Origin of the sequence: Paraburkholderia sp. J41, from assembly GCF_905220235.1 — a bacterium.
In the GTDB taxonomy this organism is placed as follows: domain Bacteria; phylum Pseudomonadota; class Gammaproteobacteria; order Burkholderiales; family Burkholderiaceae; genus Paraburkholderia.
Map to the genome: position 1 here is coordinate 57,672 of NZ_CAJMZE010000011.1, position 57,671 is coordinate 115,342.

The 57,671-nt window shown below is 60.7% G+C and carries 49 protein-coding genes (1 of these 49 only partly in view); 9 read left to right on the top strand and 40 right to left on the bottom strand.

Translation table 11 applies throughout. The features are described from left to right. Both U5805_RS13725 and U5805_RS13730 read left to right on the top strand, forming a co-directional pair. Nucleotides 1-771: the 3' portion of a putative DNA modification/repair radical SAM protein gene (locus U5805_RS13725; RefSeq protein ID WP_322104021.1), read on the top strand. It extends 441 nt beyond the left edge of the window; the window shows 771 of its 1,212 coding nt (coding positions 442-1,212); its start codon lies beyond the left edge, outside the window; the stop codon is at nucleotides 769-771. Between the two features lie 9 nt (nucleotides 772-780). Beyond that, entirely contained in the window at nucleotides 781-2,226 is a 1,446-nt protein-coding gene (locus tag U5805_RS13730) for a UdgX family uracil-DNA binding protein (protein ID WP_322104022.1), read from the top strand. Between the two features lie 533 nt (nucleotides 2,227-2,759). Here U5805_RS13730 and U5805_RS13735 read toward each other — a convergent pair. The 5 genes from U5805_RS13735 to U5805_RS13755 form a co-directional block, all read right to left on the bottom strand. Beyond that, nucleotides 2,760-5,705, bottom strand: coding sequence for a DEAD/DEAH box helicase (locus U5805_RS13735; protein WP_322104023.1), 2,946 nt, complete (start codon nucleotides 5,703-5,705; stop codon nucleotides 2,760-2,762). 318 nt (nucleotides 5,706-6,023) lie between these two features. Then, entirely contained in the window at nucleotides 6,024-9,818 is a 3,795-nt protein-coding gene (locus tag U5805_RS13740; protein WP_322104024.1) for a hypothetical protein, read from the bottom strand. A 137-nt stretch (nucleotides 9,819-9,955) separates the two neighbouring features. Continuing rightward, nucleotides 9,956-11,746, bottom strand: coding sequence for a UvrD-helicase domain-containing protein (locus tag U5805_RS13745; protein WP_322104149.1), 1,791 nt, complete (start codon nucleotides 11,744-11,746; stop codon nucleotides 9,956-9,958). A gap of 83 nt (nucleotides 11,747-11,829) precedes the next feature. After that, complete coding sequence (locus U5805_RS13750) at nucleotides 11,830-14,166, bottom strand: ATP-dependent nuclease (RefSeq protein WP_322104025.1); 2,337 nt, start codon at nucleotides 14,164-14,166, stop codon at nucleotides 11,830-11,832. A gap of 628 nt (nucleotides 14,167-14,794) precedes the next feature. Continuing rightward, a complete protein-coding gene (locus U5805_RS13755) occupies nucleotides 14,795-16,162 on the bottom strand; it encodes an ATP-binding protein (protein WP_322104026.1) in 1,368 nt (455 codons plus the stop codon). Between the two features lie 265 nt (nucleotides 16,163-16,427). Here U5805_RS13755 and U5805_RS13760 point away from each other — a divergent pair, with 265 nt between their 5' ends. The 3 genes from U5805_RS13760 to U5805_RS13770 all read left to right on the top strand — a co-directional run bounded on the left by U5805_RS13760 (nucleotide 16,428) and on the right by U5805_RS13770 (nucleotide 18,322). Next, entirely contained in the window at nucleotides 16,428-17,489 is a 1,062-nt protein-coding gene (locus U5805_RS13760; RefSeq protein ID WP_322104027.1) for a hypothetical protein, read from the top strand. Nucleotides 17,490-17,650: 161 nt separating this feature from the next. Continuing rightward, complete coding sequence (locus U5805_RS13765; RefSeq protein WP_322104028.1) at nucleotides 17,651-17,947, top strand: hypothetical protein; 297 nt, start codon at nucleotides 17,651-17,653, stop codon at nucleotides 17,945-17,947. 123 nt (nucleotides 17,948-18,070) lie between these two features. Further along, nucleotides 18,071-18,322 (top strand): hypothetical protein, encoded by a 252-nt coding sequence (locus U5805_RS13770; protein ID WP_322104029.1) that lies wholly within the window; start codon nucleotides 18,071-18,073, stop codon nucleotides 18,320-18,322. Nucleotides 18,323-18,337: 15 nt separating this feature from the next. Here the strand turns inward: U5805_RS13770 and U5805_RS13775 are convergent, their stop codons facing one another. The 8 genes from U5805_RS13775 to U5805_RS13810 form a co-directional block, all read right to left on the bottom strand. Continuing rightward, on the bottom strand, nucleotides 18,338-18,886 hold the full coding sequence (locus U5805_RS13775) for a hypothetical protein (protein ID WP_322104030.1): 549 nt from the start codon (nucleotides 18,884-18,886) through the stop codon (nucleotides 18,338-18,340). A gap of 186 nt (nucleotides 18,887-19,072) precedes the next feature. Beyond that, nucleotides 19,073-19,303, bottom strand: coding sequence for a hypothetical protein (locus U5805_RS13780; RefSeq protein ID WP_322104031.1), 231 nt, complete (start codon nucleotides 19,301-19,303; stop codon nucleotides 19,073-19,075). A 529-nt stretch (nucleotides 19,304-19,832) separates the two neighbouring features. Next, nucleotides 19,833-20,444 carry a hypothetical protein gene (locus U5805_RS13785; protein ID WP_322104032.1) on the bottom strand — a complete coding sequence of 204 codons (612 nt, stop codon included), beginning with the start codon at nucleotides 20,442-20,444 and terminating at the stop codon, nucleotides 19,833-19,835. Between the two features lie 138 nt (nucleotides 20,445-20,582). Then, the gene (locus tag U5805_RS13790; RefSeq protein WP_322104033.1) at nucleotides 20,583-21,248 is read right to left on the bottom strand and encodes a hypothetical protein; all 666 of its coding nucleotides are present in this window, start codon (nucleotides 21,246-21,248) and stop codon (nucleotides 20,583-20,585) included. Between the two features lie 174 nt (nucleotides 21,249-21,422). After that, entirely contained in the window at nucleotides 21,423-21,764 is a 342-nt protein-coding gene (locus U5805_RS13795) for a super-infection exclusion protein B (protein ID WP_322104034.1), read from the bottom strand. 909 nt (nucleotides 21,765-22,673) lie between these two features. After that, the gene (locus U5805_RS13800; RefSeq protein WP_322104035.1) at nucleotides 22,674-23,171 is read right to left on the bottom strand and encodes a hypothetical protein; all 498 of its coding nucleotides are present in this window, start codon (nucleotides 23,169-23,171) and stop codon (nucleotides 22,674-22,676) included. 246 nt (nucleotides 23,172-23,417) lie between these two features. Then, complete coding sequence (locus tag U5805_RS13805) at nucleotides 23,418-24,224, bottom strand: DUF6602 domain-containing protein (RefSeq protein WP_322104036.1); 807 nt, start codon at nucleotides 24,222-24,224, stop codon at nucleotides 23,418-23,420. Nucleotides 24,225-24,460: 236 nt separating this feature from the next. After that, on the bottom strand, nucleotides 24,461-25,438 hold the full coding sequence (locus U5805_RS13810; protein ID WP_322104037.1) for a hypothetical protein: 978 nt from the start codon (nucleotides 25,436-25,438) through the stop codon (nucleotides 24,461-24,463). A 1,101-nt stretch (nucleotides 25,439-26,539) separates the two neighbouring features. On the opposite strand from U5805_RS13810, the gene U5805_RS13815 reads away from it, so the two are divergent. Together U5805_RS13815 and U5805_RS13820 are read left to right on the top strand one after the other, a co-directional pair. Further along, nucleotides 26,540-27,373, top strand: coding sequence for a DUF932 domain-containing protein (locus U5805_RS13815; RefSeq protein ID WP_322104038.1), 834 nt, complete (start codon nucleotides 26,540-26,542; stop codon nucleotides 27,371-27,373). A 124-nt stretch (nucleotides 27,374-27,497) separates the two neighbouring features. Next, complete coding sequence (locus tag U5805_RS13820; RefSeq protein ID WP_322104039.1) at nucleotides 27,498-29,723, top strand: ParB/Srx family N-terminal domain-containing protein; 2,226 nt, start codon at nucleotides 27,498-27,500, stop codon at nucleotides 29,721-29,723. Here U5805_RS13820 and U5805_RS13825 read toward each other — a convergent pair. Genes U5805_RS13825 through U5805_RS13835 form a run of 3 tightly spaced genes read right to left on the bottom strand, consistent with a single transcriptional unit; the run spans nucleotide 29,718 to nucleotide 31,645 of the window. Next, nucleotides 29,718-30,488: a hypothetical protein gene (locus U5805_RS13825; RefSeq protein ID WP_322104040.1), complete on the bottom strand. Its 771-nt coding sequence runs from the start codon at nucleotides 30,486-30,488 to the stop codon at nucleotides 29,718-29,720. The genes U5805_RS13820 and U5805_RS13825 overlap by 6 nt on opposite strands. Then, nucleotides 30,481-31,173 (bottom strand): protein mobD, encoded by a 693-nt coding sequence (locus U5805_RS13830; RefSeq protein ID WP_322104041.1) that lies wholly within the window; start codon nucleotides 31,171-31,173, stop codon nucleotides 30,481-30,483. The genes U5805_RS13825 and U5805_RS13830 overlap by 8 nt, the downstream gene beginning before the upstream one ends. Before the next feature lie 10 nt (nucleotides 31,174-31,183). After that, a complete protein-coding gene (locus U5805_RS13835) occupies nucleotides 31,184-31,645 on the bottom strand; it encodes a hypothetical protein (RefSeq protein ID WP_322104042.1) in 462 nt (153 codons plus the stop codon). Nucleotides 31,646-32,620: 975 nt separating this feature from the next. Between U5805_RS13835 and U5805_RS13840 the strand changes: the two genes are divergently transcribed. After that, nucleotides 32,621-33,109, top strand: coding sequence for a hypothetical protein (locus U5805_RS13840; protein ID WP_322104043.1), 489 nt, complete (start codon nucleotides 32,621-32,623; stop codon nucleotides 33,107-33,109). 6 nt (nucleotides 33,110-33,115) lie between these two features. Next, nucleotides 33,116-33,799: a hypothetical protein gene (locus U5805_RS13845; protein ID WP_322104044.1), complete on the top strand. Its 684-nt coding sequence runs from the start codon at nucleotides 33,116-33,118 to the stop codon at nucleotides 33,797-33,799. 97 nt (nucleotides 33,800-33,896) lie between these two features. Here U5805_RS13845 and U5805_RS13850 read toward each other — a convergent pair whose 3' ends face one another. The 24 genes from U5805_RS13850 to U5805_RS13965 all read right to left on the bottom strand — a co-directional run bounded on the left by U5805_RS13850 (nucleotide 33,897) and on the right by U5805_RS13965 (nucleotide 57,654). Further along, nucleotides 33,897-34,655, bottom strand: coding sequence for a DNA adenine methylase (locus tag U5805_RS13850; protein ID WP_322104045.1), 759 nt, complete (start codon nucleotides 34,653-34,655; stop codon nucleotides 33,897-33,899). A gap of 15 nt (nucleotides 34,656-34,670) precedes the next feature. Further along, nucleotides 34,671-35,684 carry a relaxase/mobilization nuclease domain-containing protein gene (locus tag U5805_RS13855; RefSeq protein ID WP_322104046.1) on the bottom strand — a complete coding sequence of 338 codons (1,014 nt, stop codon included), beginning with the start codon at nucleotides 35,682-35,684 and terminating at the stop codon, nucleotides 34,671-34,673. Nucleotide 35,685: 1 nt separating this feature from the next. Then, the gene (locus U5805_RS13860) at nucleotides 35,686-36,213 is read right to left on the bottom strand and encodes a plasmid stabilization protein (protein WP_322104047.1); all 528 of its coding nucleotides are present in this window, start codon (nucleotides 36,211-36,213) and stop codon (nucleotides 35,686-35,688) included. Nucleotides 36,214-36,227: 14 nt separating this feature from the next. Further along, nucleotides 36,228-37,742, bottom strand: coding sequence for an LPD7 domain-containing protein (locus tag U5805_RS13865; RefSeq protein ID WP_322104048.1), 1,515 nt, complete (start codon nucleotides 37,740-37,742; stop codon nucleotides 36,228-36,230). Nucleotides 37,743-37,795: 53 nt separating this feature from the next. After that, nucleotides 37,796-39,655: a PriCT-2 domain-containing protein gene (locus U5805_RS13870; RefSeq protein WP_322104049.1), complete on the bottom strand. Its 1,860-nt coding sequence runs from the start codon at nucleotides 39,653-39,655 to the stop codon at nucleotides 37,796-37,798. Beyond that, a complete protein-coding gene (locus U5805_RS13875; protein ID WP_322104050.1) occupies nucleotides 39,652-41,382 on the bottom strand; it encodes a type IV secretory system conjugative DNA transfer family protein in 1,731 nt (576 codons plus the stop codon). Before U5805_RS13875 ends, U5805_RS13870 begins: the two co-directional genes overlap by 4 nt. Then, nucleotides 41,379-41,753: a hypothetical protein gene (locus U5805_RS13880; protein ID WP_322104051.1), complete on the bottom strand. Its 375-nt coding sequence runs from the start codon at nucleotides 41,751-41,753 to the stop codon at nucleotides 41,379-41,381. The genes U5805_RS13875 and U5805_RS13880 overlap by 4 nt, the downstream gene beginning before the upstream one ends. Nucleotides 41,754-41,763: 10 nt before the next feature. Beyond that, complete coding sequence (gene virB11 / locus U5805_RS13885) at nucleotides 41,764-42,876, bottom strand: P-type DNA transfer ATPase VirB11 (RefSeq protein WP_322104052.1); 1,113 nt, start codon at nucleotides 42,874-42,876, stop codon at nucleotides 41,764-41,766. Beyond that, a complete protein-coding gene (virB10, locus tag U5805_RS13890; RefSeq protein ID WP_322104053.1) occupies nucleotides 42,873-44,114 on the bottom strand; it encodes a type IV secretion system protein VirB10 in 1,242 nt (413 codons plus the stop codon). The genes virB11 and virB10 overlap by 4 nt, the downstream gene beginning before the upstream one ends. Further along, entirely contained in the window at nucleotides 44,107-44,955 is an 849-nt protein-coding gene (virB9, locus tag U5805_RS13895; RefSeq protein WP_322104054.1) for a P-type conjugative transfer protein VirB9, read from the bottom strand. Before virB9 ends, virB10 begins: the two co-directional genes overlap by 8 nt. Then, the gene (locus tag U5805_RS13900) at nucleotides 44,952-45,668 is read right to left on the bottom strand and encodes a type IV secretion system protein (RefSeq protein ID WP_322104055.1); all 717 of its coding nucleotides are present in this window, start codon (nucleotides 45,666-45,668) and stop codon (nucleotides 44,952-44,954) included. Before U5805_RS13900 ends, virB9 begins: the two co-directional genes overlap by 4 nt. Further along, complete coding sequence (locus U5805_RS13905) at nucleotides 45,665-45,901, bottom strand: hypothetical protein (protein WP_322104056.1); 237 nt, start codon at nucleotides 45,899-45,901, stop codon at nucleotides 45,665-45,667. The genes U5805_RS13900 and U5805_RS13905 overlap by 4 nt, the downstream gene beginning before the upstream one ends. A gap of 10 nt (nucleotides 45,902-45,911) precedes the next feature. Continuing rightward, a complete protein-coding gene (locus U5805_RS13910; protein WP_322104057.1) occupies nucleotides 45,912-46,616 on the bottom strand; it encodes a type IV secretion system protein in 705 nt (234 codons plus the stop codon). 27 nt (nucleotides 46,617-46,643) lie between these two features. Then, nucleotides 46,644-47,795 (bottom strand): type IV secretion system protein, encoded by a 1,152-nt coding sequence (locus U5805_RS13915; RefSeq protein WP_322104058.1) that lies wholly within the window; start codon nucleotides 47,793-47,795, stop codon nucleotides 46,644-46,646. After that, entirely contained in the window at nucleotides 47,792-50,260 is a 2,469-nt protein-coding gene (locus tag U5805_RS13920) for a VirB4 family type IV secretion/conjugal transfer ATPase (protein ID WP_322104059.1), read from the bottom strand. Before U5805_RS13920 ends, U5805_RS13915 begins: the two co-directional genes overlap by 4 nt. Before the next feature lies 1 nt (nucleotide 50,261). Further along, entirely contained in the window at nucleotides 50,262-50,582 is a 321-nt protein-coding gene (locus U5805_RS13925; RefSeq protein WP_322104060.1) for a VirB3 family type IV secretion system protein, read from the bottom strand. A 16-nt stretch (nucleotides 50,583-50,598) separates the two neighbouring features. After that, on the bottom strand, nucleotides 50,599-50,940 hold the full coding sequence (locus U5805_RS13930; protein WP_322104061.1) for a TrbC/VirB2 family protein: 342 nt from the start codon (nucleotides 50,938-50,940) through the stop codon (nucleotides 50,599-50,601). A gap of 50 nt (nucleotides 50,941-50,990) precedes the next feature. Further along, the gene (locus tag U5805_RS13935; RefSeq protein ID WP_322104062.1) at nucleotides 50,991-51,644 is read right to left on the bottom strand and encodes a lytic transglycosylase domain-containing protein; all 654 of its coding nucleotides are present in this window, start codon (nucleotides 51,642-51,644) and stop codon (nucleotides 50,991-50,993) included. Next, nucleotides 51,644-52,216 (bottom strand): hypothetical protein, encoded by a 573-nt coding sequence (locus tag U5805_RS13940; protein WP_415914595.1) that lies wholly within the window; start codon nucleotides 52,214-52,216, stop codon nucleotides 51,644-51,646. Before U5805_RS13940 ends, U5805_RS13935 begins: the two co-directional genes overlap by 1 nt. 642 nt (nucleotides 52,217-52,858) lie before the next feature. Next, nucleotides 52,859-53,098, bottom strand: coding sequence for a helix-turn-helix transcriptional regulator (locus U5805_RS13945; protein WP_322104063.1), 240 nt, complete (start codon nucleotides 53,096-53,098; stop codon nucleotides 52,859-52,861). A gap of 115 nt (nucleotides 53,099-53,213) precedes the next feature. Further along, entirely contained in the window at nucleotides 53,214-53,753 is a 540-nt protein-coding gene (locus U5805_RS13950; RefSeq protein ID WP_322104064.1) for a hypothetical protein, read from the bottom strand. Nucleotides 53,754-54,171: 418 nt separating this feature from the next. After that, nucleotides 54,172-55,536 (bottom strand): MFS transporter, encoded by a 1,365-nt coding sequence (locus U5805_RS13955; protein WP_322104065.1) that lies wholly within the window; start codon nucleotides 55,534-55,536, stop codon nucleotides 54,172-54,174. Between the two features lie 36 nt (nucleotides 55,537-55,572). Continuing rightward, nucleotides 55,573-56,511: a 3-keto-5-aminohexanoate cleavage protein gene (locus tag U5805_RS13960; RefSeq protein ID WP_322104066.1), complete on the bottom strand. Its 939-nt coding sequence runs from the start codon at nucleotides 56,509-56,511 to the stop codon at nucleotides 55,573-55,575. A 318-nt stretch (nucleotides 56,512-56,829) separates the two neighbouring features. After that, nucleotides 56,830-57,654: an enoyl-CoA hydratase/isomerase family protein gene (locus U5805_RS13965; protein WP_322104067.1), complete on the bottom strand. Its 825-nt coding sequence runs from the start codon at nucleotides 57,652-57,654 to the stop codon at nucleotides 56,830-56,832. Nucleotides 57,655-57,671: the final 17 nt, after the last annotated feature.

Sequence of the window (57,671 nt, forward strand, 5' to 3'; positions counted from 1 at the left end):
GACGCCGATCCTGAACTCATTGCCAAAGCCGGACGCTATGCGGACCGGCTGAGCGTGAATATCGAATTGCCGACGGACGGCAGTCTCGCGCGCCTCGCGCCCGAAAAAAACGTGCGAACCATCAAGCTGGCGATGGGATCGATCCGGCTGGCTCAGGAAGAGGCGCAGGCCGAGACGAAGGCGCCGCCATTCACGCCGGCCGGACAAAGCACGCAAATGATCGTCGGCGCCGACCAGACGAACGACCGCACCATCCTGCAAACGGCCGAATCGCTGTATGGATCGTTCAAACTTAAGCGCGTTTACTATTCGGCGTTCAGTCCCATTCCAGACAGTCCGTCGGCCCTGCCCGCGCAGGCGCCGCCTCTGCTGCGCGAACATCGGCTTTATCAAGCCGACTTTCTGTTGCGCGGCTACGGCTTCAATGTAAACGAACTGTTCGAAAAAAGTGGAGACCTCGCGCTCGAAATCGATCCGAAGCTCGCGTGGGCGCTTGCTCATCGCGAGCATTTTCCTGTCGACCTCAACCGCGCGCCGCTTCGCGTGATCGCGCGCGTGCCCGGCATCGGCATGAGGAACGCAAAACGTCTCGTGGAACTGCGGCGTACGCGTCGCATCCGTTACGACGATTTGATCCGTCTGCGCTGCCCGATGGAGAAGATCCGGCCGTTCGTGGTGACGCAAGATTATCGTGCCGCCCTGCATGACGCGTCGTCCGAGAAACTGCGCCGCGTGCTCACGCCACCGCCGGTGCAACTCGCGTTGTTGTGAGAACGGCGGATGCGCACCATCGTGATCGAAGATCGCTTTGCCGCGTGGCGCGCGGCCGCGCTCACGGCGCTCGCGGAGGAACTTCCGCCGGCGTCGATTCAATGGCGCCTCGCAGAGGCGACCGAGGGGCCGCAGCAGCAAGCGTTGATCGACGACACAGCGGATTCGCAAAACGCGGTCGCTGCGTCATCACGCAGGGCCGAAGTTCACGTGTCGAAAGAGTTCGCCGCACTGCTGAAAGACGCCGCCTCGTTTCGCGATCCTCAGCGCTGGGCATTTTTGTACAAAGTGCTGTGGCGCTGGCATCGCGGCGACCGCTCGGCGGCGTCGCCCGCGGATATCGACGGCTCGCGCCTTTACCGTATGGCCAAGGGCGTGCGCCGGGCGCAGCACGACATGATCGCCTATGTGCGATTTCGCAAACAGCCCGGCGTCCAAGCCGTTCCCGAATACGTTGCATGGTACGAGCCCGACCACGATGTGCTCGAGTGGGCGGCGGAGCATTTCGCGCAACGCATGGGCCGATCTTCATGGCTCATCACCACACCGCGCGGAGCGGCTTTCTGGGACGGTTGCGAGTTGCATCTGGACGCGCGTCGCGCGTTGCCAGGCGATCACCGTTACGACTCCGAAGATGAGGCGGAGGCGTTGTGGATCGCGTATTACCGGAGCACGTTCAACCCGGCACGATTGAACGAGGACGCGCTTGAGCAGCATATGCCGGTACGTTTCTGGAAGGGCTTGCCCGAAGCACACTGGATTCCCGGCATGATCAGCGAAGCCAAAAGCGGTGCGCGGCGGCTCGCTCAGGCGAGCGGTGTCGGCACGCTGAACGGCAAAGTGATTTCTGTCGAAGCCGACGCGGCGCAACCGGCTCGAGAACCGCCCTCTTCGCTCAATGCTTGCAGGCGTTGCGAGTTGTGGCGTAATGCTACGCAGGCAGTCGGCGGCGCGGGGCCGACTAGCGCTCGAATCATGTTGATCGGCGAACAACCGGGCGATCAGGAAGACCTGAGCGGGCAACCGTTCGTCGGGCCGGCGGGGCAACTGCTTGACGTCGCAATCGAGCGCGCGGGCTTGTTGCGCGATCGGCTTTATCTGACTAACGCGGTGAAGCATTTCAAGTGGGAACCGCGAGGCAAACGTCGTTTGCACAAAACGCCTGCGCAACGCGAAACGGAAGCGTGCCGTTACTGGCTCGAGCGTGAACTGGACACGGTTCGACCTGCCGTCATCGTCGCGCTCGGCGCAACTGCGCTCGCTACACTGCTGCGCAGGAAAGTGAGCCTTCGGGATTACGTGAACGCGCCTTTCGAGATCAATGGCGGATGGGCTATCACCACTTATCACCCGTCGTTCGCCTTGCGCCAGCAGGACGAAAATTCGCGCGACAAAGTGCTCGACGAAATTACCGGGGCACTCGTGCGCGCGCGTGAAATGGCGGATGGGTGTTAGCTGGTTGAGTGAAAAAAAGCGCGAAAAAGGGCGCTTAAAGCGCCCTTTTTCGAGTCATTGAAACGGCCAGATTCGCTGCGTGTTGGCGGGGGGATTACTCCCACTCGATTGTCAATCGGTGATCGGAGCCCTTGTGTAGACGGGTTTTCCGTCCGCTGCGGTGGCGACGATACCGCCAGTGATACCGAAAAATCCTATCGGCAGTTGTTGGCTTTGAACAGACTGCATCGGAGTCTTCAAAGTGCGCTTCCGTTAAAACATCGCGAATATCGGGCATCCGAATATGACTTCTGCGGGGATACCGTCATCGATACTGTCAGGCTCGTTCCAGAGCGATCCAGGCGGAGCCTGCAGACGCCATGACCTAAACTCCGGGAGCGCCCTCATGCCAAGCAGTATGCAACAGGTGCTGCTACCCTCGTGGGAAGAATACAGGAGCCCGCTCAACACGCTTCCGGGGCAGAAAGAAGCCCCCGCCCCCGGTTGATTGCAAACTGTTCGTCCCTGTTCTGCTGGATGACACCGGCCATCGTCTACCCCGCATAAATGTTCCCACTAGCCGGGAGGGGCATGCCAACCTGCCTGTGTGCATCAACAAGCATGGCAAGTGCCGTATCAAAATATTGGCGGGATCCCCAAAGATCACGATCACCAATGATGTACAGGTAGCTTTTCGCGCGCGTAACCGCCACGTTGAGCAGGTTCGGAGCCGCTGCGGCCCAATCTATCGCTCCAGTCTGCTCCGCGTCACAACCCAGCACGAAGAAAACCACTTCGCTTTCCTTGCCCTGGAACGTGTGAACCGTGCCAACCCGCTTCTTTACCCATTCACCTAGCTTGTCCGGCGTACGCCTTCCCGTTCCTGACAGCGCGGCACGCCACGCGTCATGATCACCCAGAAGTGCGCTCAATCCCTGCTTGACCTGCCTGAACGGCGTGATGACGAAGGCGTCGGGTAGTTGCGGCCGCTCCGCATCCGTCAGATCCGGTGCTTCGATGTACAGTCTGACTAGCGCGTCGAATACGCACTGTCCCTGCGCAACGATGCACTTCGTTCCATCGCGGCTATCGCCGGCTACGTGCCACCATGCGCTATGACCGAGCACAATATGTGCGGATGGCTTACCCTTCTTCGCGTGCTTCATTCGTCCATCATAGGCAATCGCGTTGGCGATCTCGAACATCGGGGTTGCGCAGCGCCGGTGCATGACGAGTGGAATACCAATGAACTGGTCGCGCTCGAGCGGATGTCGCACACCGTATGGATAGCATCGGTCGGCGAGCGTCTGGACGGAGTGTGCGTCCACCGCATAGCGTGGACGCCGTTCCTGCAGCCAGTACTCGCCAAGGCGCATCAACAGACGGGTTGACTGCGTGACGACCGGTTCGATCTGAAGAGGATCTCCCACCACCACCACGCGCCGCGCGCGCATAATCGCGCCAACGGCCGCCTGCGGCACCGCCTGCCCAGCTTCATCGACAATCAACCAGCCCAGATCCTCCGGCCCGATCCCGGCGAACTGCCTTCGGAAAGACGCGAAGGTACTCGACACCACCGGCACCAGCATGAAGAACCATTGCCAGAGGACCTTGCGCGCCTCGCCAACTGGAGGTCTCGAAAGCATCTTCGACAGCGCGAATACTAGGTCATTTGTCTGCGCCTCGTGAAAGAACGCCTCGTGCAACGCCATGGCCGTAGAAAAGAGCTCGTTGCGTAGACCGTTCAGCTTGTCGCTCTGCCAGAAAGCTCGGGCCTGACTAGCCTCCTCTGCAAGCTCAGTGCCCTGCCATACGGTCACACCCGTCTGCTCAAGCAACGACCTCACGGTCCGCAGCCAGTCGCACACAACGCCAAGAGAGAACGCAGCTTCCGCCGTCTCACACCATCGTCGATACAGATCGGGGCGGAACCATCTGGATAACCAACGGATAAAGGACGGCCCAAGACGTCGCTCAACCAGTTCCGTCTCCTTGTCCAACTCGCGCTTCAACCGGTCCAGGCGATCCAGCGTCGCTTCACCCGCATCCGGATGACGCAGATCGGGACAGCGCTGTGTCACGTTCGCCCACTTTGCTCCCAGTTCGTTCAACGCCGCATCGAGCGCTTCGAGGCGTCCATGCTCCGCCTGCCAAGCCGCATGTGCCACTTTGAAACGCTCCTGCATCGCGCGAAACCCCGGGCGTGCGCCACGCGTTTTGTCACGGTACCGCCAGTAGGTCATCGCGCCTACTGCGTCCCAGCTCTTGAAATCGACCGCGCCTTTCGACAGAAACCGGTCCGGCCGATCGTCCGGTTTTGCGGCACGGTTCGAAAACACATCGCCAACCCGGGTGCGGTTGGCCTGCTTGCCTAGCGCAGCCGAAACCAGCCCCCACACAGGCTCTTTGGGCGCCTGCCATGCCTTCGTCGCATGGCTGCCTGCATAGCGGGTTGCGACAGGCTTGAAGTAGCCCAACGTATCGAGTTGCGCGGAATCGAGGTGCCGACTCTGCGGCAGTTCGAGCGAAAGATTCTCCACCGCGCCGTTGTTGCTCGAGGCCACTACAATCTCAAAGCCCGTCAGCATGGGCGACAGGACAGGTAGCGTATGAGATTTGCCATCTGCAAAGACTGCTCCGATGGTCGCGCCGGATAAGCCTGCCGTGACGCCGTCGAGCGACGCCAGCGCCTTCGCCCGCTCGACCACGAGATGGGCAATGAGATCCCGCAGCAGTGTGGTCTTTCCGGTGCCCGGCGGTCCGTTCACCGCGACGATTTCGCCCTCACCCAAGGCCTTCATCCGGTTCAGTGCATATTGCTGCATCAGCGCCTGAAAATGACCAACGGGAGATGGCCAACGCCCGACAATTCCGTTGCGAGGCCGTAGCGTTTCGAGAATGGTCCGCTGGCCATCGGGCGCATCCAGGTCGAGCTTCGATGTGTCCTGCAGGGAGAGATAAGTCTTCAGCGCGCGCGGAACACGCGGTCCGTCCAGCTCTCGCTGCGCCTGCATCAGATCATGCACGTAAAAGCTGTTCAGGATCGGCAGGTCCCGTTCTTCACCGTCTTCCTGCTGCTCCTTGGCCGATGCATCCGTGGATTGCGCAGCGGTGATGCTCTCATCCTTAAATCGGGTCTGCGCTTCTGCCGGTTGCGCTCTCACTGGCGATATGACCATCCAAGCGAGGCCATCGCTGGGCGGAGTGTAGTGCGCCCATTCATGAAGCCGCCGTACCATCGCCATCAATTGCTTCTCATCGAAGGGTTGGTCTCCGGCGACAAGCGCCGTCAGATCCTCCCTCAGGGCGATCAGGCTCGCTTCGAACGCATTCGCGCACAGATCTTCCAGCGCCCCACTTTGCAGGCGACCCAAAGCCCACGGCAAAGCGGACACGCTCAGGCTTTCGGCATTGACCCGTCCGCTTTGTCCCAGCTTTACTTTCGCGAAGCACGTCAAACCCTCGGGGGCCATTTCGTCATCGCGAATCTGGTCGATCACAGAACGTGCTCTCGACCCCGCCGCGACAGTGTGTTCGACCACGGACGTGGCCTGTACCACGTCAAATGGAACCAAGTACAACTCGCCCGACTGTCCGGACACCTCGTCCCAACCATGAATCAACCCAGTGCTCGTCGACCGGACGCAAACCGTTTTCCGATTAGCGTCTCTGGCCTCCTCGAGTTGATCATCGAGGCTGTAGCTGTTGAAGAATTCGACGCTATGCCAGTAGTCGAGGATCCTGGATATCTTTTGAATCGTCACAATAGGAGAAGAGCCTAGATTAATCAATACCGGGTCAAAGACCGGCGTATCGGTTCAAGTAGCATTGCCGAGATCAAGTTTGCATCTGAGCCATTTGTCGAATGAGTCCACGCGCACGAATTCCGTGGGCACAGGATACGGAGGAAAGCGCATCCACCAATAGATGTCTCGACATACGTACGCCTCCAGGAATCTTGGCGGATCGCTGATAGTGGGTTCTGGCCAACCCAATAGCGTTCGTAGCTCGTCGGTCCTTGCTTGCAAAAACGCACGACGCCCTTCAATCTTCGCGAACTGCGCTCGGTCGGGTGGTACGCCAAAAATCCGCTCCCGCAGCCTGCGCGCATCCTTGAGACAGAACGGCGGCTGGTTATACTTGCATTCCACGCTAAGCCAAGTATTAGTCTCCGGCCAGTACGCGAGCACGTCAAAGTCACCAACGTCGACGAAGCCACCATTGGGAAAGCGGCGCATGAAATCAATACCCGGAGCGAAAAACTTGGTCGTTCGTGCACAAATTTCTGCGGCTCGTTTCTCGAGCTCCTTCTCAAGATAGTTCTTGATTTTCTGAACAGCTTTTTTCGTCTCAACCCATGGGAAGTCGGCCGGCAGATATCCATTGATTATCGCGTTTACCCACGCCCTGCTCGAGCGCTCCGCCGCAGATGCGCCCCAAGTAAAGCGTCCATCCGACAATTCGATTAACGGGCGCAAATTAAGCCTCGCACTGCGCTTGGTGTGCTCCCATACCGGGACATCTGACTCAAGCACGGTTTTACCCAGAAGCACACGAACCTCACGGGGATGGAGCGTCAGGAACTCGATGATCCTTTCAGCACGAGGGTGGTCGACTCCTTCTATAAATCGTTTCAGCACTTCCGACAATTCGTCCGCAGTCGCCTCATAGCGAAACGCCAGTTTAGACAAATCGTTTGCCGAAGCCCATTGCGAGAGCACGCTCAGCGTGGTAATCATCTGCCGAAGTGTGAATCCAATGTCCCTTTCGAACGCTTCATCGACCGCATCCAGCCCAGCGGTCGATTGAACATCAATCGCGACCTCGTCCTGAGCAGCACGATTCAAGCCAAGCTGTGATTCGGCGATCTCACGTCGGAACGCGGTTTCCTCGACCTCTCGCTCGTCGGAATAGAAGACGTGAGGCACGTACATGTCGTCGAGCTCGAGGCCGGCAACCGCAACGTCGTTGTGGAGCGAGTCGCTAGCACCATAAAGTACGAACAGCCAGTCTACGCGCGCGAGCAATCCTGATAGGTCAGCGGAACCTGGGTGCTCGCTGCCTGCAGAAGGCGCACTCACCGTCGCTTCGATGAGGTAGCGATAATTGCGCCCAGTAGTCGAAAATTCCTCATATTTCTCGGCGAGTGCACCCTGACGGTCGTAGTCCGTCTCGTGCTTGAGGCTCTGCTTGATCCGGCGATAGTCCTGCCTGTACTGTGTGGCGAGATGGTCATACTCCTCGACGGCCATACGCAGCAGAGCATCCCGGTCGAAGGACATGAGGCTCTGATGCACGTGCGCGCGATATCTGTCTCGCGCAGCGTCGATAAGGGGTTTAGCGTCAGCGAGCATATAACGCCCAGGCTGAGCCTCCATGCGTTGGAACGTGAAGGCGAGTTCCCGCCGCGCGACCTTGTACTGCTCGGCCTCGGGAATCAGTGCGTCGAATGCATCAGGCACGTCGACATCGCGCACCGTGGTCTCGACGAAAAATCTTGGCGCCCGCGCAGCAGTTTCGTTCAGCGCGTCACATACCTCGTTCGAAAGTGTCTCTCCCACTAAGGCTACAATGCCCTTCAGGCACTCAATGAGACACTCGACTTCGAAACGGGCATCCGTCGGGTTGCCAAGAGATGCCTGAAGTCGTGCAACATTCACCTTTACCCTGAGCGCAATAGTGCTGCCACCGGCGTTTTCCAATCGCCACTCGCCAAGCAGAGGGAGAGTCACCGTCTCCGCGGGAACACCTTCGAGCGACGCTAGAGCCTCGGGGTTTACTTCACACGTAACCGCAATACGATGGCACTTGAAGAGGGGCAATGCGTCTATCAGGGTGATGCGTTGCGCGGCGGAGTCGGCGGCGCACTCGGCAAACATTGCGAGAAGCCGGCCGTCTTCCAGCTTGTCAGGTCGCTGCCCGAGCGATGCCACGAAATAGAGCATGCATTCGCCAATGCGAGCGCCGTATGCAAGCTCAGGGAGAGTCTTCGACTCGAGCCTGTAAAGACCACCGTGCGTGCGCTCGACAGACCAAGCAGACATTCGGTCATTCGGAAAGACTGGCGGAGCATCCTTCCAACGCTTCTCGAGCTGCGTGTATCGGTATCTCGAGCCCCAGTGCGGGTCAAGAACTAACAGGTTCGGTTGCACCGCGCCGTCGACAAGCACGCCGTGCGTGTCTTTGAACGCGGCAAAGATATCGGGCACGCTGCGCGAGAACGGCCCGAGACTCCGAACGTTCGCGTCAACGTAAGTCCAGAAACGCGAGGCCTCGTCAAGGGACTCCACTGAATCGTATAGCGTGACAAAATCCGGCAGCCATACAACCCGCGCCTGCGTTTTAGGCAAAGGCACTCCAGCGAAGCCGGTCGCGTGACTTTCAATAACCGCAGTGATTTTGATGTCAGAGCCATCCGTTGCCCCATCGCTTTTTCGGAGCTGGAATGGTCTTGTTTGTCCCTCACGTAGAAGAGCCCACTCACGGCCCTGCTGGGTGAATTCGAAAAGCTCCCGCTCAAAATCGGGCAGTCGCGCCACCTCATCCGGGTGGATAGCGATGACGAAAGTCAAGGAATCGTCGAGAAGAACGGCCGCGATACGCTGACTCAAGAGCGCCTCTTTCGAAACGACGTTCAGAGGTCCGGGGATGACGGTTCCTCGCCGGAAACGCTCAGCCAGGAACAGTCCTACCCTCCGGTGGACGCCGTCCGGGCCACCTTCCCGCGCTTGCTCGCGTTGAGTGCGTTTTGCCCAGTATTCAAGGACCACAACATAGGCGTTACGGATGAAGACCGGATACGTCTTTCCCGAAATTTCGACCCAGATGCACGGAACTGGGGAGCCGCCTTGCACGGCATCGTAGAATTCGTCTGCGGCGAGCGGAATCGGCTCGTGGCCGAGCGTGAACTTGAAGTCATCGGCCAGCGTTCCTGGAATGTTGGTAACGCAATCTTCGAGCACCGAGCGGCAGACTCGCCAGAATCCCTCATCCGGTGTCTCAACGTGCCCGGATTCGATATTGTCGGCATCACCGACGACCGAGGGCTCGATGGAAGAGCTGATGAAGTTTTGCAGCCGAAGCACCCAGTCCATGTCAGCGAGCGGTTGCTGCAGACCGCCGGTGCTGAGTCGAAAAGCCTCAATGAAATCCGCGGGCCGCTCAATTAATCCACCGTAGAAAATCCACGGTGCTTCGCTGCCGCCAATAGGAGACTTGACGCTCCTCCAATCCGGGATTGGAACAAAGTCTTCAAGCGTGGCAAAGGAAGGAAACGACGAATTGAGCAAAGTACAGAACCGCTTGAATTCGCCGTAGTTTGCGAGTGTCTGCTGTGCCGAGAAGTCGCTTGCGTTCATGGCAAGCAAGCACCGCCAAGCGAGACTCTGCTTGACTTGCGCTGAAACGTTTGGCAGCCATAGTTCCCAAACGCCAATAGCGACGCACACCTCTTCCGGGCTGTACCGTGAGAAAAGCGTCTTAACTCCTTCTACCGCATTCTCGAAGGAAAGCGGGCCGGGACGCTTCATGCCAGCCCGTGCCATCAGGTTATCCCAAATGTGATGGTTGCCAGGCCGCGCACGAACACTTTTTGTTTTTCGTTTCTTTTTCATCTATCAGCTTTTCACGTCGACGTACTGGATCCGTGTCACCTTATTCGGATAATTTTGTTGCGATGTGAACATACCTCTGTACTTCAGCGAAGACGCACACCAAGTCCGCGGAATGATTGCTTTTTCGATCGACGACCTCAGTCTAAATGCTGCACGCCCCAAATAGCGGTCTCCGGGAATAGATTCTGTTCAACGATCGCGGCGCGGGCCACCGCGACATCGGGAACGAAAACCACGACTGCCAAGTCCTTCACCGCACGCGAGCAGCACACATAAAAGAGACGACGCGTTCGATCAAGTACGGACTCCTCGCCCACGGCTATTTTGGCTTCGTCGGTCTCCGAGAGCGGGACATACCCAAAATACTTTCCATAGGAATATTGCCGGAAGGCAGCTTCCTCATCATCAATCACGACCAGAACGCGTTCAAACTGCGCACCTTTGACACCATGGTGAGTCGCGAACGGCGATTCCTCAGTGAAGTAGCGCCGGTAAGCCCAGAGTTCCTCTATACCGCACGCTAGGTACGCCTGAACGTTCTCGAATCCGCTGCTGCCGTCGTCTACCGGCTCGGCAACCAGATGGACGCCAAACCGGTCATCAAGACGAAGCAGCTCGCTATCGCGCACATGTGTAAAGACGTCTCGAACGGTCGCCTGCGATCCTTCTGCCAATAGCGCAACGAGCCCATCGAGAGCCTGTTGCAACGCGCTGAGAACAGTTGCCGTCGCCTGTCCTCGAAGCCGGTCGGCCTCAAGCTTTGGGCTTTCGCTGCGCAAGATCGACATCACAGTGAACTGGTCCCCGGCTCGCGCCGCGACGACAAGCGGGAGTATGTGCTGAGCAACCGGTCGGAGCGGCCAGGCTGTGCCATCGTTCACCCCCTCACTCAAGCTCATTGGGGCTCTGTCATTGAGCGCCGCGTACAGATTGGGAAAACCTAGCCGGGTAGCGGCCATGCGGTGCACCAGCACGAGCAAGCGTACATCACCTTCCCGCACATCACTCAGCCACAGGTCGTCCCCAGTCTCGACCGCCAACCACTGCCTAACAGCGATGAGGCGCGCACTCCGCTCCCCGTCCGCCGGTAGGAGAAACAGATTTGAGGAGCCGGCGACGGGCCGTTGGATGCCATCAACGGTCACAGTCCGACCACGCACCTGCTCTAAGCCGTCGCCAGCGGCGCGAATCGCATTGATGACACGAAGTACCGATGTCGGGCAACGGAAGTTCTCGGGTTTTGTGACAACCGCCCAGTCGTCGTTCAACGGGACAGCACCTGCTCCGCTCATATAGATCTTTTGCATAGGGTCTCCGAAGAAACCCACGCAGAGATCGAGATGCTCCCCCGCGATTTGCCGTAGAGCCTCCACCACTTCCGGATTGGTGTCTTGGCTTTCATCGACGAAGATGTAGGGAAAGCGCTTAGCCAAAAGTAGCCGCAGCAGCGGATGTAAAGTGACACAGGCCGGGGTGAGCTTAAGGATATCGTCGTGGCCGAGAATGCCCTCCGCGTAGCTGCTGCCATTGCCGTAGACGAACTTTTCGACGCCACCAATCGCACGCAGATCGGCCTCGAGATCAGCGATCTCCTGTGCGAGACGCGCCTTCGTTCTCTCCTGCGTCCGGGGCCTGCCGTAGTGTTCGCGTCTCTCGGCGATCTTCTCCTCGATGCGGGTGGCGACCCAGGCCGCGATATCGGTATGGAATGGCCGAATGACCGACCACAAGAAACTGTGGATCGTCGAGATGTGGAACAGCGGCGAGACGCCGACGTCGGCCGAAATCTCACCGACAGCGACCTCGGTATATGTGATGCAGGCGATTTGCTGCCCCGCGCGACGCAAAGCAGGGCCGCACGTCTCGGCCAAATGCGCAATAGCCTTTATCAGCGAGGTCGTCTTCCCCGACCCCGCACCGGCGACCATGACGAACGAACGCGGCGGCGTCTGATCGAGGCACGCCCGAACATCTAGATCGGCTTGCGTGTCGGGGCTACCAATCCGGCTCGTCACGGCGCCACCTCATCGCCAGCGGCATCCGCCTCGGGCTCACGCCCACCTCCCTGCGGCTGCTCCTCGTCGTCGTTATCGTCCAGCAACGGCGGCGCGATCTCTGTCTCGAGCCAACGCAGACCCTCGGCGATATAGGTCGGGACTGACCAGTTGATCGGATCCTCGGCAAGCAAGGCAAGCGCAAAGTCGGTCTTGCTGAAGCTCTTTGCCTGCACACGCTTGTGGATACGTTCGGCAAGCGTATTAAGATCATTCTCCCCGGCCTTAGCGATGCGGAGCTGAAGCGGCTTCCGGTCCTTGTGCTGGCACCATTTCAGATTTTCGAGCGCGAATGCTTCCTCCAACGTACGCCCGGCGAGCGCCAAGGTCTCATCGCCCCAAGTGACATCGGTCCGGCACTGATAGGCAACCCGTACTAAGGCGTCATTTTCGTTAGCCCGTGCCTGGGTCTTTTGCTCGGCCGTCGCCGCCCACAGGGCCGCCACTGACTCACATTTTGGTAGCCATTGGAGCAAGGTCTGATTGGACGTCGCCGCGCCTGGGTGACCGGCGATGCACGCCTTGCCAGGCCTGCCCGCCGCCTCCGGCGCATCCTCATCCTCGTCGTCCGGGTCCTCCGCGTCAGCGTCGAGAGCCGGCGTATTTTCAGTGGCCGGCTCCCCTTCTTCCGGTTGAGCGTGGGCAGCGTCCTCGCCGTCTTGCGCCAGCGGGCCGAACACGCTGTCAAGATCGGTAATGATGAGCGTCGTCAGACCGAGAAACTCGATCAACGTCTTGAATCGGTAGCCGAACGCGCCACCGATCTCGAGGACGGTGAGATAGGTCGACTGCAGTCTCGGCGCGGCATTGGCGATCATCTGTGGCAATAGCAGCCGTTCAACATTGCCTTCCACCAGCACAGCGCCGTCGGCGAAAAAGAGATCGCAGTGCGCAAGCTTCAAATAGCGCTCAAGAAAGCTCCGAATGTCGGGGTCGGTGCTGTCGTAGAAAACCGATAGGTTAAGCACATCGGACGTGGGCACGTTCTGTAGACGGCTCCGACGAAAATAGCGGATCGGCCGGAACCCTCGTTCGTAAAGAATGTGAGTCGAGTGGGTCGTGACAACGACTTGGCTAGTGTTGTGCGTGCGATCCTCGTTCTTCAGTGCGAGGATGTCCATCACTTTGCGGATGAAGGCCTGTTGAAGCTGGGCGTGAAGATGCGCCTCCGGCTCCTCAATGAAAATCAGGTGCACCGGTGGGCGGTTGTCCTCGATCGCCAGCCATTGAGCGTGGAGGTCCAGCAGCTCGACGACCATGAAGATGAGGTTCTTGAATCCGAGGCCGTTATAGTGGTCGGGTAAAGTGGGCGGATCAGGATTCCCATCGTCGGCCCCCAGCGCATAGTGGACGATCGCGCCGTCCCGACCGTTCATGATCTTGGCCGGGTCGAGCGCCGAGCGGATCACCATCCGCGGGTTTGAGAGACCCGGATAACCGAGCTCCGACAAGCTCTTGAGCGTCGGTTCGAACACCCTTTCAAGATGCTCATTGAGCGAGACTTCGGATGCCGCCAAGGCACGCAACGCCTCGAAATCTTCGCCTTTCTGTTCGAGGTTGCGCCCATAGAAGCGACTGAGCACGTGGGAAAGATCCTCTGCACGCGAACCACCGGGGCTGTCAGAGAGATGGCGCTGCGCATTCAAGAAGTCAATACGAAGAAGACCGTTCAAGATCTCGCGCCCGCTGCGGTCGCGACCGTTGAGAGAGGCCGGGTGATAGCCAACTTCTGCGACCATGCTAGCGTCGAACCGTGCGGGATCCAGTACGAAATGGCGTAGCTCATATTCGTCGTTCAGCCTGTCGCGGAGGAACTCCCGCAGATTGCGTGGCGAGGTCTCAAAGACGGGCGCTCCATCTTCATTCTTTGCGACCGCATCGAGCGCGCGCTGACGCACTTCGGCATAGCGGGTCCGCGTCTCCGCGGGGTTTCTGGGCACGTAGGCCACACGCATCCCCACCAGCGTGCTTTCCCAAGCCAGACTGGGCAAAAGATCGATGACGCGATGAACATCATCGGGACCAATTTCGAGCCAGATGTCGATTTCCATCTTGGGCAGCGATGCGTCGCCTTCATCGCCACCCTCACCGAACGCGACGATTTCTGCCCAAAGCTCCGCGCTGAAGTCGTGAATGTTGAAGCGGCCGACTCCTGTAAACAGCTGGAGCGCGTGACCAACCGATGTCTTGCCGCTGTTGTTCGCACCGACAAAAATCGAGATATCGGACGCAAGGTCGATTACGACGTTGCGTAGCCGCCTGAAATTTCGGACGACCAGCTTCTTCAAATGCATCCTCATCCCTCGGTTATCAGATTACTCGCTGGCCCAAAAGGACAGCTTTCTCAAGCAGCTATTTCTAGTTAGGACGGAACCCGCCTCGGGTGAAGTCATTGGCCACGTATCGGACGAGTGCCCGCTCACGAAACTCTTCTCGGGCTGACTCAACAACCGCGAGAGCTAAGTTAACGACATAGCGCTTGTGACCGAGATGAAGACCAACGACGATGCTCGGATTGATCTCCGTGGGGAACGCGTTCGTTGCAGCGACGAGGCCTCTGGTCGAATCAACCGAAGCTTCGAATGCATCCGTTACGTGATCTAGTTGTACCGACCGTCCTGTCATATCCCGTTCCGCCCCTGACACCGCCGACGAGGCAAGTGGAAAAAATGATAGATGATCCGTGACATGACCGCGAAGAAATGCTCGCTTTGTTCTCGATTCATGCGTACCGCATAATTCGCCTGATCCTTCGACACCGAGTGGCTTGGTCAGCCCCTGTGTCGGACAATCGAAATCAAAGCGCAGCCGTGGACTTGGCACATAAGCCCAGCCGCGATGATGCGGCACGACACAACTGAGTGACAGGGAACCGACAGCGCGGCGGCGAACATCCCCCAAAGCCGAAGGATGCCCCGTCGGTCAGGAGTTGGAGTCATCCCATTCGGCGACCTCTTTCCCCGTGCGCACGCCACGCGGGATGCTTGGGCCGCGATAGCCGCTGCGTGCGTTGCCAACGTGCATCGCCTGCCTGGGCCCAGGTCGCTCACCGCTCAGCGCAATGCCGTTCGCTTCGGCCTGCATGCGGACATAGCCGCGCAGCATCTTCTCGGTATACGTGTAGAGGCCTTGGCGCCCTTCCGGCTGGGTCAGCACCGCGCCGTACGCAGGCCCCTTCAACTTGCGAAGTTGCGACGCAAACCGGCTGCGGTCCAGCGCCTGGCGTCCGTCAGCACGCTTCCCGATTACAACCTGGTAGGACTGGAAAATCCCGTCCAGCGATCGGATCAGATCCTCGTGGTCGGCCGTCGCCCAGACGAGATCCTCCATTTCCGGATGGTGAACGACAGCCTTTTCATAGGGACGCTTCAACTCACCGGCGGTCGAGAGAATCGCTTCCCCGAGCCCGTGGAGAAAGAGGTCTGAATCGATCTGTGAGACCTCATTGTCGGACGCAAAGGCGCTCCACAAGATCTTTTCTGTGATGAGGTGAACGTAGTACGGGAAGCCGTCACTCACCATGGCAATACGCCAGTTGACGTCGTTGTCGAGTTCGATCTCGAACGCGTCGGCAGCGGCCTGAACGATCTCGCGGCGAGCGTCCCAGCCCAAGCGCGGCAATTCGACCTGCTCCAACTGGCGGTACGAAGACTGATGCGCGCCAAGCAGCTCATCGAGGGACTTGCCGATCCCGGTGAAGATGAACTTGATGTTGACGGACCGATCGCCCATCTGTTTGAGCAACGCGGCAAATTTGTTACGCTCGCCGGCATCCAGGATCGCGTCGAACTCGTCGATCACGACCGCCGTGTTTCCGTCGCGCTTCTCGGCGACCTCTTCCAGCAGGGCGACCGCATCACCAATTGATCGGATCCGGTCGGCAATGTCCACCGCACTGGTCTCCGTACCGGCAGACATCTTCACCCTGGCCATGTCGATGGACGCCGAGCGGGTCGTTTTGACGCTCTCCGTTCGAGGTTGCCGAAGCGCCTGGGTCACGATGTTGGCGATCACGGTACTGAACGTGTCGTCGGGCGATCCCGACACGAACACGGGCGAGGCGCTGGCGCTCTGGTATTGAACCGCGGCCGTCTGCCCGAGCGAACTCTTGCCCACGCCTCGGTCGCCGTAGACGAAGACATGCCGGCCCGGGGCAAACAAGCTCTGCTTGATCGTTTCGAGCTCCTTGTCGCGCCCCTTCAGGTATTCGATGCTGTGGATCGGTCGCGACGCCGACAACACGGCGCCCAGCTTCGTTCCAAACTCGTCTTCGGTGTAGCCTCGGATCACCGCGCCTCCGTTTCTCAACCAGGCAGCCCCCGCCCATCGGTTGCGCCTATGGCGTCCGATTATGGCACTTCGCCAAGACGCCATCCAACGGACCAACGTGGCCGGCGTTCCTGTTATAGTGTGCCCAGGCTGTCGTCGCCTGCCGCACGCGCCCTTTGGGGCATGACGAAGACGATGTCTCACCGCACCTACCCCATTCCATAGTCCTTGTTTTCGATGGGCGGTCCGCAAAGCGTGCACCGGATTTGCCGCCCAGGAGAAAGCAATGGATACGCAGCAGTTGAAGCTGCTGGCCGGGCTCGTCCGCGGCCTTTTGCAGCCCACGCACCCCTCCCTTGGTCATGGCCAGGCGCTCGATCTGATCGCAGCGCTGCCCGGGCTTCGTAACTGGCCCGAGGTGATGGCGTTCCCCGAGCGCGTCGCCGCGGCCGAGCTGGACACCTCCTCGACCGGCCGCCTGGCGTTCCGCCTGAAGAAGCGCTTCGCGGTCGACATGTCGCCGCAGGAGTTGCTCGTCGCCCTGTCGCCGCCCGGCGCGGTCGTCGCGCGCAGTGCCCCACAGATCTGGCCGATGGGTCCCGTGCCCGGCGTCTACGTAACGACCTCCTCGGACGCGATCGGCGCCCTGCTGGAAGCGTACGAGGACGCCACCGACGGCGCGCTGGTCTACGCCGAAAGCGCCGGCAACGGTTGGCCCGGAAGCATCGACCTGGGCGACTACGGGTTGTGGTCGTCTGGCCTCGATCGGGTGCCAAGTGGCACGCTGCTGGTCGTCGGGCCGCTCAAGCTCGACCAGCAGTCGTGGAACGACGCGGGCGAGCGCCTCGAAATGGCCTGCAACCATGCCCTGAACTCCGGCCATCGCATCGCGGTTCTTCTGAACACCCCGACGCCGGACACCATCAACGAGGACGTCCAGTTGATCGTGACGTCACGCCCCAACCATACGGACCACGACACCGCGCTGATCGGCGTCGTCACCGACGATGGAGAACTGAAATCGGTCACGCCGTTCGCCCGGCCATGGCCACGCATCGAGCTGGTGCCCACCGTGGCCACGACGGACGTGTTCCCGGCCTCGGTGGTCGGTCCGCTGCGCGACGCCTTGGCGGGCAAGACGAGCGGCCTTGTGCTGTTCGGCTCGGGGGCCATCGAGGACCACGCCGCGATACACATGGTGGCGGCGTCGCTCGCGCTGACCGAGCACGCGGGCCCTGCTGTCCGTGTCATGCCCCGGCACCGCTCCACCCCATCGAAGGACTGGGACGTGCCGGAAGCCATCCGGGCGTTACCTTACCTTCCGTCGATCGAAAGCGCCTACGCCTAGGGGGTATCGTCGGATCGTCTACACGCCGAGCTACACCCATTCGGACCGGCTGCTCGAGGCCAGCAAGGACGCGTTGCTTATCAGCGGGGCTTACGGAAGCGATCTCTCGCAGGTGTTCATGGCCTCCGCGCTACGGTAACGCCAAGGAGCAGGAAAGCCTGTTGAGCCGCATCATCGCCATCGCGGCCACAGTCGACATCCTGACGAGCGGCGGCACCGCCTCAGTCACCGATCTTTACATCGCCAATGGGCACGACGTCGGGGCGCTCAAACGGTCCAAGGAAGTCGACGAGTTTCTGACAGCCCACCGCCTAGTGCGCTGGGAGGACGATCTGGCCCGCTTGCTCGATGCCGGGAAGGTCACACATGAGGCCGTTAAGGAAGCATTCCCGCGCAGCCATGGGATCGAGACTTTCCTGATGAAGCACCCGTCCACCCGCGGGGGCCAAGCGGCCTAAGCCGTACGAGGCGCCGGCTTTGCGACCGGCGCCTCTTCGTTATGAGCGGAGAAACGCAATTGATAGCGCCTGATTTCTGAATCGCCGCTTGGATATCATCCTTCTTCAACGGATCGACTAGCCATGCAATTCGAACATACAGGATTCTTCGATCTGATAGCCGACGCGCTGTTTCACTATCGCCAGGCTTCCGCCTGTCGCGACGCTAAAGATCTCCACGCCTCCTATCGAGCCAATCGGCACGCGCGGACATCGATCTTGGCCAGTATTTTTAGCGTCGAATGCGCGGCAACGCCTGCCGAATCAATTTACGCATACGCCGTCGTCACGCGTCACGAGACAGTGTTGCGAAGCGCCGATACATCGATACTTTAAAATCCATTCTCGCCCCTAGAACTCTTCAGTCCAAGATGTCCCGTCAGCTTTAGTGATTGTGATCTTCAAATGCTCTGTTGGCCTGATCACAACTTCATCGTGAAAGCCGATACGTATCTTGTCCAGAAACTGGAGCTGGAATTCCTCAGGAGTGCTTTCCGGCGAAAGTCGAACATGCACGACATTGTTCGCTTCTGCGACCTTCTTGGCGCCGGCTTGAAGGTCATGCGGGCTTACCGTAATCGCGCCAGCCGCACCAATGTCGATGATGCGATAAGCAATCGCCGCCACATCTTCCTGTGCCAGCTTAGAAGTAGTATACCGGCGGCACTCTACGATCAAGAAAGCATCCGTCCCTTCCACCATTCCCTTCGCGTCGATCTCCCAGCTTGTACCCGTGAAATTGCCGGGCATGTCCTGCTTCCCTTCGACCGAGCGCAGGCCAAAATCTTCCGCAAAGCGGTTCAGCAGAATCCGCGCGACCTCTTCGTACCGCGTTGACGTAATAGACACGATTGTGAAATTCCTTGCATCGATTTTTTCATTGCGGGAGTAAGCGATCAATCACCTACGACGCGCCGGAATGCTTTGCCAGTAGCGTCGCAGGAATACCATTCTTCCAGCATGCAACAAGAACGTCCCGGTATTCGTCGGTAAGACGTACGACGAATTTATCCAGGCATGAAGGCGTGTTCAGCAGGTTACCGCGAATCAAGTCACGCTAGCAATCTAGCGCAAACCTTTCCCAGATTAATCAGGGATTTCGAAGTCCCTGTCGTTTTCGCAGTAGCGGTGCCATGCCGCCTGCGCGTCGCAATGCAAGCGCACCATCTTGTCCCGGAACTCTGCTGCTTCATAAGAGGTCGGCACATACCCATGCGAGATCTGATCATGCCACTTGCCAGCTAGCGCCAAAGTCTCCTCGAGAATTTGCCTATACGGGATCAAGGAGCTCGGAATACCGTTTCCCATATTTGCCATCTTATGCACCGTGTACAGCGCAGTAGCCTCCCGCCTCGCGCTGCGCTATCCATTTGCGCGGCTCCAGCCATGTCGCTCCGACAATGAGGTTCCGACACTGCTTCCCTTGCCGTGTCCGTGCAGAGCAATAGACTGAACCCTGTGATTCGTACCACTCGATGTAATCCGGCTTGGTTAGCCCCAACAGATCAGCGAACAGCGCTTGCTTGTCCGTCGTAAGACGATACGCTTGCTCTGGTGTCAAGGCCATCGCCGAACTGCCACCCAGCGACGGGACCCCCACGACAAATTGGCAACCAGCGTCTTGTGCAATTTTCAGTGCCGCGATGAGGTCAGATTTATCCATTTTTTCCGATCGGTTTTTCCGTGAAGTTGCGAGCGAGTTCCGTTGTGGCGGCGTCGGTCTTACCCATGACCGCGAACACTATGAGCGCGGATTTTGAGATCTGGACAGCAACACGCGCATTTATCGAACGCGCCCTCTCCGTTGACCTGCAGCTCCGCCTCTACCTTACATGGTCCATGACCGTCAGGCATCTGGAACCTCCCATCCGCGGCGTCGAGCGAACTCATCATATAGCTCGCGGATGAGACTAACGGCTTGCGATATTGCAAGTGACGATGGGGGAGGAGCTCCCGGGGAAGCCGCATGCCGAGCGTCAAGGCCCGTATCGGAATGATTCGCTGTATGCGCAAACAACCTAAGACGATCATCGAAATGCTTGGCTTTGACGAGTTCCCTATCGCTTGCCCTAACAAGCTCGAAGATTTTATAGAGGCCCGAGAAGGTCAATGCATCCGGCTGCCCCCAACGGTTCATGAACTCCGTGTGTAGCCGCTGATCATTGTCCGAGACAGGCTGAAGAAACGTAATCGGCAGTGGCGGGCCAAATTGCAGGCCCGATAACGCAGTAAATAGAATTACGTCGGAGAGACATTTTGTTGCGACTCGTGAGCCATCACTAAAATACTCAACAAGACGCGCCCGCTCGATATATCCACCGACACCCAAGTTCGCGTTCAGCAGGCCGTTTATCTGCAACAGCAATTGCGTCGAATATTCCCGCGCCGTGTCACCGTCGACTGCTGGACTCAAAGCAATCATCGCAAGCTCATCTGTATTACCGATCGTGGTTCTCACCCAACGTTCATTCTGCCTCTCAAGCCGGTCAATTCGTGCCTTCGGGCCGACAATTTCCACCGCCCAACGAACTCGACCTCCGCCCTCGGGCCGGGAGCGATCGGCAAGCCTATCATTCAACATACTTTTGCCTCGTTCCTAGGTCCGTGCGACCACTCGTTCCAAGGATCGCAACGAATGGCGCCACATCTCTCTCGCCTCAACTACGGTCCGACCAGCCGAAGTCACCCGTATAAGCAGACCCCATGGCGCAAGGTTGCCGGATAAACCACGCAGGCGCTGCAGCCCAAGCTCCAGACTGGTCCACCATTGTTCACAGCCTTCCATTGCCGCAGCCAGTCTGGCCGCAAGCTCAAGGTGACAGCGAGGGTCGTCGTTCGTTGGCAAGTCCGAGAAAATAACGTCGATGTAGCACGAGACAGAAACGATTGTTTGTTGCTCGTGAATCGCCTCTTCCAGTAATTTTTCACATCCGACTGACTCAATCGACGTGTCATTGGCGTTAATTGTGATGAGAAAGTCTGCCAGCTCAGGATACCCTTGAATCTCGGGTATTGCCTCGATCGCCTCCCGATCGCCTTTAACTGGCCGATAGCCATGATTCCGGGTACCGTCTTCATGCTGGATGGCGTGATAAGGAATCGCTGGACCCCAGCTCTCCTCGATATAGATCGTTCGCGTGCCACGTGTTGCGAGGACGATGGCGGCGTCTGGCCGCGCCCCGCGGAGTGTCCGTGGGTCACACGTATCCAGCGCTGCCTTGAACAATTCGCGAGCCAGAGCGTCGTCTTGAGTGGTTTCCATTCAGTGCTCTTACATCAGAAGTTCGGGTTCAGCCGAAAGAATTTCGCGAGCCCATGGTTGCATGTTGAATGGAAACCCAAGGCCGTACGAAACGGATGATGCTCGATACAGAATCCCTTTCCCCTCCTGTCCTCGTACCGCTCCGTCATTCAGACTGTATGTCACAGACGCCGCTTAATCGCGAATATAGGGAAGCAAGATAGACTTCTCGTCCGGTGTTAGCGTAGTCAGCCACTTCCGTCTGACCTTCCGCATACGCATATCGCCTAACAACGATCCAATTAGATTAAAACTCCATGAAACTCCGTGAGCAACGAGATAGGCGCAGGATGCCAAAAACGCGAAGCCGATCCACATCCGGTACGTCCTGAGAAAGTCTTCGAGACCTGTCGCCACAACAAAATGTGCGGGTGCATACAAAAGAGTCCCGCTAGCGAGTGCGATCGCGAAAAGTGGCTTTACGGCGATCTTTCCTACCGCCGTTACACCCTCAGCAACATCTCCTATCATGCCCATGTTAGTGCTTTCCTATCTGCGGCCGACGGCAGTTCCTGACAGGTAGCTGTTGTCGATCCACTGCTTTCCGCAATCGAAGGCTCGCTCGTAGGCTTGCCATCGACAGGCCCGATTGCCGATATCCGGAAAAAACGAAAGAGGTTCACCTCAACACGCTCGGGAACTGCATCGGTTTGGGAAAGCCGCTGCTTCGCGAGCATGATAGGCGATGCGCTGATCTTCCAGTCTCCCCATCGCTAGAATCACCTCAAGTGGTTCACCACAACCGTCAAGTCGTAGTGTCGTTATCCCTTTTCTATGTGTTTCACAGGCGAGGTCGGATCTTTATAAACTCGCCTACACCTCATACCCGATGAACCCGAGATTCTGTTCAATGCTGTAGGCTTTAAGCACGTGATTGAGACGTCTGACAAATCCATGGCCTTCGCGCGTTACAGGACTGGACGAGGAATGCACCGTAGCGCCAGCGATCGAATTTCTGTCGAGGGTATCAACCCAACACCGGAACTTTTCGAGAACCTGCGCCGCCAACCACTCGGACATCGCGCCCCTCCTCTTGCTTGACGCACCACGTTCAAGTGGCAAAACGAACACATAGTCCACGTGAGCATACAGGCACTCAGGCGCATCTTCGTCACGTGAGCACGCAATCCATATGAATCCGATGGGCTGCGCATCCTGCTGGAGGATCTGATAGCACCTCGCGGGACTCTCCTGAGGTCCGAGATACTGTGCTCGTGTGAACCCGTCGGTTGCGAAGAAATGCGCAGTCCGTTTTCGTTCGCGTTGCCCTAGGGGGTCACTCAGACGAAGCGACCTGTAACGTTTCGACATGTCCACTGTTCCTTGATTACAAATCTCACGCTCACCAAGAGGCTCACTTTCTCATCCTGTCGCGAGTCCGGCCAATCAAAAGACGCCAAATCTGAAGGCATCCTCCACGTCGCCACGAAGCGCCATGCATCTTTTGATCACGACCAAGCCGGAAGAAACCAACCTTACATCCCTATCGCGGTCGTCGCTGCGCTCAGGCGACCAAATCTTGGCCCCATGAAAAAGGTTGTTTCGTACGCGCCGCACCATCAACAGAGTCTGCTGAGACCTAGGAAGGTTCGCGTCCGGTGCCGATTCTTGCCACCCGATGTGTCCATCCCTGATTACCTGTTTGCGCGGCGGTTGATTGAGCAGATAATCGACACACTCCCTAAAGGCTTCCGCCTTCACGCGCGAGAAGTGCCAAGCGATGGCGGTTCCGAACTTGTCCCAATCCGCTTCGACGGATTTCCTGCTGCCCTTTGCGAATCCGGAACACTTCAAGGCATACTCACTGCGAGCAAACGTGCCCAGAAACTCGTAGGTCAGTTGCTCCGGAAGCGGTACATCAGGGAAAATGGTCTCATTTCGCACTGTGTTGTCCTATCTCTTGTGTACTGCAAAGAAGTGAAGCAATTCCCCCCAACCCATAGCGATTGCAGCCGCGCTGCTAGACTGCCTCACCCGGCTCGCGATCGCACCCGCCAAGGGGCGCCTGGGTACTACATCAACTTTTCTTGGTCACAAGGTTATCGTGCGGTGTGCCAACGAATATACCGTCGCCATGTTCCGAACTACTCGTCACTCTTTTTCCGGCTCAAAGATTGGGGGCCAGTGCAACTAGACGATGTGTCCAAATATCTGCTCGGGAGGCAAGTAGTCCACCAATGCTGATGATCGATCCCCTGCTTGCATCAACCACGAATAGAACCACAGATACCACGCCATCAAAGAGTTTCCCCCTGCATCCCCGACCTGCAATGGCATCGGTAGCAGATTTTTTTCGAGGTCTGGTCCATGCTGCTGCTCCAACTGTCTTCGAAACAAGCTCGTGGGCTGCCCGATGGTCGATAACTCCAGATAGGAGCCGCCACGCACTACCACTCGATCGGGAACAATAACAAAATCAGGTTGTTCACTGCGAGGGACCTTTGCCAGTTCTTGCAGAAGATTTTGTTTAAGGGTCTCCGCCGTCGGGCAATCGAACGCCCAAATAACGAAGAGAGAGTCTGCGATGCGTTGACCGTACCCGGGGTTGAAGAAGCGCCTTTGGAGCGTTTTGAAACGGCGGCCCTTCGCGATAGAGTCTCGCAGTTCACTCGGTCCCAGAGAAGTCTTCACCTCGAAAAGAGCGAGGACCGACTCGACCGGCCACAGCTTGTTGACCGAGTTGCCATATAAGGGAGCATTGTTCAGAGCATCAACGACAACTAAGTCGGCCTGATTGGAAAAAGCACCGTTGTGAGAGATGACCATACCGGAGCAAACCTCGAAACGCCGCGGTAGATGGGCAGCCAAAAAATCTTTGACCAATTCCTCTCGATTCTCTCCGGCCGATAGCCTGTGTGTTGCAAAGTCACGACGGATCGCTGTGGACTTGGCTCTCATTTCGTTCGCAACATCGGCAAGGTAGTCAGGCAGAACCATTTTTGGTTTCCTATTCGGATCGCTACGCATCACGCCCACGCTTGATAGTCAGCACACTGACGGGTGCCACGTCATCGCGCCTTTTCGAACTGCTGTGGCCTGCAGTCCCAAGCCTAGAATTGGTCTCAATCCGTGGCTATGCCGCGCTCGTATGCGCCGCCTGCTTAGATGCCTGAACGAGGGCAACGTTCGGGCCCGGACTTCAGACTTGTCAGCAACGCGACGGCGTTCGGCTGCTACACGTCCGTCCGGATCACTTGGCGTCGGAATCTCGGTTCAAGCATCAACTTGTGCGTTACGAATGTGACGGCCTTGGACTGATTGCGCGAACCTTTGACCTGCTTTTCTACGCTGTCCTGCGCCCGCCAGATACCGAACATGACGATGTGGGCGCCGACCGGAAATTCCGAAAGCCAGTTCGCATCCTGATGGGCGACGCTTGCTTCGAACGTTTCGACGCGATCCGAAGCGCCGGTTTTCCGGAAAAGCGACTCACAGTTCAGAAAAGCATTCCTGTTTTTACTCCCAGCTGCCGGCAAATAGTGTGAGCGCACGGTCGCTGCCAGCGCGACCGGAAATGCGTTCGTGCCACCCTCCCTGACCAGCGCCCATGCTTCGTCGTACCGTTCACGTTCGAAGAAAAAGTCTTTCCACGCGATACGCCGCGTACCAAAACGCAGTATCAGTTCCGACGCCAGAAACGTATCCGCTTCGCATAATGCACGAAGGGCGACAAGGTCGGCCATCGTCCGCACGTAGCTCGACAGCCGCCTCTCCGACTGGACAACGTCGATTGTCGACTTCCCGCCCGACGTCCCGGCCCCGGTGCCGGGACGGACCGACGTCGTCCCGGAAAGCCCCTGGCCGCGCAGGCCATTGTGAAGTACGAGCAGCCTCAGCTCGCGCTTTCCGGTATCAAGTGCCTTCACGAAATCCGGATCGGACCCGCCGACGATAGCCGTCAATCTTCCGGGCGCGTCATAGCGGCATCCGGCAACATGTTCGGAATCACTGGTCAGGCCGATGTAGGCGGGCACATCGATTGGCTCGATGCGGTTTGAACGGTTCTGCTGATAGCGACGGACGAAACGCACCGCGCATCCGCACGGCGGATGATCGCAGACAAGATCCGGTATCTCGCGCTGCGCGTCGTGAAGCGCCTGCAACGCCTCGACTGTCCAAGCATTTCCCCGGCGGTCCAGTGCGGACCGCATCCTGATTCCCTTTCCCATCGTTTTAAATCTTTTACTGTCAGGAACATGCATGTTATCTCATCAAGATCCCATTGTGCACGCAGCAGCAATCTGAAATAGCCAACTGCTGGGAAGGCGCTGCGCGGTAAGCCGTAAAACTGCTCATCAACAGCGCGTCCGGGTAACCGCGCAGGACGCAAGCCAAACAAATCGCCTGGAAAAAAATGTGAAATCCATTGAAGTGACCGGACCGCACCCCGGATTGACGCAATTGAACAGCTTGTTTGTGGGAAACGGATCCGTGAGGCGTGTATTCCGTGCCGCGCTCATACGGCGCGCGTCGGATCGCGTCCGGACTTATGCATTTTGCATGAGAAGGCACCGCAGCGGTGGCGGTGGCGGTGGCGGTGGCGGTGGCGGTGGCGGTGGGGCGCGACGGACGCAACTCGGACGGTTCTCAAAGATGGACGGCCCCCGATGGGTCCAGACGGCTATTTCACTGACCTGTCACCCCTCGACTGATTGCATCCAGATTTCATCACTGACCCAGCCGGCCAGATGCCAGCAACGTATGGCGCGAGAGACGCGGTAACTGATGTTGACCGTTGCTCCGTTTCAGAACTGCGGCCTCGTCTGCGAGCAGTGCATCGCGACTCGCGTTTGCGCGTGTCATGCCACGCGTGTCGCTATCCGGCACCTCCCGCCGCTCGCGCGGCGTTACCGGGCTTTCGCGCTGCGCGCCGAACCGCGTCCCGCGTTTCGTCCCTCTCGGGCATCAATCCCTGGTGCACCAGTCAGACTCGATCATCCACTTTTCCAGTTGCCCCATACGGTCAACTCGAGGGGCAGCTTGCAGCCGACTCCCGGTTTCCGCCCTGACCCGCGACCGTAGCCGATAGTGGGCGGGCATCAAGGGGCGATGGACCGTGTTGCCCGCACCCCTCCCTCGCCCTTTTCCTTGACACCCGCCCACTATTGGCTCCTTGAGTCGCACGGGCGGGAACCCGGGAGCCAGGCGGCAGCAAAGCCAACCCCGAGTTCCACCGGGAGGTGTTCAGCCGCAACGGCAAGTCACATCCCTTCGCCCGATTCAGGTCCTCAACCTTGACTCTGGAGATTGCCATGCAACTCGCTTCTTCTTTCCGTTACGGCTCCCCGATGCTGCGCGCTGACTCGCCCCTGTCAGACGACCAGATTCGCCGCGTTGCCCCGTCAATCTTCGCGGACGGCAAGCACGAGAGCCGCTCCGAACGCTACACCTACATTCCGACCATTGACGTCCTGTGCGGTCTGCGCAATGAAGGTTTCCAGCCTTTCATGGTCTGTCAGACGCGCGTGCGGCACGACGACCGTCGCGACTACACGAAGCACATGCTTCGGCTTCGCCACGCCGATCAGATTACGGGCGAGGAAGCCAACGAAATCGTGCTGCTGAACTCGCACGACGGCACCAGCAGTTACCAAATGCTCGCGGGCATGCTGCGCTTCGTCTGCCAGAACGGCATGGTGGCGGGCGACAACGTCGCCGATATCCGCGTCCCGCACAAGGGCAACATCGTCCAGAACGTGATCAACGGTGCGTTCGACGTGCTCGACGGTTTCGACCTGATCCGCGAGCAGAAGGAAGGCATGCGTACCGTCACGCTCGACCGCGACGAACAGCACGCGTTCGCCCGCTCCGCACTGGCGCTGCGCTACGACCCGACCGACGCCGAGGCCCCGGCCCCGGTCACCGACAGCCAGTTGCTCTCCCCGCGCCGCTTCGAGGATCGCCGCGACGACCTCTGGACCGTCTTTAACCGCGTGCAGGAAAACCTCACCAAAGGCGGCCTGCATGGTCGCTCGCGCACGGGGCGCTCGATGTCCACCCGTCCCATCACCGGCATTGACCAGAACGTGAAGCTCAACCGCGCCCTCTGGATGCTCGCGGATGCAATGCGCCAGATGAAAGCGTAGCGACAACAGGGGCGAGAAATCCGCTTCCTCTCATTATCCATCAGGACTCCTCTCCGGGTCGAGTCCTGATGAAATCCGATAGTGCCCGGCCCGGAACTCTCTTTTCTACATTCTGGAGTCAGTCATGCAAGCCCAATCCGAAACCATGACGGTAGATACCGCCGAACCCGTGGCCGTGCTCGAATCCCACTTCGGTAACGAGCAGCCCATCGTGACCGTCCCGTATTCCACCCTGCGGCCTTCGCCACTTAATGCGCGCACGAAACCCCTGTCGGGCATTCCTGGCCTCGCTGCCAATATCCGGGCCAAGGGTCTGCTGCAAAACCTCGTCGTCCACGAGATAAAAGGATCGCGCGGCAGGCAACGCAAATATGGCGTGTGCGCCGGTCAGCGCCGCGAGGCCGCGCTCGACCTTCTGTTCGAACAGAAAGACATCGCCGCCGACTACCCAGTCCCCGTGCGAATCGTCAGCGAAGGCGAAGCCCTCGCCATTTCCCTGATCGAAAATACCGAGCGCGAAGGACTCGACCCGTTCGACGTGTTGCGCGCATACCGGATGCTGGCCGAGGAAGGGCGAAGCGTCGATTACATCGCCGCGCTCTTTTCCGCCTCGCCGCTCACGGTCAAACGGCGCATGAAGCTCGCCAATGTATCCCCAAAACTGTTGACCCTGTTGCGGGAGGACGCGATCACGCTCGACCAGCTTGCCGCACTCGCCCTCGCGGACAACCATGAAACGCAGGAACACATCTGGTTCGATGCGAACGAGTGGCAGCGCCAGCCCAACTATCTGCGGCAGGCCATCACGCGTGCCGAAATCGACGCGAGCCGCAGCCGTCTTGTGCGCTTTATCGGCCTCGACACCTACGAAGCAGCGGGAGGGTATGTACGTCGTGACCTCTTCAGTGACGACGGGAATGCGGGCTACATTGCCGATGCCAAACTGCTGCAGCGGCTCGTCGCGCAGAAGCTCGACGTAGCAGCAGAAGAAGTGCGCGCCGAGGGTTGGGGATGGACAGAAACCCGCGTCGAGCACGACGTGCTGGAGCTTAACCGCTACGGCAAGCTGCGCCCCATCCAACACCCCTTTACGGACGACGAGCAGCGCGAGATGGACGCACTCACCGCACAGCAGGACGACCTAGCCGGGAAGCTGGAGGCGCTCTCCGAGGACGATGAAAATGCCTATGAGGAAGCCGACCGCCTCGATGCCGAAATCGGACTGGTCAACGCTGAGATAGCCGCACTCGAAAGCCGCGCCCTGGTGTGGGATACAGAGCAGATGGCCAAGGCAGGCGCGTTTGTAATCATCGATCCGCAGGGAAAACTGCTCATCGAGCGCGGTCTCGTGCGGCGCGAGAACAGTGCGGCGCTGGACGCGGCAGGTGCAACGGTCACCGGCACGCCGCAGGCGGAAGCTGCGGACCCGGCAGACGGTCCTGTTCCGAAGCTCAGGCCGGTCCACAGCGCGAAACTCTGCCAGCGACTCACCGCGCACCGCACCGTCGCCATCCACGCCGAAATGGTCACGCAGCCCGCCGTCGCGCTCGCCGCCCTGTTGCGGCATCTCGTTCCGCAGGCGCTGCCTGAGCACTACGGTTACACGTCCGCGCCTGACTATCTGGCGTTATCCGGCGACAACAATCGCGACAGCCTGCTGCGCGCGGCGGACGACCTGCCCAGCTGCCCCGCATGGAACACCATCGAGGCACAGCGCGCCCGATGGGGCGCAGAGTTGCCTGCGAAACGCGCCGATCTGTTGCCGTGGCTCGCGAAACAGGATCCCGGAACGACGCTGCTCGACCTGCTTGCCTTCTGCACCGGCACCCTGCTCGATGGCATCGTGGGCGAGGAAAAGCCGCAGGCGATCAGCGCGCTCGCGGGCGCGCTGCACCTGGACATGACCCGGTACTGGACGCCGACCCGCACCACGTATTTCGATCATGTCAGCAAGGCGCGCATTGGGGAAGTCGTGTCCGCAGCCGTGTCGCCCAGGGTTGCCGCCGACCTCGGAAAGATGAAGAAGGCCGACGCCGCTGCCGCAGCCGAACTGCGGCTGGCGAAGGTCGCGTGGCTCCCGGAAATCCTCACCGATACGGAAATCCCGGTCACGCCGTCATGGGAAGCACGCGACGACGAGGACGGGAACCCCGGGGAGGACAAACACGGCCCGGATACTGGCAATGGTTCTGACGAGGCGCAGGACGACGACGAAGGTGCCGCCGAGCCCGGGACCAATCACGGTGGCATCAACAACACGGCTTGCGGTGTGGCCGTGGCTCCCGCCCCAGCCAGCACGCAGCCGCCGTGGCCCTTTCCGACCGCTGCCAACCTCGCGCACGCTTCATGATGCGCTCGCGTTCATGAAAGGCGGCATAAAGGAAGTATGACCGGTGCGGGCAGACGGCAAACCCTCTGCCCGCACCATATGACTACCGGAGTAGCGGCCCGCCACCGCACCCGCTGTCGCCGCGAGCAGAATCACGATCAGCGCCCCCACCACCAGTGCGCGGAACGCCTTCGTCATCCGTCGCGCGGCTATCTGCTCAACCTTCGCGGCGCGCGCCGCTGCCGCGCTCATTTCCCGTTCAAACAGAGCTACCGCTGCGTCGAGTTGCTGCCGGTGCTCGCGAGCCGCGACGGCTACCGCGCCCACTACCCGGTTTCCCGCGATGCGCGCTATCCGGTCAGCCGCGCGCCCCGCCTGCGCAACCAACGCCTGTTCATTCAGTGCCGCGAGCGTCGCGCGATACCTCGCCTCGTGTTCAACGGTCATCCGTTCCGCGAGTTCTATGGTCGCCTTGCAGCGCGCGAGCGCGTCGCGGTGCTGCGCCATCAACGCGTCCGTTGCCTCACGTGCCTCATCCCGCACTGCGTCCAGATTGCCCTTGCCTGCCTGCCGGATGCGCTCCGGCATCGCTTCGTAGAGCCGCGCATAGTATTCGAGCACCGCCAGCACCGACCACAGCGCATCGTTGTCGCGCAGATTCAGGGCCACCGACACCCGGCGCATGCGCAGCAGGCTCGCATCGTCCGGCTTCTCGCCGGTCACGTCGTAAAAGAGCCGGGCGAGCGGATCGACAGGACGTCCGCGCCGCGCCCGCCGTTCAGGCATTGCCCGTCACCCCGGTGAACATCGTGTCATAGAGGGCCCGCCAGCGCAGCAGTTCCGCGCGCTGCCCAATGGGCAGCGACTCTGCCGCCTTGCGCACCGACAGGCGCTGACTGCGCAGATCGTCCGCCACGCGATCCGCGAGTTCCGGAAAGTCGAGCGACTTGCCCTTCGCCTCGACACTCTTGCGGATTTTCGAGTCCTGATACAGCACGAACCTGTCCGGCGCGCCGTAGTGGCCATTGCGCACAACATGTGTAACCGCATCTGGAAACGTCTCCCCGAACTGGCGCAGCAGTTCCAGACTGTCGCGCTGCCGGTTGATCACCCAGAACACGATGAGCCGTCTGCCAAGCTCGCCCAGCGTGCTGGCCAGCGTCGCGCCGTAGCGGGCGACGCCATCCTGGTTGCGGGCTGCCGTGCTGACCACCACCACTGCGTCACGATGCTCGTCGCAGTAGTTCACGAAATTGATCCAGCCGTCCGCTTCGTCAAGATCAAACGCGGCACATTCAATCTCGCCCTGCACGGCCTTCATCACGTCAGGGTTTGACGTGTCGTTCTCTACCAGCACGGGCTTGACGCCGCGCCGCTGCAGATGATCGAGCAGCGCGAGCGCGACGAGGCTCTTGCCAACACCGCCCTTGCCGCCGCCCACGAGATAGATGGGATTGATTGCTGTATCCATCGCAACTCCTCTACAGATCGTCGGTGTCGGGCCGGATCGCAAATCCGAGTGCACCCTGCACTGGCCCGGATCGCGGTCTGGCTTCCGTCTTCCCCCCATCCTTGCGAACATGCTTTGTCTGAGACGTCGCATCCTGCGCGCGCGATTGCGCCGGGATTGTCTTCTCAACCCCTAGCGCGCGTGCACCTGCCGCGGGCCGCGCAACACCACCAGCGCTACCACCTTTCCCGGTCGAGCGCAGTGCGTAGCGAATCGTCCCAGCCGTGATGTCGAGTCCTTGCTGCCGCGCCTGCTCCGCGATCTGCTCCAGCGTATAGCCCTTCGCCTGCGCAGTCCGCACGCGCACACGCATGTCCTTCATCGCATCGCGCACCGTCACGCCACGTTCGGAATCCGGCTTCTCTGGCAGCGCATCGAGCGCGCGGGCAAACGCCGCCCATTGCGACTTCGTATAGGCCTTCGCAACAGGCATCGTTACCCTCCTGAACATCGGCTACGCATCGCTGTGACACCATCGTGCGCACGTCCTGAGCACGCGTCAAGACGGCTTTTGCGCATGACTTGCTCGCTCAGGAACACACCGGCAGCGAATGGAATGTAGGAGAACAACACATTTTTTTCGTAAGTGGTGCGCGCGCGACACGCTTCACCGACGCATCCAGGAGCGCCGGGGCAGCGCTTGCCGTTGACTCCGGAGACCATCACCTTGACGTCGGATTCCAGTCTCGGTTGCGTCACATGTAGGCATGCAGACTGTACACGCCTAGCCGGGAACTGCTCATGGTGTATCGCTCTCGTCTGCGCGTTCGATGCTCGCGCCATAGCGCACCGCTCGAATCGCACCGTTCACATGCTTTCACTCGTTCCGAGCGTTGCATTGGCTCCCAGTACACTCTCTCGTTTTGTATTTTCATGCGCCTCGCAAAGCGCATCGATCAGCACATTTACCCGGCAAACCATTCGCATTTTTGTGAGCGCCCAATGCACGACAGCGCGCACACTTCACACATTGGGTTAGCCACTGGTTCGCAGTTTAAGACGCACTGGCTGCGCATCCCTTAACACATCGTTTTACGCAATGCGTTGATACACACACAACCCCACGTCGCATCGTCATCGAAACGACAACGCATGCCGTTCTCCACGGCACGATCGGCCGTTTACGCTAACGCAGAAACCTCCGCGCACGGCTTTTACTCCGGACCACAAAAAATGCACAGAAAACAAGGGATGGCAGGATAGGCTTACGCCGGTTTTGGGCACCTTACACAATTGAGTGCGACAGCAAGAAGCACAAGTCAGTGATACCGAACCGGACTTGCAGGACTAACCGAGTAACGAGGTCGATCCGATCTTCACTCGTTAAGTTTGGAGTGGGCTTGCCTGATGCCGTTGCTCAGTTGGCCTGTACAATTCCCGAACTGGTTCACCACCGGGAGAGCGGAAAATGGAACAGGCTTACGAGGCGATCGGGCGCGCAGTGATCGCGATGCAGATGTTCGAGGTGACTTTCGTGTCGATCCACGAAGGCTTCAAAATGCTCACGGACGAGGTCTACCGCAAGACGTCGGGCGGCATGATCGACGAGAAGAAATACAAAACGGCGTCCGCCAACGTGGTCAAGACGCTCCGCGATGGAGGGCAGATTGCGACGGATCTGGAGGAGCGGTTAAACACCCTGATAGAGCGTCGAAACGAGTTAATGCACCGATGGTTCATACATCACGGCTGGCCGTGGCCCGAGACGAACAACGCTGCCGACTATACGCCCGTCATCGAACTCGCTGAGTGGATCAAGACCGAGGCAAATGCGATTACTCACATGATGGCCGGTTACATGGTGCAGCACGCACATCCGCAAGCGCACGAAAAGGACCCGGATGCGTACCGCCAAGCGATGGCCGAACTTTTCCACAAGCTGCACGTGCAGGAGTAGATCGACATGCGCGTGACAAAGATTGATGCCGCCCGAAGGCAACTCATTACTGCTATTCGCCTTTTCTTCGATGGGGGCGACCGGGTATCGGTTTACCCACTGGCTTCGAACGCATGGGAGATTAACCTAAGCCACCAGAAGTCGGGACCGTTGCATTCGTGGCGTGACGATCTATATTTGAAGAAGGATCACCACGCCAAGCCTTCCCGATCAACAGTAAGGCGGCAAGATCGGGACGAATATCCGGGAGAACATTCCGTGGAATTTCTGAAACTCGCCATTATCCTCGGTACTGTCGTCGGGATTACCAAGGGAATCCAGATCTTCAGCTTCCACTGCCGACGCCGCTTCGGCTACCGCCTTTTCACGAAGCGAGGATTCTGGCTCGCCGCCATCGGCATCAATTTCCTGTGGTGGGGATTCTATGCGTGTGGGACTGCGTACCTGCGCCATGACCCGCAATCAGGCGGAATCATCCTCATGGGAATGGGACTGGCTGCGATTGCATGGCTGATCTACGAAAACATCCGGGATACCGACGCCCTTCACGGCGCGGGTGGATCGGCACTCCAGCTCGCCCTGTTTTTTCCGCTGGCGATCTACGGCGTGCCGATGCTTTTGATTGCCCTGCTCTTTCTGCTCGTCCTCACGTTCAAGGCCGGGCCCGCTGCGTGGTTCGTCGATCCGTAAATTTCGGGCGATGCCGGACATCCCATCGAGAACAAGGCGGATTTATCGCTCAACTATCCATACGTCAGAACAGGCCCGCCGGGTCATCGGCCCTGTTTCAGATATAAAGAATCAGTTCTCCGCTTGGCGCCGTGCATGCCGAGCCACCAACCGTGTACTGGATCTCTGTCCGCTCAAAATCCAGCCCGGAAAATATCTGCCGCATAGCTGGATGGTCGTTCACAGTCAGAATCGCGCGCCCCTTTATCTCCGTCATGACGGCAGCCATCAGCTCATATTGCTCAATACCAAATGGCACGCCGTACCCCTCCGTCTCCCAATACGGCGGGTCGAGGAAAAATAACGTGTGTGGCCGATCGTACCGGCTCATGCAGATCTGCCAGTCGAGCTTTTCAATATAAGCGCCGGACAGACGGAGATGAGCAGCCGATAGTGCTTCCTCGAGGCGCATCAGATTGAGTCCCGGCGGCGACGTCGTGGCCGTGCCGAAGCTGCGCCCCTCGACACGGCCACCGAAGCAGTTCTGCTGCAGATAATAGAAGCGCGCGGCGCGCTGGATATCTGTGAGGGTTTCAGGCGGCGTATCGCTCAGCCACTTGAACACCTGACGACTGCTCAACGCCCATTTGAACTGGCGGATGAACTCCTCAGGATGGTGCTGCACGACGCGATATAGATTGATGAGATCGTCATTGACATCGTTCAGCACTTCGACCTCTGCCGGCGGCCGCAAAAAGAACAGCGCCGCCGCGCCCGCAAATACCTCGACATAGCAAGTATGCGGCGGGAAACGTGGGATCAGGATATCGGCCAGACGTCGCTTGCCGCCGATCCAGGGAGCGAGGGGTACAGCCATTCCGCCTTCCTGGCGTCAACGTTCCACGTCCGGTCCGACATCGTCCGCCCGACCTCCGGCTTCCGGCGCCTCTGGCCTCGGTTGCTCTCGCCTCACGTCCCGCGCACGTTCCGACACGGGCCGGTCTCGCTGCAAAGGCATGCCCCCAACGAAGTACGCCATCTCCACCGCCATCGCGCGATCCTCGCGCACACGCGACTTCGCCATCGCATAGGCCATCTCGCGCCAGGCGGCAAATACTCCACCATGAGCAATCCACCCCGCATCACGCTGTGCGTCGGTCGGCAGCGGTTTCCAGTATCTCGGCGTTTCGCCACGCGTGATCATGTGCATGACCGCCGGCTTCGGATATCGTTGCGTCACGCCGCGCGCGTGCCGGGGCGTTGCGTTGGCCTCGACACCGTGCTCCCGCAATTGCTCCGCGAAATGCTCCCGCCAACGCTGAAGATCCTTGTGCCGCGGATTCAGTCGGCGCCCGTCTGATCCGCGTACCTGCACGCTCAGATGCACATGCGGATGGGCCTCGTCATCGTGTGCCGCGAAGACATATGCGCGGCCATCACCGAATTCCTGCGCCGCAAAGCCACGCGCTGCATCGCGCACGGCCTGCCGGTCGGTACCCGGCGGCATCGACAGCAGGATGTTGAAAACCTCCCGGCGTGTACTGGTCTCCGGGATACCCCATCCTCCGAGCTGCCAGGCTTTCGTGAGATCACGCAACGCTTCGACACCGATAACACGGTCGCCGTTCTGGTCTTCCAATTCGACCCGACCGTTACGGGAGATGTAGCGCAGATGTCGGCGCACCGCACCCATGCCCTGCGCGCCGGCCGCTTTGTTTGTGATCTTGACCATCACCTCCGGCGTGCGCCTGAGTGTTCTCGCGATCTGGGCGCGCATGCGAGCCGCCTCATCATGGATACCCGCGCGCGAAAGCCGCAGCGCACGCGCGTGCCTCAGCGGCTCGTGGAACAGTCGGTCGCCCCAGTTCACAAGCATCGCATCGATATAAATTTTCGGGTAGACCATGTCATCGACTCCATCGGTCGAGGTTTGCGCGGATCACAGCCGCGCTCGCACGTAGGTGGGCGTCAATCCGGTCTCGAATGTCCGCCCAGCCCATCTGATCCGCGTCGACCAGTTCCGTACTACCTGCGCGCAAGAGCCTGCCCAACACGCGATTGATATCTGCAAGCTGCTGACTCGACGCCGACAGCGCCCGCATTTCGTGCTCACCGAGCTGCGGTTCGCGTGTCAACTGCGCGCGAACCAGCGACACGATCCAGCGATTGCAACTCAGACCCGATGCTGTCGCGCGCTGCTCGACAGCAACCAATTCCACCGCCGTCAGACGAATTTCAATACGGGTGCGCGGCTCGCCAACGACAGGGCTAGCCAGCCTGATCCCGGACGTGATTGATGGTTCGCCCCCGTCATCGCCGATAGCAGCCACGATCACCTGACGTGCGCCCTCGCCGGCTGTGAGACCGCGTCGTGCACACCAATCGTCCCAGCGCAGTTTGGCCGTACCGAGTTCGACGCACAGGCGCTCGCGCACGACCACAATCCACCTCAGCGTGACGGGGACAACGGCGACGGCTCGGCCAGCGCCCGATCGATCTCGGGAGCCGGGGCACGTTCCGCCGATGAACGCCGACGCTGATCGCGACCCGACGGTGCCTTCGGATCAAACACCCTCGGCGTCGGGACAGGCGTGCCATCTTTTCCGAACGCAACCAGTAGGCGTTCGGCGCGCTGCTGCACGCGGGCAATCGAGCGATCGCTGAAACCCTGCTCGCGCATGGCCATCGCCAGCACGGCCAGATGCATGGCCGGATCATGTTCCTGACGCTGTGCTGCGCGGCGATGATGCGGTTCCGGCTCAGTAACAGGCACAGCCGGCGAATCGCTCGAACGCGCTTCGCCATCCGGCCGATTGTCCGATTTCGGTGAAGCAGAAACATCCTGCGCGCGGTGTACAGCCTCGACGTGCCAGGTATTCCGGTAAACGTCCTTGTCCTCTTCGCCGACCACAGTTCCCGCACCATCGAAGATCGGCACGCGCACGGTCACGAGACGCTTGCCGAGGTTTTCGAGCACGACCTGTTGCCCGATGCCAGCGCCCGACTCCCCTACAGCACGCTCGAGATCGACGCCCCATACCGCCTGGTCAACGCCCGCCTGATCGCGGAACACCACGTAATAGGAATCGCTGCGCGCAGGGTTGTGCAGATACGGTGCGCCGCCATGTTCGAGCAATTGACCGGCATACCGTCGCGGCACGTCAGGTTCATCGCCTGCGGTATTTCGTCCAGTCGCGGTGCGCGGCCCCGGTACGACATCGGACTCCGGTACGACTGGCGAAGCGCCGCTAGCGCCTGAGCGAGTACCTCCCGGCTCGGCAGCCGTCGATGCAGGCCGTGAATCGTTGCGCCCCTGTGTCCCCGAAGCGGCAGCGGCATCTGCCGCCACCTCGATGCGATTGTCCAGCCGCGCCTGCCGGGCATCGGCGAGACGGGCCAGATCCGCCGCCTTCGGCTCGTACCCGCTGACGTCGATGCCGAGCAGCGTCGCCTGCAGCCAGACCTCGCTACGGAACGCCTCGTGGCCCGATACCCGGATGCGCTGCCACGACTTCGCATGCGCCATGTCGACCATCGACTCGACCACGTCCGGACGGTTGTGCTCGGTGACAAGGTACGGTCCCAGATCCTCGAACGCGAGCTGGTATGGCGCATCCTTCAGGAAATACTGGTTGCCCGCGCGCAGGTAGCGTTTACGCACGCGCTCCGGCAGTTGCTCAAGCGGCGCACGATGTCTATCCACGTCTCCCGGCACATCAGCAGGTGTCTGTGCCCCCGCTTGCCTGGCCTCGCCGCGATCTTCACGTATGGCCTGGGCACGCAGCCTCGCGCGCGCAGCGTCGAACTCGCGCCGACGCCGCGCCGATACCGCATCCATTGCAACCGCATCCAACGGCTCCCGATGAGCGCTCGACGGAGCCGGCCCGCCACCATTGCCCGGCATGTCCGGCTCGATCACGTTGATGACCGGATCGGCCTCCTGAGCCGAAGTTGTCTGCGCCATGTGACCACCTCATCCATTCAAAATACTTTCGTCCGGTACTGCATTGCGACGGCTTATCGATCCGGCTCCGTACCCGCCTCGCGCGATGCGCCGTGTTCCTTCGACTTCTCCACCGTCTCGGCCCGCAGCTCGCGGATACGTGCCCACGACCGAGTCTGCAACTGGTCAAGCATCCCTTCGAGGTTGGGGCTGAAGTTCAGCTCCTGCGCCGACTTCTTCAGCGAGCGCACGGCCCGATCGAGCAGGTCGCGCGCGCGGTCCCACGGATAGACCTTCGCCTGACTGCCGTCATAGCCAACCTGCAACTCCGAGCCGTTCAGCCGTGCGTTCTCGTCCATCCATTTCAGGCGGTCGGACACAAACGTCATCTGATCCTTGCTGTGGAACACGACGCTGCGCGTCGCCACCTCCTGGATGAGATAGTGTTCGGTGTTGAACACCTCGCCGCGATACGGTCCGCCGTTTTCGCGCGGCGTACCCATCTTCAGCGGCGAGCCGAATCGATGCTCGGCCAGTGCCCTGACTTCGGTCGGCACGTCGCCAACAGCAAACAGGGGCTCACCGACCGGCGGGCGCGACGGTGGGAAACGCGGCGAATCGGTGGACGGCGGTGCAGCTGCCGGTGAAGCAGCAACAGGCGATTCGACCGGCACCGCTGCGGGTGCTGCTTCGCCTGCGACTGGCACATCAGTCCCGGCCGGCTTCGGCGCACTGCGTTTCGACGACCGGCGACGCGGACTGGCTCCGTCGTCGGTCAACAGTTTTTCCTTGACGTTGCCCATTTCTCCGTCCTCCTCATGCTCGTCCATCGCAAACACGGTCACGTCGGATGCAGTCATGGCATCCGGCACCAAGCCGTCATCTGCTCTCACCACCGAACGGACCACCTCGCGCAGATACGCGCCAACCACATCGAAACCCGAGAGCACGGCCATGTCGCTGAAGTCGTTCGGCACCTTGTCGTCAATGCGCGCGTCCGCCGCAAACTCCGGCCAGGCCACACGCGCCCGCGCATCTTCGGCTGCCTGTCGCGCCTGCGCCTCGCCGCGCCCCAGTTCACCCAGGACAACGAGATCCGCATCGGGATATCGTTCGCGCAGGCCCGTCGCCACCAGCGACAGATTCCCGCTCGAGAGCGCCGCCACCGCGAACCAGCCTGTCGCGCGTGACGCAGACAGGGCCGTCGCCATGCCCTCGGCGATCAGGATCAGCGACGACTCGTCGGCCGGAACCAGTGCCGGCTCCGTCATCCAGTAACCGCCCTTCTTCACGCCGCCAGCCAGCGACGACTTCAGCCCCTGCTCGTCGATCAGCTCCAGCGTCGAGATCGGCCCGTTCCAGACCGGCACGAGCAGCACGCGCCCCGCGAGCGTTTCTTCCTCGCTAGCCGGCACATAGCCGAGCAGCGCACGCAGCTCCAGCGCGTCCAGCTCGCGCAGCGTGTCCATTGGTTCAAGGCGCTTACGCTCCAGATACGGATGTGCCGGCCCGACCGGACGCGCCCAGTCCCAGATCGACGCTGCTTCGCGGGCAACCGCGGCATGGCGAGCCTCGCGCCGGGCCACCTCACGCTCGCGCTGCGCGAGCACTTCAGCAGACGGTGCGAGCACGGCCGTCATCTGGTCGGGGTAATGCCCGCGCCGGAGATCGAAGCCATGCTGGCGTGCATGCCAGAACAACGTGGACAAGGTCTTGCCGCCCGATGCGCTGGCCGAGCGCCAGGTCGTGCGGGCCGCGCGCTCGTTATAGTTGGCGGCCGTCCGGCTCCAGGCGTCCCATATCTCGAACCCTTCGTCGCCAAATCCCTGCTTGAGCGCAAACGCCATATCGACCCAGGTCTCATAGTCGTCGGCCGGGATCACGGCAAGCGCAGCACGCGCGCGGTCGGCCTCGTTCACATAGGGCGTCGTCATTGCAGGACTCCGGTCGCTTGCGGATCTGCCTGCGAACCATTCGTGGCAGCGCGCCGGGCAGGTTCAACGAAGTCAAGTTCAGCCACATCGAGGTCGTCCGCGCTCAGATGGCGTCTTGCCCGTGCAATCTTCCGGGCCGGCACGCCAAGCAGCCTGAAGTGCCGCTCGACATATGCCACCGCGTCGTCCTCGCTGATATCGGCAAGGTTCGGTGGCAGATCACGCGGGTCCCATGCCTGCAGCACCTCCAGATACTCGGGCGGCAGATGGATCAGCCCCATGCCATCCGGATCGATCTCGTCCGGCTGCAGGTCGCGCAGCCGGCGCTCGGTCACGGCACTGAAGTGCGCGAGGTTCATCGCAGGCACGACTGGCGCAGTCGTCACGCGGGAGGCGAACTCGGGATCACGCCAGTAGCAGATCTTGTCGGCCAGGATCGGCTTGGTGTTTTCGAGCACGATGATTTCCTTGTCGCGCCCCAGCTCCTTCAACTCCTGCGGTAGCAGCAGCGGCCGGCGCTGCTCGGACACGCTCTCGCTCGATCCGCCCCGGCCGCCGAAGATCGCGTTCGACCGACTGACGCTGCGCGACTGGTCGGTCAGCGTGCCCAGCATCTCCGAGTAGTCGTTTGCGTCCTTCTGCTCGCGCGGCGCATAGAGGATCTGCATCGCGTGGTTCGTGATGAAGGTCCGGGCATCGGCCCGCCCGTAAACCGATTCGAGCTGCGCGATCGACTGCACGATCGACAGCAGGCGCAGGTTGTAGCCCGCCATGTAGGCAACGGCTCGGGCGAGAATATGGATCTTGCCGATCGCCGTCATCTCGTCGAGCAGCAGCAGGCACTGGAACTGAAGTGCGGGATCGGCCTCGGGCAACTGCTTCGTGTTCAGGTTGATCACCTGCGAAAACAACAGGTTCACGATCAGCGCCGCCTCTGACAGATGATCGGGCGTCACACCGATATAGATGGAGATGCGGCGGCGGCGCAGATCGCGCGGATCGAAATCGTTCGCACTCGTCGCCGCGTCGACGACCGGATTGGCCCAGATCGTCAGCGGCGCATTGAAAGTGGCGAGGACGCTGGCCAGCACCTTGTCGTCGTTCGACAGGAAGCGGTTCAGCGCATCGACGCACTGCCCCGACAGCAGGTCACGGTGCTGAACCAGCGCGCGCTGGAGATACGTCTTGACCGGCATGCCGTTGCCTGACGACTGCCGCAGCACCTCGCCGATCGTGACGGGATAGTTCGGGATCGAGGTGCCTCTGTCGGCCCGGCGCGCGTCGCGCCACTCGCACAGCAATAGCACAATGGCGAGGAACAGGTTGCGTGCCTGGTCTTTCCAGAAATCATCGTGGCCACCGGGTGGATACAGGGCGTAGCCGATCGCGAGGATATCGCCGACCCGGAACAGGCCGTCCGAGATCGCCGAGAGCGGGTTGTAGCGATGCGTGCGGCCGTCCTCGGCGAACGGATTGAACAGGTACACCTCCTGCCCGTGCGCGCGGCGAAAGCCGGCAGTGATGGCGTAGTTCTCCTGCTTCACGTCGAGCACCACGACCGAATCCGGGAAACTGAGCAGGTTCGGGATCACGATGCCCGTGCCTTTACCGGAACGCGCGGGTGCCGCCAGCAGCACGAACTGCTGGCCGGTAAAGCACAGGTAACGACCGCGCCACACGCCGACGACAATCGGTGGCAAGGTGTCGAGGTAGGCGGGCATCGTCATAGCAACCCCGCGCGACGGATTTCCGATTCGCTCGCAAAGCGCGCGCTGCCGTAAAGACGGCGCCGGCCCGAACGCTCCCACAAGGCATGCAGACCGAAGACCGGCCCGCCGAACGACAGCAGCACGCCAAAGAGCGCGGCCCCCGCAAGCTTGCGGCCAGCGTTCGGCATCAGGCCGTGCCGCCAGGCCAGCGCCGCGTCGAGCCAGCTCGACAGACCCGCGTGCAGCGGGTTGATCCGCAGGCTCGCATACAGGAAGAACGATGCGAGCCAGAGCGACGCGGCCAGACCGCCAAGGAGGCAAACAAGCACAGCCAGCGTCACGGCCACCACCCGGGCCTGCTGGAGCACATGCGCGTTCGGTCGGGTCATGGCCATCTCCCTATACGAACGCGGTGCGCGCCTTGCGCACCGGATCGAACCAGACCTCGGTCATGCCCCAACGCCGGCCGACCTGCTCGCCCGCCGCATCCAGTACCGGATGCGCCTCCATGTGTGCGACGATATCAATCGTCAGGAACAGCAGGCGCTTGAGCGCGGCATCGTCCCAGGCTGCAGCCTCGGCGTGTTCCTTCGCCATCAGCGCGAAACGCTCGATTGCCACTGCGGCATTGGGCGCGTGATAGCTTGTGATCGAACCGGCGTGCCCCGTCGTCAGGAGCTTGAGGAAGTCGTAGGCCTCGGCACCGCGCAATTCGGCCAGCAGCACGCGATCGGGGCGCATGCGCATCGTGCTCGCGATGAGATCGGCGGGCGTGACGCGCGCCTGGCCGTGGCCGCCCTTGCTGTACAGCAGGTGGACGCAGTTTTCGATATGCCGGATGAACAGCTCGCGGACATCCTCGATCGTCACGATCCGCTCGGTCGCCGGAATCGAGCGACACAGGGTCTTCATGAAACTGGTCTTGCCCGAACCCGTGTTGCCGACGATCACGAGATTGAGCCGGTCCGTGACCGCGCGCTCGAAGAACGTGCCCCAGTCACGCTCCTCCAGACACCGGACGAGCCGGCGGTCCTCCGCACGCAGCACGGGCAACGCCGCATCAAGTCCGTCCGGGCGATGCCATACCGTATCGTCGAACAGACCCTCGTCACGGTAGGCGTCGAGGGTCTTCTCGCGCGCGGACGGGCGGCGGATCGTGACCGAGACCGTGCGCGGCGAAACGACCGGCGGCACCACGATCTGGATACGGGCATCGCCAGGCAGCAGCGCCGACAGGACAGGATGCTGGGCCGATATCTCCTGGCTGGTCAGCGTGGCCACCGCCACGGCGAACGACATCAGCCGGTCGAAATCGAGGTCCAGACAATCATGGCCGTGCCAGCCACGCGAGTTCTCGGTCAGCACGCGCTGTGGCCGGTTGATCACGAGTTCCGTCACGTCGGCATCCTCGAGTAGCGGTGCGAACGGTCGCATCAGTTCACGCAACGAGGCGTCGTCGGGCAACCGGGCCAGAACCGGATCGCGATCGGGTGTGTCGGCGCGGGGCATCATGGCGTAGCCTCCGGCTGCAGCGCGTAGACCGATCCGAAATCGAGGTCGCGCGCGACGACGATCGTGAACTCTGCGCCCTGGTTCTGCTTCAGCGTCGGCGGGATATTGATCGTGCTGTCGAGCACGCGCGTGGCCATGTCGTTGCCCTGCTGTTGCGTGTTCTCGAACACGACCGAGCCGTTGCTGTTGCCGCCGCGCGTCGCCAGATAGCCGATCGCGTCCTGCGTCATACCGAGCAGCATCGCCGCACCAATACGCTGGCCCCAGTGGTTGTCCACGTAACCGTCCATCCCCATGCGGCCGAGCGCATCGGCCGCGGGAGAGTCGATCTCGACCGTTACGCCGTCCGGGGTCTTGATACGCGCGGACAATACGAAAACGCGCTTCTGGCCCGGAGACAGGTTCGAGCGGTACTGGCTGTTGATCTGCGAACCGCGCTCGATCAGCAGGACATGGCCGTCGTCCGAATACACGTTTTTCGTGACCGTGCAGGTCGAAATGCCAGCCTCGGTTGAATCGAAGGCTGTATCGCCCACGCAGTCGATCTTGGCTCCCTGCGCGAGGATGAGACTGCGATTACCAAGCATCGCGGCACGCACGCGCGGCGTCGCCGCCGGCGTCAGCGCCTGGGCGAGCGTGCTTCCCGCCTGCCCCGATCCGGCGCCCGGCGTTCCCGCGCCGCCGGACAGCGTTGCCGCGACCGATGACGCCGCACCGGCCAGGTCGCCCGCCTCCAGCGCACCCGACAATCCGCTCGAGGTCTCCTGCCCACCGCCCGTGGCCAGCAGCGGCGCGTCGTAATAGGTACGGGGCGCCACGCCACGCTGAATGCCGACAGGCGCGACAGCTACCGCCGCTGCTGACGCTGGCAACGGGCGAACGACAATGGCACTCGCGGATACCGGCGCCGACGCTGCGATGGCCGCAGATGCTGGAGCGTCCTTGAACGTGCGGCCCTGCGTGGACGTGTCGGCAACCGAATCGCGCCGCGCCTTTGCCTCGGCATCATGGCGTGCGAGGAAGCCATGCACGGTCCAGACCGCACCCGCACCGACGACCAGCACGATCACCATCGGCGTCAGCCACCAGGCACGCGGACGGGCACTGCGGTACTGACCGAGCGCGGGCATACCGCGATCAGCGGATGCGCCTGGCGCACCATCGTTCCGGTTGGAGTTCGGCCGCGAGCCGGGAGGGTCATCGGGCTCGATCAGATTGCGCGGGGTATCGTCATTCATCGTCGTGACTCCGCAGGACGCGCTTCACCCCGCTGACCGTCGTGCCGTCATGCGGTGCCACACCGTCCATGTCATAGGCGTCGTTCCAGATTCCGACGACCTCGTTGCCGAGCCGCAGCACGAAGCGTTTTGCTACTTCGTGGACCACGATCGTGTCGCCCTCGACATGCTTGTCCACCACGCTCTCGGTGCCGTCGTCGGCCACCCGGAAAATCGCCGGCATGCGCCGGTTGTTCGGGATACGCAGATAGGTGAACCGTCCGTCGTCCCACGCGGCGGTCGGCGCGATATCGTCCGAGTCGCGCATGACCTGCATCGAGTACCGTGCATTGCGAACGGCGGGCAGCTGCGCAAGACGCCGGGCAACCAACCCGGCATCCGAATCGGTGTGCGCCTGTTTCGCCAGCTCGTCCGGATAGACGAAAGTCACGCGATACATCACCCGATCGTTGGCGAACTTCGATCCGAACGGCAACACCACCAGATCGAAGCTGTAGCTACGCCGGTCGGTGCGGATCTCGAGGTTCGAGTCGTGCGCAGCAAGCTGCGGCTTCAGGTACACGTCGTGATCGCCCTTGTTCGCCACCACCTGCCAGCCGTCCCGGTCGCCGGGCGCGACGACCTGGATCTGCTCGTGCGGATCGAGTGCGATATGCGTGGCGAAACCGCGCTGCGCTTCGACGCGCACGACCTCGTCCGCGCGATAAATCACCTGTCGCACGCGCGAGTCGTCGTTCCAGCCCGGCAGATCGACCGCGTGGGCCATGCCGGAACAAAGCAGCGCTGCCAGCGCGATACCGGAGAAAAGTACGGGGAGACGCGCGGAAAGAAGCGTTTTCATGGCGTGCCTCCTGCGGCCGCGGCCGACGTTGGCACTGATGCCGGCGGCGTATATTCGGCGTCGCGGCTGTAGGCCGTGACCTTGAAACCGAACGGATTGGCGATCGCCACGCTCTCGCGCGTGAAGACGGGTGGCCGGTAGGTATAAGCCAGCGTGATCACGAAACGCTGCGTCGGTTCGGCATCGCCCTGGCCATTCCTGAACGAGGTGCGCTCGATATGGACGACGGCGTGGCCGGGCTCGTCCGGCGGCAGCGTGACCGAGAGAATCCGCACGCGCCGCTCGCCGCCCGGGCCCAGTCGCCGGTCCAGTGCATCGGGGCCGCTGTAGATGCCGCGATAGTCACGCGCGACCACGTCGTCGCTCATGGACAGCACGCCGTCGTAGTCCATCTGCAGCAACCCCCAGTTGTACCGTTCGCGCGCCAGCACATAGGTCTCGACCCAGTGCTTGTCCTGGATTTCCTTCGTATGAACGTGGCGGGCATCGAGTACATCGATCACCTGGGATTCGCCCGTCAGGCGATCGACTTCGATAGGCAGCGGTACCACGCGATAGAACGGCACCATCACCGCAAGCGCCGCGGTACTGAGCACGGCGACACCGACTGCGGCATAGGCGACATGCCATGCGCGCCGTTCGGAGCGCTCCTGCAGCCAGGTCAGCGACGCCTCGATGTCGAGCACGCGCGCGTAATCGCGGGATGCGCTCATGATCGGTCTCCGGTATCCGGCAACGTGGGCGGATCGGCAACCACTGGCGGCGTGGTCAGCGCCACATCGGGCGCTACATTCGGCACCTCGGGCACCGGCGGCACGCGGTTGACCGGTACGCGATGCAGCCCGTCCGGCAGGACGGGCTTCGGCGGAACGCTGCTGCACGCGGCAAGACTCCAGGCGAGGCAACCGGCCAATGCCACGGAAGTCAGGGAAGTCGGCATAGACATGACACCCTCCTCAGTTCCCGAACGACGCGGGAACCATCTGGTCCTGCAGCCGGTTCGTCTTGCCGGCCCGACTGAGCACCAGTTCGCCCTGCTGCTCGGCCACGAGCTTGTCCTCGGTCTCGGACAGCATCCGGAACAGCTGCAGCTTGGTCATCTCGTTGCTGACGGTCGTGGTTTCGGCCTGGATACGCGCCTGCAGCTCGGCGACACCCTTCGGGTCCTGCGTCGCATCGATCTGCTGCGCCAGACTCCGGATCTGGTTCAGCTCCTGCAGTTCGGTCTGGTAGGCCTGCTGGCCGAAGGCCTTGTCCTGGAACGGCTTGTTGAGCGCACGCTGGCAGACCTGCTGATCGATCCCGGTCTGGTCCTCGCAGTTGTAGATCTGGCTCGCGGAACGCAGCGCCTGGGCGCCGCCCGTCAGGCCCGAGTAACCGCCGTTCTGGACCGCCGTATAGACGCTCTGCCAGTTCGACGGCAGCGAGTTCGCCACGACCGGGTTGCTCATCAGCGCGCCGAAGCCGCGTGTGCCGACCGTCGACTGATAGATCTGGATTTCCTGCTGCACTTGCTGCTCGAGCTGGGCAACCGTCGCGACGGCCTGCACGACGTTCTGTGCGTCAAAGACCGGAATACCCTGTGCATACGCGCTCGCACAACACGCCGCCGATACCGCAGAGATCACTGCGGCACCCATCCATCTGATTCGTTGGTTCATCGTCGTCACCTCGCCATCAATCCGTCGTCAGCCACCCTGCTGGCCCAGGTTCGCGCGCGCGACGCGCTGATAGGCCGGCACCGCACCACCGCCACTGCCCGGACCTGTCCGGTCGTGAATCTCGCCGCCCGCCTTTGGTCCGCGCCCGTTGCCCTTGAGCGCCCGTCCGATCGCGCCGACCAGGCTGCGCGAGGCCACACCCGCCACGAAGGCACCGAAGCCGGACAGAGTTGCGCCGCCGGACAGGCCCGCCGCCACGGATGGCAACTGCCAGCCGACCATCGCGAGGAACACGCCGGTGGCGAACAAGCCAATCGCGGCGGCAGCCGCGGCCGCGCCGTCCAGGGATGCGGAAATGGCTTGAGCAAGCGCCGATGCATCGGCACCCGGCGCGCTTCCAGTTGCATGCATGGCTGTCAGATCGGCCGAGAAAGCTGTGAGCGCCATGCCGAGGAATGCGGCGACCAATACCTGCAGCAGGGCGTAATTGACGACCTTCGCGGTCCACGCCTCGAAGAAACGCGCGGTCGGCGCAAACGCCGCACAGGCGATAAAGACCGGACCAAGGCCGAGTACGAGATCGAGCAGCATCCGCGCCATCACGACCTCAAACGCGAGTACGATCAGGAAAATCGATCCGCCGAGCGCGGCTACCAGGCCACACAGGAAATCGCCGATAGCCGCGGCCAGGCCACTCGCACTGAATCCCTCATGCGTCGCCTTGTCGAAATAGGCGTCCATCACGAGATCGATCTGCTGGTCGTAGCAGTCGAGCGTCTGGTAGATGCTGGTCGCGGCACCCTGCGCCGTCACGCTGCTGCCGCTGACGGCACCGCAACCGGGATTGCCTCCGCCCGTCGTGTTCGCCGCGTTCTGGATCGTCTGGGCGAGTCCGGACGTGGCACCATCGACAGCGGTGACGACCTGCTGCTGGTAGATGCCGGCGCTGAGCGCAAACGCGAGCGTGATCGCCACCTTCAGCCCGCGCCACGCGAAGGCCGGCACCGCCTCGTGGGCTTCGCCGCGCACCACGGCAAGGCCATAGGCGAGCACCCAGATCGTAACGGCGGTGGTTACAACCGGCACGAGCGCGCCGGACAATGCCGACGACACGCTCGTGACGTAGGTCGACATGCCGTTCTCAAGCGTGCCGCCGACGGCGGTAAAGAGGCCGCTCATCGCACGCCTCCCGGTCCCGATACTTGCGATGGGTGTGCGCTGGCCTGCGCGGCGCGACGCTTCGCCAGCTGCTCGTGGAAAACAGGCAGCCAGTCCTGCGGCGCATCGCCGACCTGGGCGCGGATCGTGTCGAGCAGTTCGACGTTGTCGGTCGTACCGGACAACACGTCGAGCACGTCGCCGAGACCTGCGAGATCAAGCCGGCCGATGGCCGACCGATGCCCCTGTTTGACGAGGAACATGCGACTGTTCTCGCCGAGGTTGCGCACGATATTGAATTCGGCCTCGGTCAGCTTGAAGCCGTGCACATAGTCGTCGTAATCGGCACGCGGGTTTGGCAGGAAGAAGAATGTCGCGCTCTGCTCGATCAACGCACTGGCGATCGGGCTGCGCAGCACATCGGCTGGCGACTGCGTGTCGAAGATCCCGAGCCCGTTCTGCTTGCGGATCGTCTTCTGCTTGTTCTGCGCGAAGTCGGTAAAGACCGGATCGCCGAGCCGCTTCCAGAATTCAGTCATGACGTAGACGAAGCGCCGGCCGTCGATCAGGTTCTCGGTCCGGTGCAGCAGATACATCGTGACGGGCGTGGAGACCTCCGCGTCATCGAGCAGCTCGGTGTCGTCGAAGCCGAACAGCGTCGCCTGCGCGAGATCGATGCGATCGGTCGGGTTGTCGAGCACCCAGCCGAGACGCCCGCCCGCGCACCATTTGGCGAGCCGCGCGTGCAGGCTGTTCTCGCCGACGTTCGGCAGAAGCTGCCGAACCATCGACAGACGCCGCAGCGGCTTGTCCATGCGCGCGACCTCGCGCACCGCGCGCGAAATGTCGAGTTCGTCCTTTGCGGACAGCGCCGCGCCGGCATCGACGAGCTTGCGGACCAGCCGCTCCCAGAAATCGATCACGGACTCGTCCGGTTCCATCTGGAACGGGTTCAGCCCGGTCGGCTCGCCACGGCTGAACACCGTATAGATGCCGCCCATGGCCCGGATCGCGATCTCGGTGCCGCGGTCCTTGTCGAACAGCACGGACGTGATGCCGTACTTTGTCGCCATCGCAAGCAGGAACAGTTCGAGCACGGTCTTGCCCGCGCCAGCCCGGCCGATGATCTGGGTATTGGCGAGCGCCTTCTCGTCGAGCGAATCCTGCTTGTCGGGCGTGACGTGGAAGTTCAGGTAGAGCGGCTGGCCGCTCGGCGTCTTGACGATCGTGATCGCCTCGCCCCACGGATTACCGTCGCGCTTTCCCGTCGCAAAATTGTGCAGGCTCGACAGGCCGCAGAAGTTGCGCGACGTGAGCTTGGCCTCGCGCGGCCGGTACCGCCAGTTCGCAGGGAGCTGCGCGAACCAGGCCGCGTCCGCGACGAGGTCGATCAGCGCCGTCTGGAAACCGGCATCGGCCAGCTGCGTGCGGGCCTTTGCGGTGCGCTTCGACACCTCATCGATCGAGTCGCCGAGCACGGCTAGCGAATAGTGGTATTCGCCGAGCACGAAATCGCCGTTGATCAGTTCATCGAGCGCACGGTCCATCGCATCGACCTGCGACACGGCCACGTCCTCGCCCGCAATCAGCTGGTTTCGCTGCCGCTCCAGTGCTTCCTTCGCGCTGGGCCGATCGAGGATCGTGAACGATTGTGTCTCGATGTACTCGAAGTCACCGTACAGCAGGCCGTTGAGCATGCCCGGCTCGGTGTCTTCGGGAAAATCTTTGAGGTCGAGCATCGCGGCGAATCGTGTCGCAGCCGGCATGCGGATCTCAATCTTCTCGGCGCTGACGAACAGGCGCGAGGTCGGCAATGCCTCGCGAATCGGACCGGACGGCACAGGCTCGCGCTCCCAGACGCCGTTCACCAGATAGCCGAACAGTTCCAACGCTGACGAATAGCGGCGCGGGTGCGGCGTGAAAGGACTCTGCCGCGTATAGACGCCGAGCGCGACCGGATCGTAGGGTTTGAGGCTCGACTCGACCTGGGCAGCCAGTTCGGCAATCACCTTCAGCGCGTCCAGCTGGTCGCGCCGGATATCGTCGCGCGTGCGGCGCGCCGCGCGGCTGAAAACCCGACCCATCCGAGTGCGGTTGGGCCGATAGACCACTGTCAGATACAGCTCGTTGGCCATCATCCGGTAGCCCGCGAAGCTCGCGTAGTAGCGAGTTGCCAACTCCTCGCAGAAGCGGTTGCGGTATTCCGTCGAGAAGTGATCCGATACGCGTCGGCGCAAGCAATGCGACCAGAGCGCCACATGACCGCCGGTAAGCCCACGCACGAACTGGTTGAACCCGTCGTGCCGCGCAAGGATATCGGCGGGGTCGGCCGCCTCGAACGCGATGCCGGCGATCTTCCAGACCTGCAGGTAGTCGCCTTCTAACGTCTTGATGACGTGGTCGGTCACGTGCGTCGAATATGGGATGTAACCCGCGAGCGGCACTTCCCGGTTGGCGACGGACACGAGTTGCGGTTCGGCCGGCATGTCACGCCCTCCTCTTGAGGCGGACCGGCACGTAAGCGTGCCCGCCCCAGAAGCGGCGGTTGCCCTGACGCAGCACCAGTCGCAGGCGCAGCACGTAATGCGCGAGCCGCTGATCGTCGTGGCGCGTGATGACGCGCATCACGACAAACACGGGGATCATCAGGAAAAGGATCGCGACGCCGAGCGGCGGGCTCGCGAGCAGCGCCCAGATAGCCGGGATCAGCATGCCGCCGCCGACTATCAGAAAGGCCACGAGCGGCACGCCCCAGAGCATCGCGGGACGCGTGCAGCCCTTGAAGACGGGATCCTTGAACGGGTTCATGATTCGCGCTCCCGGATCAGCTCGTCGGAATCAGCATGCCGGCGATCACTGTCGCGCAACCGACGAACAGTCCGCCGATGAACACGTTCGCGATGTCGCCGAACCGGGCATGCTGGAACATCATCCGGAAGCCAGCCCAGATGATGGAGATCGAACAAATCACGCCGCCCACGCCAAGCAGCGTCGTCTGGATCGTCGTCAGCAGCGTATTGACCTGGGAGAGCTGCGCCCTGGCCGGCGACGTCGCCAGCAACCCCACCGTCGCTACGGTTGTCCACCGGGCCACCCGTCGAGCACGCGCACCCTCATCTGGAATGTGACGAAAGCGTCGATTATTAATAAGGAATACTGATTTCATGAGCAACTCCTCTTCGTGCCGAATACTTCTTTCACTGCCAGATCGCCGGGCTAGAACACCACGGCGCTACCGTCCGGATCGCCGCCAGATTTCGTCGATGACGTGTCTGCCGGCCTCAACGCCTGACGCCGTTTCGTTCGGGATTGCCCCGGCGATTCCGTCAGGTCGGAATAGGCCGAATCGACGGGAATCGGAGTAATGGCCGGCACGGCAACGGGTGCCGACGATGCGGCCACGACAGGTGCATTGCTGACCACACGCTGGACATAGCCTGTTCGATATCCGGTCGAGAAGTCGCCGCTGGCATAACAGGACAGGCCCGCACGAAGGGCCGACTGGGAATCGGCCGATGCGCGCGCGCGTGCCTGCCTTGCCAGCTCGAAGCAGCCTTGGAGGATGGCGGCTCCCGCTGCCAGGTTGCGGCACGGATCGAATGCGCTCCGTTCGTCCAGTCCGTAGTTGGGCCAGTTCGCGCGGTTCACCTGCGCGAGCCCGACGCTGAAATTCCAGCCGTCGCGCTCCAGGGCGTGCGCGGTGGCAATAGCCTCAGCCTCGCTGATCGGTTGGCGCGCGAGCCGGCCATGCACGACGCCGATCGCATACGGGTTGAAGCCTGATTCCGTCCGCACGATCGCCGCCATCGTCGTCAGCGAAACCTGCGGCGCACACTGGTGCGCGAGCGGGATAAAGTCGAGCGGCAACATCACTGTCCCCCACCGCCGGTACTGTCCTGCTGCTCCATCTGTTGCAGGAACTTCGCGGCGGACTGCGACGGGTCACACGGAACCTGCGCGCTGCCCGTTCCGTAGAACTCGGTGAGCGTGCGATCCTGACCACTTACGTCCCACCAGACGCGGGTGTAAAGCTGGTTGTCGATATCAACGTTGATCGCCCCGGTGGCGCTGCACAGCAACTCACTCTGTTCGGGGCCGCCCCAGTAAAGCAGATCTTCCCGGCAGTAGCCGCCGCTCGCGAAGGTATTGGTCGCGAACGTCCCCTGTGAACCGCCTGCACCGAAGTCACATGCTGGAAACGGGTCACCGTGACGCAGCGCGTTCCACAGTCTCTCGATCGGCGGCACACATTCGCTGTACTGTTCCGGGCCGCCCGGATTGGATATACACAGGAGCACCTGGCAGCCCCAGTCGTCGGCATGGGCTACACCAGGTGCGAAGATCGAGGTGCTGGCGAGCAGCACCAACGCAATCCGCCAGCGGCGCGTGATGCGCCGCATCACGTGCAGGCCAGGACACCAGGAGACACGACCCATCTTCATAATCCACCTTCCGTCGATTCATTCCGGCAGGCACCGAAGTACCGAAGTGGATGTGCGTGGAAAAAGGAACCCGCGGGGCCGGGGAGGCACGCCGCGGGTTCAAGGGGGATCAGCACCGGAAAATAAAAAACCTGCGACCGTCAGGTTCGCAGGCTTCGCTCGCATTGCAACCGCCACACCAACGCACATACGTCGGTACATCGGGCCGCTAACGCGTACTCGGTCTCGCATTGGCGCGTCGACCGGAACAGGTTGTTGACTGAACTCTAGGCTCGATTCTCCAGCGAATCAAGCGTCGAAATCACAGGGTTTTCTGCGTCATCGTCCCTTGGATTCCAGATCAGTTCGGCAAGGTCCAAAAAAAATTACGCTTTCCCCGTTTCGAGCACACGTGCGAGCGCGTGCCTGGCCGACACCAGTTCCAAGTCGAAGCGGCTGCGCGGACGGCGAGGAATCAAGAGCCGACGGCACACAACCTCTCGACCGGCGCGCCACAGGTACACCATGCGAAGCAGTTCCTTGTGTCGGGGTTCGAGACATCGCCATGCAGCTTCAATCCTCGCCGCATCGATTGGATCATACGGACCACGTGCGGCGTTTCCCCAGTTATCCAGCCGGGATTGGAGCGAAGGACGGGAGGCGTCAATCATGGTCGTGCTCGACACCGGTCGCGCTGGATTGCGCCCGGTATTGGGACGGATCGACGAGAAACAGTGCGATATCCGAGGCACGCCAGCCGACCATCCTGCCGCCGAGCGAAATCGCCCGTGGAAACGTGCCATCCTTCATGCGCTGATAAATCGTCGAACGAGACAATCCGACCGTCCGTTCGACCTGCTTGCGACGCAAAATTGCGTCCATCACCCGTATCGCGTCCGACATGACTCCTGCCCTCCTGATTTACCCGGATCTACCCGGCACAGGTCCGATTCAAGCAGCAGGAAACGGGGCCGAAAAAACCCGTCATGTCGGCGGAATCTACCGTCGCAATCTGTTCTCAACGGCGGCGACCATCTGCGTCACCTAGGGAATCGGGGCGCAGCGCTGCCGCAAATGACTGAGCGTTGCGCGACGCTTCGCCATCAGCCTGCCCTTTCAGCCCGAGCTTTGCATCGATGGCGCGCGCAACCGTTGAGGATTTGGGCGGACGCTCTGGGTCCCATTGAGCCCAGTGCTCCCACATCACCTCAAAGAGAAGAGAAAGTGTTCGCGTCAAGTGCGGCAGCCGAACGGTCACGTTACTGCCCGCGTTGTGCGAAACGTGAGATGACCGATCCGGGTCCACGGCATGCGTGGTGGGCCCCGAGCATTGATCCAGGCGCTGCTCAAGACTGTCTTCAAGCACATGATGGAGCGCGGCGGTTCGTGCCAGAGCGCGCTCGAGCAGCAGGATTCTCTGATCACGTTTTCGCAAACGGGAGGCTAGACGGGACGCGACGGCATCGGCGTCGTTGAAGCGGGTTCGCCAGTACGCGGCTGATTCCGAGAGAACCTCGCCATCTGGAGTGTGTGGATAACCACTTTCGGAATCGCACATCTGCCCTCCTCCCCCCATGCATCGTCAGCAGGAGGGTAGCCGCTCCGCAGTTGACATTCACCAACGTCACGGCACGACCGAAGTGTCACGTCTCCGTAATGGCGGCAAGAGCCGCCAGCCGTTGACGATCAAAATTCATATTGCAATATCTGGCGAGAAAGATCTCCGGTCTGTCAAGCACGTCTTGTTTTGCCTTACACCCGCGGGGGATGAACCGATAAACTATCTACAAACTAAATCGACCAGTCTTCGAACGAGTTCGATCATAGTCTTTTCTGCCGTGACTTTTAGCGGCCAATTTTATGTCACGAATCTTTAGCAACGAGCTGACTCAGCTGAAAGTAATCGTGCGCGACGAGCGACCGCGCACCTTGCGTTGTCTGCGACACTTCTAAAGTCGTGCCGTCTGTCAAAGTTTCTAAAAGCGCTCCGATACATTGCCGACGCGAACCGCGCTCTTCGGCAAGGCGAGCAGCACGGTGAGGCTGCCTACGATCATGATTGCCGTGATGATGTAGATACCGCTCGAAAGGCTGCCGGTTTGCGTCTTGATGAAACCAAGCAGAACAGGACTCACGAAACCACCAATTACACCAATCGAGCTCACGAGGCCGATACCTACCGCCGCCACCTCTTTTCTGAGATAGGTAGACGGTATCGTCCAGAATGCAATACTTGCACCAAATTGAAAGAAGCCAGTGAAACACAAGAGCGCGAGCGTGAGCGCGAAGGAATTATGCAGCATCGGTATGAATGAGAGGCTGAGCGCCGCGATTGCAAGCGAGCCTCCGACATGCCAGCGGCGCTCCTTAAACACATCCGAGCTTTTACATAGGAGCAACACGCCGGCGCCGGCGAAGATGTATGGGATTGCCGAGTAGCCACCGACCAGAGCGAGATCATTTATACCAAGTCCCTTGATCACCGTTGGTAGCCAGAAGGTGTACGTGTAGTTTGCGATCACGGTCGCGAAGTGAATGAAGGCGAGGCACCATAGGCGCACGTCCCGTAGGGCGTCGCGAATGCCTGCAAGGACGTTTGTCTGTGTTGCATCCGATATTCCGGCATCGGCCTGTAGCACCTCCGCGACTAACGCCTTCTCATCGTGCGTGAGCCACGGTGCCTCCGGCGGACCGTTCTTCAGCACGAAATAGCAAACCACACCAAGTAGCGCAGTCGGCAGGCCTTCCAGTAAAAACAGCCACTGCCAGCCTGCGAAGCCACCAACGCCACTCATGTTCTTTAGGATCCACCCTGATACAGGTCCACCGACGATGCCTGCGGCCGGGATGGCCAACATGAACTGCCCCGTAACGGCGCCGCGTCGAGTGCTAGGGTACCAATAGGTCAGGTAGAGTATGATGCCGGGGAAGAAGCCCGCCTCAAATGCACCGAGGAGGAACCGCACAATGTAGAACTGCGGGGCGTTGGACACGAACATTGTCCCAGCGGACGTCAGTCCCCATAAGAACATGATGCGCAGCAGCGTGAGCCGCGCACCGATCCGCTCTAGCAACAGGTTGCTTGGAACTTCGAACAGCAAATAGCTTACGAAAAAGATACCGGCACCGACGCCATACACAGCATCTGAAAAACCCAGATCGACCTTCATCTGCAGCTGGGCATATCCGATGTTAATGCGATCGAGAAACGCCAGCAGGTATGAGATAAAGAGCAATGGCATCACATGCAGAGTAATTTTCTTGTATATCTCGCTTTCAGTAGCAATACCTCCAGGCATCGTGCGACAGCTGCTCTCGCTGGTGTTCAATGAAGAGGCCATGACGTCTCCTATGCTTTTGTGTTTTTGTGCTGAAGGCTACATTCCAACCTTCTCTTTCCCCTTCAACCGAAGCATCTCCCGCGCCTCTGCCGGGGTGGCGATTTCGAACGAAAGCTCCTCCAGGATCCGTCGAATTTTGTGGACCTGCTCCGCATTCGACTTTGCCTTGACGCCCCTCCCGAGGTAGATGCTGTCTTCAAGGCCCACCCGAACATTGCCACCCATGATGGCGCCCATGGTCAGCAACTGCATCTGATGTCGCCCGGCACCAAGGATGGAAAACTGGTAGGACTCGCGCCCGAAAAGCCGGTCAGCGGTGGTGCGAACCATCGCCAGGTTTTCTGGATCCGGACCCATACCGCCCAGAATGCCGTAGATAGACTGGATGAAGAACGGAGGTTTGATGAGACCTTCGTCAACAAAGTGCGCCAGGTTGTAGAGATGGCCGACGTCATAGCATTCGAATTCAAAACGGGTACCATGCTCACCAAGTTGCTGCAAGATGCGCTTGATATCCTTGAACGTGTTGCGGAAGATGAGATCTTCCATACCCTCGACATAGGGACGTTCCCAATCATATTTCCAGTCGGAAATCTTGCGAGCGACCGGATGAATCGAGAAGTTCATCGAACCCATATTCAGCGAGCACATTTCCGGCTTTGCCTGCAGCGGAAACGCGAGACGCTCTTCGAGCGTCATTCGCGTACTACCACCAGTCGTGATGTTGATTACGGCATCTGTCTGCTCGGTAATACGCGGGATGAACTGGTCAAAGAGCGCCGGATCGGGAGACGGCCGGCCATCTTTCGGGTCGCGTGCGTGAAGATGCAAAATCGCCGCTCCAGCCTCAGCGGCATCGATCGATTGTTGAGCAATTTCATCTGGGGTCAACGGCAAGTGCTCCGACATCGATGGCGTGTGCACGGCGCCAGTCACAGCACACGTGATAATGATTTTACGGTTCTTTGTACTCACTCAGTCTTTCTCCCGATTCTGCTTTCAGCCGTGCTTTTCACGGCCAGCCCGTCAGATGACGGCATAGACACTCTCGGCGTGGCCACAGCCCCAAACCTATGACCATCTCATTTCACATCGCCCATCGCTAGATGGTTAGTAGCACTGCTTGAGTTAGCATTTCTCACGCAACCTAAGTTGCAAATCCAAACGGAGTGACGACGGGTACGCGACGCGAGCCCAACGCCTTGATGTCGCGAGCGTCGCGCGTCCGGGCTGTTTTCGCTTACGCAACAACATCTTTAATCGTAGAGATGGGCGCCAACAACGCGCGTTACTTCACCGACTTTGACTGGCATCCACGCGCCGAAAATTGTCGACAGGTCGCGGCGAAAGATTTCCAGCGAACGCCTCAGTGGCCAGATGCATTCCGAAGTCGTCTTGCACCAGGCGCCTCCAGGGACGCTTCGCGACCTGTGTGGTCAACCGACGAATAACGCGAGGTTGCCGCATGATCAGTTGTGCAATTTCCCGTGCACGTGACATGAGTTTCTCTCTGGGGAGTACCTCGCCCACCATGCCCCATTCAAGCGCCTCCGCGGCGCCAATGCCGGTTTCACGCAGGTACATTGCGTGATTTGCACGCTTCAGACCGAGTAGCTGTTGATAGACGAGAAACTGTCCATCGCCCGGGACCACACCAAGGAAAAAATGAGGCTCGAAGAAGCGTGCATCGTCCGCAGCAATTGTCAGATCGCAAAGAAGCCCGAACTCGGTGTGCGATCCCGGACCGTTGATGACAGAGATCGTGGGTATGTCGACCGACCACAGCAGACTCTCGACCAGCCTGGAGCCGTCAACGTACCAGGAGTCGTAGTTGGGTTTCAGGACATCTTCGCTCGAAAAGCTTTCCAGGTCTCGCTTCATCAACCACTTGTCGCCAGTTCCGGTAAGCAGGAGCACCTCATTTTCGGGATCCTGACCGACCGCCTGAAACATCTGGCCGATTGCACGGTGCAACTCAAAACTCCAGACAGCCTCGCCGCCGTTCGTATGGAAACGGACTTCGAGCACACCGTCATTTCTCTCCATGACGAAATGCTCTGCGAGCCGATCCTGATATTCAGCAAGAGGAATGTGCCTGGCGTATTTTGTGATAGACATATAGGAGTCCTGTTTGA

What these genes read in the sequence shown, in the direction of transcription:
- U5805_RS13950 (WP_322104064.1), bottom strand. Translation starts at nt 53,753, where the DNA reads ATGTGCGATTCCGAAAGTGGTTATCCACACACTCCAGATGGCGAGGTT.
- U5805_RS13855 (WP_322104046.1), bottom strand. Translation starts at nt 35,684, where the DNA reads ATGGTCTACCCGAAAATTTATATCGATGCGATGCTTGTGAACTGGGGC.
- U5805_RS13795 (WP_322104034.1), bottom strand. Translation starts at nt 21,764, where the DNA reads ATGGGCATGATAGGAGATGTTGCTGAGGGTGTAACGGCGGTAGGAAAG.
- U5805_RS13850 (WP_322104045.1), bottom strand. Translation starts at nt 34,655, where the DNA reads ATGGCTGTACCCCTCGCTCCCTGGATCGGCGGCAAGCGACGTCTGGCC.
- U5805_RS13730 (WP_322104022.1), top strand. Translation starts at nt 781, where the DNA reads ATGCGCACCATCGTGATCGAAGATCGCTTTGCCGCGTGGCGCGCGGCC.
- U5805_RS13945 (WP_322104063.1), bottom strand. Translation starts at nt 53,098, where the DNA reads ATGTCGGACGCGATACGGGTGATGGACGCAATTTTGCGTCGCAAGCAG.
- U5805_RS13815 (WP_322104038.1), top strand. Translation starts at nt 26,540, where the DNA reads ATGCAACTCGCTTCTTCTTTCCGTTACGGCTCCCCGATGCTGCGCGCT.
- U5805_RS13930 (WP_322104061.1), bottom strand. Translation starts at nt 50,940, where the DNA reads ATGAAATCAGTATTCCTTATTAATAATCGACGCTTTCGTCACATTCCA.
- U5805_RS13830 (WP_322104041.1), bottom strand. Translation starts at nt 31,173, where the DNA reads ATGGATACAGCAATCAATCCCATCTATCTCGTGGGCGGCGGCAAGGGC.
- U5805_RS13910 (WP_322104057.1), bottom strand. Translation starts at nt 46,616, where the DNA reads ATGAACCAACGAATCAGATGGATGGGTGCCGCAGTGATCTCTGCGGTA.
- U5805_RS13845 (WP_322104044.1), top strand. Translation starts at nt 33,116, where the DNA reads ATGCGCGTGACAAAGATTGATGCCGCCCGAAGGCAACTCATTACTGCT.
- virB10 (WP_322104053.1), bottom strand. Translation starts at nt 44,114, where the DNA reads ATGAATGACGATACCCCGCGCAATCTGATCGAGCCCGATGACCCTCCC.
- U5805_RS13750 (WP_322104025.1), bottom strand. Translation starts at nt 14,166, where the DNA reads ATGCATTTGAAGAAGCTGGTCGTCCGAAATTTCAGGCGGCTACGCAAC.
- U5805_RS13880 (WP_322104051.1), bottom strand. Translation starts at nt 41,753, where the DNA reads ATGACCCGACCGAACGCGCATGTGCTCCAGCAGGCCCGGGTGGTGGCC.
- U5805_RS13760 (WP_322104027.1), top strand. Translation starts at nt 16,428, where the DNA reads ATGGATACGCAGCAGTTGAAGCTGCTGGCCGGGCTCGTCCGCGGCCTT.
- U5805_RS13940 (WP_415914595.1), bottom strand. Translation starts at nt 52,216, where the DNA reads ATGAAGATGGGTCGTGTCTCCTGGTGTCCTGGCCTGCACGTGATGCGG.
- U5805_RS13920 (WP_322104059.1), bottom strand. Translation starts at nt 50,260, where the DNA reads ATGCCGGCCGAACCGCAACTCGTGTCCGTCGCCAACCGGGAAGTGCCG.
- U5805_RS13810 (WP_322104037.1), bottom strand. Translation starts at nt 25,438, where the DNA reads ATGCGGTCCGCACTGGACCGCCGGGGAAATGCTTGGACAGTCGAGGCG.
- U5805_RS13935 (WP_322104062.1), bottom strand. Translation starts at nt 51,644, where the DNA reads ATGTTGCCGCTCGACTTTATCCCGCTCGCGCACCAGTGTGCGCCGCAG.
- U5805_RS13875 (WP_322104050.1), bottom strand. Translation starts at nt 41,382, where the DNA reads ATGACGATGCCCGCCTACCTCGACACCTTGCCACCGATTGTCGTCGGC.
- U5805_RS13835 (WP_322104042.1), bottom strand. Translation starts at nt 31,645, where the DNA reads ATGCCTGTTGCGAAGGCCTATACGAAGTCGCAATGGGCGGCGTTTGCC.
- U5805_RS13840 (WP_322104043.1), top strand. Translation starts at nt 32,621, where the DNA reads ATGGAACAGGCTTACGAGGCGATCGGGCGCGCAGTGATCGCGATGCAG.
- U5805_RS13900 (WP_322104055.1), bottom strand. Translation starts at nt 45,668, where the DNA reads ATGAGCGCATCCCGCGATTACGCGCGCGTGCTCGACATCGAGGCGTCG.
- U5805_RS13905 (WP_322104056.1), bottom strand. Translation starts at nt 45,901, where the DNA reads ATGTCTATGCCGACTTCCCTGACTTCCGTGGCATTGGCCGGTTGCCTC.
- virB11 (WP_322104052.1), bottom strand. Translation starts at nt 42,876, where the DNA reads ATGATGCCCCGCGCCGACACACCCGATCGCGATCCGGTTCTGGCCCGG.
- U5805_RS13740 (WP_322104024.1), bottom strand. Translation starts at nt 9,818, where the DNA reads ATGAAAAAGAAACGAAAAACAAAAAGTGTTCGTGCGCGGCCTGGCAAC.
- U5805_RS13825 (WP_322104040.1), bottom strand. Translation starts at nt 30,488, where the DNA reads ATGCCTGAACGGCGGGCGCGGCGCGGACGTCCTGTCGATCCGCTCGCC.
- U5805_RS13925 (WP_322104060.1), bottom strand. Translation starts at nt 50,582, where the DNA reads ATGAACCCGTTCAAGGATCCCGTCTTCAAGGGCTGCACGCGTCCCGCG.
- virB9 (WP_322104054.1), bottom strand. Translation starts at nt 44,955, where the DNA reads ATGAAAACGCTTCTTTCCGCGCGTCTCCCCGTACTTTTCTCCGGTATC.
- U5805_RS13820 (WP_322104039.1), top strand. Translation starts at nt 27,498, where the DNA reads ATGCAAGCCCAATCCGAAACCATGACGGTAGATACCGCCGAACCCGTG.
- U5805_RS13870 (WP_322104049.1), bottom strand. Translation starts at nt 39,655, where the DNA reads ATGACGACGCCCTATGTGAACGAGGCCGACCGCGCGCGTGCTGCGCTT.
- U5805_RS13865 (WP_322104048.1), bottom strand. Translation starts at nt 37,742, where the DNA reads ATGGCGCAGACAACTTCGGCTCAGGAGGCCGATCCGGTCATCAACGTG.
- U5805_RS13915 (WP_322104058.1), bottom strand. Translation starts at nt 47,795, where the DNA reads ATGAGCGGCCTCTTTACCGCCGTCGGCGGCACGCTTGAGAACGGCATG.
- U5805_RS13955 (WP_322104065.1), bottom strand. Translation starts at nt 55,536, where the DNA reads ATGGCCTCTTCATTGAACACCAGCGAGAGCAGCTGTCGCACGATGCCT.
- U5805_RS13790 (WP_322104033.1), bottom strand. Translation starts at nt 21,248, where the DNA reads ATGGAAACCACTCAAGACGACGCTCTGGCTCGCGAATTGTTCAAGGCA.
- U5805_RS13805 (WP_322104036.1), bottom strand. Translation starts at nt 24,224, where the DNA reads ATGGTTCTGCCTGACTACCTTGCCGATGTTGCGAACGAAATGAGAGCC.
- U5805_RS13770 (WP_322104029.1), top strand. Translation starts at nt 18,071, where the DNA reads ATGCAATTCGAACATACAGGATTCTTCGATCTGATAGCCGACGCGCTG.
- U5805_RS13745 (WP_322104149.1), bottom strand. Translation starts at nt 11,746, where the DNA reads ATGGTCGCCGGTGCGGGGTCGGGGAAGACGACCTCGCTGATAAAGGCT.
- U5805_RS13780 (WP_322104031.1), bottom strand. Translation starts at nt 19,303, where the DNA reads ATGGCAAATATGGGAAACGGTATTCCGAGCTCCTTGATCCCGTATAGG.
- U5805_RS13965 (WP_322104067.1), bottom strand. Translation starts at nt 57,654, where the DNA reads ATGTCTATCACAAAATACGCCAGGCACATTCCTCTTGCTGAATATCAG.